The 57,671-nt window shown below is 31.4% G+C and carries 43 protein-coding genes and 1 tRNA gene (1 of these 44 only partly in view); 20 read left to right on the forward strand and 24 right to left on the reverse strand.

Translation table 4 applies throughout. The annotated features are described in order from the left end of the window. The 17 genes from H3143_RS03240 to H3143_RS03320 all read left to right on the forward strand — a co-directional run. Positions 1-81 carry the 3' end of an MSC_0621 family F1-like ATPase epsilon subunit gene (locus H3143_RS03240; protein ID WP_182078768.1) on the forward strand. It extends 411 nt beyond the left edge of the window, so 81 of the gene's 492 nt are visible here — the last part of the coding sequence; its start codon lies off the left edge, out of view; its stop codon occupies positions 79-81. Next, positions 71-2,311: an MSC_0620 family F1-like ATPase-associated subunit gene (locus tag H3143_RS03245; protein WP_182078769.1), complete on the forward strand. Its 2,241-nt coding sequence runs from the start codon at positions 71-73 to the stop codon at positions 2,309-2,311. Before H3143_RS03240 ends, H3143_RS03245 begins: the two co-directional genes overlap by 11 nt. Before the next feature lie 8 nt (positions 2,312-2,319). After that, positions 2,320-3,852 carry an MSC_0619 family F1-like ATPase alpha subunit gene (locus H3143_RS03250; protein ID WP_182078770.1) on the forward strand — a complete coding sequence of 511 codons (1,533 nt, stop codon included), beginning with the start codon at positions 2,320-2,322 and terminating at the stop codon, positions 3,850-3,852. Next, the gene (locus tag H3143_RS03255; RefSeq protein ID WP_182078771.1) at positions 3,852-5,252 is read left to right on the forward strand and encodes an MSC_0618 family F1-like ATPase beta subunit; all 1,401 of its coding nucleotides are present in this window, start codon (positions 3,852-3,854) and stop codon (positions 5,250-5,252) included. The genes H3143_RS03250 and H3143_RS03255 overlap by 1 nt, the downstream gene beginning before the upstream one ends. Positions 5,253-5,286: 34 nt before the next feature. Next, positions 5,287-7,119 (forward strand): Ig-specific serine endopeptidase MIP, encoded by a 1,833-nt coding sequence (mip, locus tag H3143_RS03260; RefSeq protein ID WP_182078772.1) that lies wholly within the window; start codon positions 5,287-5,289, stop codon positions 7,117-7,119. A 91-nt stretch (positions 7,120-7,210) separates the two neighbouring features. Next, positions 7,211-9,238, forward strand: a complete 2,028-nt coding sequence (gene mip, locus H3143_RS03265; protein ID WP_182078773.1) for an Ig-specific serine endopeptidase MIP — start codon at positions 7,211-7,213, stop codon at positions 9,236-9,238. Positions 9,239-9,365: 127 nt separating this feature from the next. Then, positions 9,366-9,770: a DNA-directed RNA polymerase subunit delta gene (gene rpoE / locus H3143_RS03270; RefSeq protein ID WP_182078774.1), complete on the forward strand. Its 405-nt coding sequence runs from the start codon at positions 9,366-9,368 to the stop codon at positions 9,768-9,770. 7 nt (positions 9,771-9,777) lie between these two features. After that, entirely contained in the window at positions 9,778-10,650 is an 873-nt protein-coding gene (gene fba / locus H3143_RS03275) for a class II fructose-1,6-bisphosphate aldolase (RefSeq protein WP_182078775.1), read from the forward strand. 10 nt (positions 10,651-10,660) lie between these two features. Beyond that, positions 10,661-11,764: a redox-regulated ATPase YchF gene (gene ychF, locus H3143_RS03280; RefSeq protein ID WP_182078776.1), complete on the forward strand. Its 1,104-nt coding sequence runs from the start codon at positions 10,661-10,663 to the stop codon at positions 11,762-11,764. Positions 11,765-11,826: 62 nt separating this feature from the next. Beyond that, positions 11,827-12,501, forward strand: coding sequence for a thymidine kinase (locus H3143_RS03285; RefSeq protein WP_182078777.1), 675 nt, complete (start codon positions 11,827-11,829; stop codon positions 12,499-12,501). A gap of 102 nt (positions 12,502-12,603) precedes the next feature. Continuing rightward, entirely contained in the window at positions 12,604-13,056 is a 453-nt protein-coding gene (gene rplK / locus H3143_RS03290) for a 50S ribosomal protein L11 (RefSeq protein ID WP_182078778.1), read from the forward strand. 3 nt (positions 13,057-13,059) lie between these two features. After that, the gene (gene rplA, locus H3143_RS03295; protein ID WP_182078779.1) at positions 13,060-13,740 is read left to right on the forward strand and encodes a 50S ribosomal protein L1; all 681 of its coding nucleotides are present in this window, start codon (positions 13,060-13,062) and stop codon (positions 13,738-13,740) included. A 24-nt stretch (positions 13,741-13,764) separates the two neighbouring features. Further along, positions 13,765-14,316 carry an aminoacyl-tRNA hydrolase gene (gene pth, locus H3143_RS03300; protein ID WP_182078780.1) on the forward strand — a complete coding sequence of 184 codons (552 nt, stop codon included), beginning with the start codon at positions 13,765-13,767 and terminating at the stop codon, positions 14,314-14,316. After that, a complete protein-coding gene (gene tilS, locus H3143_RS03305) occupies positions 14,300-15,163 on the forward strand; it encodes a tRNA lysidine(34) synthetase TilS (RefSeq protein WP_182078781.1) in 864 nt (287 codons plus the stop codon). Before pth ends, tilS begins: the two co-directional genes overlap by 17 nt. A 261-nt stretch (positions 15,164-15,424) precedes the next feature. Then, positions 15,425-17,425: a PTS fructose transporter subunit IIABC gene (locus H3143_RS03310; RefSeq protein ID WP_228444785.1), complete on the forward strand. Its 2,001-nt coding sequence runs from the start codon at positions 15,425-15,427 to the stop codon at positions 17,423-17,425. Positions 17,426-17,427: 2 nt separating this feature from the next. Beyond that, positions 17,428-17,874, forward strand: coding sequence for a hypothetical protein (locus H3143_RS03315; RefSeq protein ID WP_182078782.1), 447 nt, complete (start codon positions 17,428-17,430; stop codon positions 17,872-17,874). After that, positions 17,861-18,781 (forward strand): type I phosphomannose isomerase catalytic subunit, encoded by a 921-nt coding sequence (locus H3143_RS03320; RefSeq protein ID WP_228444786.1) that lies wholly within the window; start codon positions 17,861-17,863, stop codon positions 18,779-18,781. The genes H3143_RS03315 and H3143_RS03320 overlap by 14 nt, the downstream gene beginning before the upstream one ends. A gap of 71 nt (positions 18,782-18,852) precedes the next feature. Here H3143_RS03320 and rlmB read toward each other — a convergent pair whose 3' ends face one another. From rlmB to msrA, 5 genes are all read right to left on the reverse strand, one after another. Next, positions 18,853-19,635 carry a 23S rRNA (guanosine(2251)-2'-O)-methyltransferase RlmB gene (rlmB, locus tag H3143_RS03325; RefSeq protein ID WP_182078784.1) on the reverse strand — a complete coding sequence of 261 codons (783 nt, stop codon included), beginning with the start codon at positions 19,633-19,635 and terminating at the stop codon, positions 18,853-18,855. Positions 19,636-19,638: 3 nt separating this feature from the next. Next, a complete protein-coding gene (cysS, locus tag H3143_RS03330; RefSeq protein WP_182078785.1) occupies positions 19,639-20,946 on the reverse strand; it encodes a cysteine--tRNA ligase in 1,308 nt (435 codons plus the stop codon). Positions 20,947-21,188: 242 nt separating this feature from the next. Further along, the gene (gene ligA / locus H3143_RS03335; protein WP_182078786.1) at positions 21,189-23,336 is read right to left on the reverse strand and encodes an NAD-dependent DNA ligase LigA; all 2,148 of its coding nucleotides are present in this window, start codon (positions 23,334-23,336) and stop codon (positions 21,189-21,191) included. Between the two features lie 144 nt (positions 23,337-23,480). Continuing rightward, a tRNA-Gly gene (locus H3143_RS03340) sits at positions 23,481-23,554 on the reverse strand. 53 nt (positions 23,555-23,607) lie between these two features. Continuing rightward, complete coding sequence (gene msrA, locus H3143_RS03345) at positions 23,608-24,090, reverse strand: peptide-methionine (S)-S-oxide reductase MsrA (RefSeq protein WP_182078787.1); 483 nt, start codon at positions 24,088-24,090, stop codon at positions 23,608-23,610. A gap of 102 nt (positions 24,091-24,192) precedes the next feature. Between msrA and H3143_RS03350 the strand changes: the two genes are divergently transcribed. Both H3143_RS03350 and H3143_RS03355 read left to right on the forward strand, forming a co-directional pair. Continuing rightward, positions 24,193-27,501, forward strand: a complete 3,309-nt coding sequence (locus tag H3143_RS03350; RefSeq protein ID WP_228444787.1) for a DEAD/DEAH box helicase — start codon at positions 24,193-24,195, stop codon at positions 27,499-27,501. A 119-nt stretch (positions 27,502-27,620) separates the two neighbouring features. Then, entirely contained in the window at positions 27,621-28,280 is a 660-nt protein-coding gene (locus H3143_RS03355) for a hypothetical protein (RefSeq protein WP_182078789.1), read from the forward strand. Positions 28,281-28,338: 58 nt separating this feature from the next. On the opposite strand, the gene H3143_RS03360 is transcribed toward H3143_RS03355, so the two are convergent. The 10 genes from H3143_RS03360 to hprK form a co-directional block, all read right to left on the reverse strand. Next, positions 28,339-30,396 carry a putative immunoglobulin-blocking virulence protein gene (locus H3143_RS03360; RefSeq protein ID WP_182078790.1) on the reverse strand — a complete coding sequence of 686 codons (2,058 nt, stop codon included), beginning with the start codon at positions 30,394-30,396 and terminating at the stop codon, positions 28,339-28,341. A gap of 104 nt (positions 30,397-30,500) precedes the next feature. Beyond that, the gene (locus H3143_RS03365; RefSeq protein ID WP_182078791.1) at positions 30,501-32,591 is read right to left on the reverse strand and encodes a putative immunoglobulin-blocking virulence protein; all 2,091 of its coding nucleotides are present in this window, start codon (positions 32,589-32,591) and stop codon (positions 30,501-30,503) included. A 120-nt stretch (positions 32,592-32,711) separates the two neighbouring features. Beyond that, the gene (locus H3143_RS03370) at positions 32,712-34,826 is read right to left on the reverse strand and encodes a putative immunoglobulin-blocking virulence protein (protein WP_182078792.1); all 2,115 of its coding nucleotides are present in this window, start codon (positions 34,824-34,826) and stop codon (positions 32,712-32,714) included. A gap of 184 nt (positions 34,827-35,010) precedes the next feature. Further along, on the reverse strand, positions 35,011-37,098 hold the full coding sequence (locus tag H3143_RS03375; protein WP_182078793.1) for a putative immunoglobulin-blocking virulence protein: 2,088 nt from the start codon (positions 37,096-37,098) through the stop codon (positions 35,011-35,013). Between the two features lie 160 nt (positions 37,099-37,258). After that, positions 37,259-38,620 (reverse strand): aldehyde dehydrogenase family protein, encoded by a 1,362-nt coding sequence (locus tag H3143_RS03380; protein WP_182078794.1) that lies wholly within the window; start codon positions 38,618-38,620, stop codon positions 37,259-37,261. A gap of 132 nt (positions 38,621-38,752) precedes the next feature. Further along, the gene (locus H3143_RS03385; protein WP_182078795.1) at positions 38,753-40,096 is read right to left on the reverse strand and encodes an HD domain-containing protein; all 1,344 of its coding nucleotides are present in this window, start codon (positions 40,094-40,096) and stop codon (positions 38,753-38,755) included. Further along, on the reverse strand, positions 40,086-41,582 hold the full coding sequence (gltX, locus tag H3143_RS03390; protein ID WP_182078796.1) for a glutamate--tRNA ligase: 1,497 nt from the start codon (positions 41,580-41,582) through the stop codon (positions 40,086-40,088). Before gltX ends, H3143_RS03385 begins: the two co-directional genes overlap by 11 nt. Before the next feature lie 30 nt (positions 41,583-41,612). Continuing rightward, a complete protein-coding gene (locus H3143_RS03395; protein WP_182078797.1) occupies positions 41,613-42,464 on the reverse strand; it encodes a bifunctional 5,10-methylenetetrahydrofolate dehydrogenase/5,10-methenyltetrahydrofolate cyclohydrolase in 852 nt (283 codons plus the stop codon). 2 nt (positions 42,465-42,466) lie between these two features. Then, on the reverse strand, positions 42,467-43,576 hold the full coding sequence (gene lgt, locus H3143_RS03400; protein ID WP_182078798.1) for a prolipoprotein diacylglyceryl transferase: 1,110 nt from the start codon (positions 43,574-43,576) through the stop codon (positions 42,467-42,469). A gap of 9 nt (positions 43,577-43,585) precedes the next feature. Then, positions 43,586-44,515 (reverse strand): HPr(Ser) kinase/phosphatase, encoded by a 930-nt coding sequence (hprK, locus tag H3143_RS03405; RefSeq protein ID WP_182078799.1) that lies wholly within the window; start codon positions 44,513-44,515, stop codon positions 43,586-43,588. A gap of 367 nt (positions 44,516-44,882) precedes the next feature. On the opposite strand from hprK, the gene H3143_RS03410 reads away from it, so the two are divergent. Next, the gene (locus H3143_RS03410; RefSeq protein ID WP_228444788.1) at positions 44,883-45,692 is read left to right on the forward strand and encodes a hypothetical protein; all 810 of its coding nucleotides are present in this window, start codon (positions 44,883-44,885) and stop codon (positions 45,690-45,692) included. 8 nt (positions 45,693-45,700) lie between these two features. Here the strand turns inward: H3143_RS03410 and H3143_RS03415 are convergent, their stop codons facing one another. The 9 genes from H3143_RS03415 to H3143_RS03455 all read right to left on the reverse strand — a co-directional run bounded on the left by H3143_RS03415 (position 45,701) and on the right by H3143_RS03455 (position 57,412). Beyond that, complete coding sequence (locus H3143_RS03415; RefSeq protein ID WP_182078800.1) at positions 45,701-46,498, reverse strand: TatD family hydrolase; 798 nt, start codon at positions 46,496-46,498, stop codon at positions 45,701-45,703. Positions 46,499-46,501: 3 nt separating this feature from the next. Next, complete coding sequence (gene mnmE, locus H3143_RS03420; RefSeq protein WP_228444789.1) at positions 46,502-47,848, reverse strand: tRNA uridine-5-carboxymethylaminomethyl(34) synthesis GTPase MnmE; 1,347 nt, start codon at positions 47,846-47,848, stop codon at positions 46,502-46,504. Between the two features lie 7 nt (positions 47,849-47,855). Next, positions 47,856-48,638 (reverse strand): DNA polymerase III subunit delta', encoded by a 783-nt coding sequence (locus tag H3143_RS03425; protein WP_182078802.1) that lies wholly within the window; start codon positions 48,636-48,638, stop codon positions 47,856-47,858. Then, a complete protein-coding gene (gene tmk, locus H3143_RS03430; protein WP_182078803.1) occupies positions 48,625-49,257 on the reverse strand; it encodes a dTMP kinase in 633 nt (210 codons plus the stop codon). The genes H3143_RS03425 and tmk overlap by 14 nt, the downstream gene beginning before the upstream one ends. Positions 49,258-49,274: 17 nt before the next feature. Continuing rightward, positions 49,275-50,537 (reverse strand): serine--tRNA ligase, encoded by a 1,263-nt coding sequence (serS, locus tag H3143_RS03435; RefSeq protein WP_182078804.1) that lies wholly within the window; start codon positions 50,535-50,537, stop codon positions 49,275-49,277. Positions 50,538-50,555: 18 nt separating this feature from the next. Continuing rightward, a complete protein-coding gene (gene gyrA / locus H3143_RS03440; RefSeq protein WP_182078805.1) occupies positions 50,556-53,105 on the reverse strand; it encodes a DNA topoisomerase (ATP-hydrolyzing) subunit A in 2,550 nt (849 codons plus the stop codon). 18 nt (positions 53,106-53,123) lie between these two features. Next, positions 53,124-55,070 carry a DNA topoisomerase (ATP-hydrolyzing) subunit B gene (gene gyrB / locus H3143_RS03445; protein ID WP_182078806.1) on the reverse strand — a complete coding sequence of 649 codons (1,947 nt, stop codon included), beginning with the start codon at positions 55,068-55,070 and terminating at the stop codon, positions 53,124-53,126. A 195-nt stretch (positions 55,071-55,265) separates the two neighbouring features. After that, positions 55,266-56,234, reverse strand: a complete 969-nt coding sequence (locus H3143_RS03450) for a J domain-containing protein (RefSeq protein ID WP_182078807.1) — start codon at positions 56,232-56,234, stop codon at positions 55,266-55,268. A 2-nt stretch (positions 56,235-56,236) separates the two neighbouring features. Next, positions 56,237-57,412 (reverse strand): DNA polymerase III subunit beta, encoded by a 1,176-nt coding sequence (locus H3143_RS03455; RefSeq protein WP_182078808.1) that lies wholly within the window; start codon positions 57,410-57,412, stop codon positions 56,237-56,239. Positions 57,413-57,671 lie beyond the last annotated feature (259 nt).

Below are 57,671 nucleotides of genomic sequence, written 5' to 3' on the forward strand. Positions count from 1 at the left end.
GTAAGAAAAGAAAAAAAGTTTTACTCGTTAATTCGCAATTTCAATCTAGCAGAAAAAAAGGTCGATAAAAATGAAAAATAAAAGTAAATTAAAACGATTGATTTATTGACAATTTGGATTTATGGTTCCTGCGGTATTTGCTTCTACTCTTAGTGGAGTAATTACTCATCATAAAAATTCAATTAATGAATATAAGCTAATTAATCATGCTGGTGAAGAGTTAGATCCTTCAACTCCAACACAACCAAATGATCCTAATGCACCAGTGATGAATAATAATAACAATGGTGCTGATGCTAATAAACCTGAGCAACCTCCAAGAATGCCAGCAAACTTGGAAATGCTTAAGGCTGATATTGATGCTAAGATGTCAGACGCAATCAAGGATTTCATTGATGCAGTTTTCTTAGGTAAGGATAATCTTGTTGATCAAAAGATTGAATCAGTTAAAAACCAAAGTGATTTATCTTTTGAAGACAAGTTTAATAGAACTCTTTATTACTCTCAGCTTAAAGCCTTCTTTCAAAAAAATAAGGATCAGATCATATCTAACCCTTCAAAATTTGGTTTAGACATCGTTTATCCTTATGTAATTTCGGCTAATAAAGAATTCAATAAAGGTACGATCGTATTCAATGGTAAAACTTATGAAAATAAGATTTGAGGGAATACACCTACTACCAACTATGAAAAAGAAATTACTGGTGATGGAAACTCAATTACGCCAAATCCAGATGCAGCAAAAGCTAAAGTAGAAAATACCACTTCAGATGAAGAAGGTAAAAACGTTTTAAAAACTTACTTTGATGCACTAAGACAAGGTGCTACATCGATTTTCTTAAATGATGAAGATCTACCTAAAGTTGGTGAAGACTATGAAATCAATGGTCGTGTAACATCAACTAATGATGCTGGAGTTTTCTCAAACAAACCTAATAAATTTGATACTTGAGACGATTACATTATCAGCAAGATCAAACCTAGATTCATCGATTTTGACTTAGAACAAAATAAGGATCCAGCTGAACAAAATCAGATGAATCAGCAAAGTAGCCAATCTGTTGAAAACTTATTACCTCCAACTGTTCCAGTTGAAGGTGAAGCAGTTCCAACTGATCCAAAAGAACTAATTGAAAACATTCCTAGATTTGTTCCACAAGTAAGATCACTTTACTCAACTTTATCAACTAGTGCGTTATTAAATCGTTATTCAACTTACACTGAACCTAATAAATCAGACGTTTTCTTTTACTTTGAAAACCCAATTAATACTAGATTTAGTTACACAGTAACAAGTCTAAGCTTAAACAACGGTAAGATTGAAGCTACTGTAATGATTCAAGATGCAGTTGATAAAGATGCAAGAACTACTTATACAAGAGAGCTTGATACAGTTTCTTTAAGTGGTACAGCACAACAAATCAATGAAAACCGTGAATTAGCTTATCCAGCTATTGAAAGACTATTCTTAAACTTCTATCAAGCTGTTGGACTAAACGCTGATTTAAACTATGCTGATGCAACTAAGGTTTATGTTGAACCTCAAACCATCTTCCAAATGGTTTATTTAGCAATGAGAGCGATCAACAAACCTGAGTTTAAAAATGATCTAAACACAATATTAAGTCGTGGTATTGGTTTTAGCACTGATCAAAGTGATAGTTACTTCTTAAACTTCTTAAGAAACCAATTAATCAACTCACAATTCTTGTACTGACAACTAGTTAGTGAGATGTACAAACGAATCTTTGTTGCATTTATTCGTGACTTCAACAAAGAAGATCTTAAACCAAAACTACTTGCAATATTACAACAAAACGGTGTAACCATCAATCAATTCAACGATTCGTTTACTGAAGCTAGAAGAAAACTATTAAGATTAGATTCATTAACTAAGCAAACAATCGGTTCACCTCAACTTCAATTTGATTCACTTGTAACTCAAATTAAAGAGATGAATCAAACCTTGAGACCATTTAACTTGGTTTATGATGCAATCTCAGACCAAGCTAAAGGAGATGCGCAAAAGCAAGCTGAACTAGAAGCATCACTAAAATCATTCTCAACTGATATTAACGGTATTCTAGCCAACTCAAAAGCAGTAGCTAATCCATTCTTAATTGTTTTAGCTGTCTTCTTGGGACTTATCTCAATGTCGTTATACGGTTTTTATTTCATGCAACTAGCATTCAATAAAACTAAACAAATTAACAAATTAAACAAACCTTTAATCATTACTGTTTTAATTATTGCTTCTATTGCACTAGTTTCAACTGCACTGATTGCATTCAAAATCATCGGAGTATTTTAATAAATCATATGAATCCTAAAATTGTTGCTGCTTTAGATTACGTTATTCAAGTTGAAGGTAAATTTGAATACCAACAAAATCAAGTTTTTACGATTAGAAACAAACCTAATTTCCGAGCTATGGTAATTAGTGCTACAACTGATACTGGTTTTTTAATCGTTGATGCTGCTAATGCTGACTTTGAAATTGGTGATGAGATTATTCCAACCAATAATGACAATAATGTTAAAACTACCAAGCAATACTTTGGTAACATTATTGACATTGATGGAAATATCTTGTATCCCAAGAAACACAAACCTGATTTTCAACCAAACTCATTATCATCTAATGCGTTCGCTACATCACGAAATCTATTAGAAGTTAATCGTTTAAACGAACAACTATATACTGGTATTATGGCGATTGACCTTTTAACTCCAATTGGTAAGGGTCAAAGAGAATTAATTATTGGAGACCGTGGTACTGGTAAAACTCACATCGCACTTAATGCGATTATTAATCAAACGATCCGTAATACTGGTGTTAAATGTATTTATGTTTCAATTGGTCAAAAGCGTCAAAACGTGGCTGATGTTTATGAAACTCTTAAAAAGCACGGTGCATTAGAAAACACAATTATTATTGATGCACCTGCTACTAACTCATATCACCAATACTTAGCTCCTTATGTAGCGATGGCTCATGCTGAAAACATCTCACATTTCCAAGATGTTTTAGTAATCTTTGATGACATGGCTAAGCACGCTAATATCTATCGTGAAATGTCATTATTAGTTAACCGTCCAGTTGGTAAAGAAGCATTCCCTGGTGATATCTTCTTTAGCCATGCTTCTGTTCTAGAACGTGCTGGGAAGTTTGCAAACCGTAAATCAATTACGTGTTTACCAATTGTTAAAACCGTTAACAACGATATTACTTCATTAATTTCATCTAACTTGATTTCGATTACTGATGGTCAGATCGTAACTAATACTGATCTGTTTGCTAACGGTATTCTACCAGCGATCAACATCGATCTATCAGTTTCACGTCTAGGTAGTTCAGTACAATCACGTGTGATTGCTAAAGTAGCTTCACAAATCAACAAGAAGTACCGTGCTTACAAACGTCAAAGTAAGTTATGAACTCTTAAATACGACCTTAATGAAGAAGCAGCTGATCTAATCAGCAAAGGTAAAGCAATTGAACAACTGTTCATTCAAAAAGGATTCTCTCCTTATACTGAACGCTTCATGCTATTAATTACTAAACTAATTCTTTGAGGTACTTTACGTAAGGTTGATAATCGAACACAAGAAGCATTATCATTTATTAATGCTTTAATTGATACTGATCCAATTGCTAAGTGAATCTATGATCACTTAGAATCAGGTGAAGACTTTAATGACGACTTAATGCGTAACTTCTTTGAATACGCATTAAGTCAGTACTTCAGATTCAAAGAATACGATTTACAGATAGATGTTGATAAGAAATTTATTGATTTCAAACCAGAAGAACTACAAGAAATTGTTGATAACATGAAAGGGACTTTATAATGATCGGACACATTACCAAGATCTGAAATAATGTTGTAGAAGCAACATTTAAAAAAGAAGAATTACCAAAAGTAGATTTCATCTTAACTTTACACAATAACCAATGTGTGTTGTTGGTAAAAAGAATCATTGATGATACCAGTGTAAGAGCGATCGTTATTTACCAAAAACAAAGCATCAAGATCGGTGATCAGGTTGTTAATACCAACAACACCCTTAAAGTACCTGTTGGTCAAGCTGCTAAAAACAACATCTATGATATCTCTGGTATTCCGATGTTAAAAGAACGTGCTAAAAATATTAAATACGTTGAAATGAATTCAACAATTAAAAAAGAAAAGAAGATCTATTCTAAGCATGAAATTCTAGAAACTGGGATTAAAGCAATCGATTTCTTCATGCCAATTCTTAAGGGTCACAACCTGGGTATTCTTGGAGGTGCTGGGGTTGGTAAAACCGTTTTAATGAAAGAAATCATCTTTAACTCTTCAAGATCAAACAGTGCTAAGAAAAACTCATCAATTTTCATTGGTTCAGGTGAACGTAGTCGTGAAGGGGTTGAACTTTACCAAGAATTAGAACAATCTAACTTGATGAAAGATTCAATGATGTTCATCTCTAAGATGGATGAACCACCAGGAGCAAGAATGTCAATCGTTCCTTATGGGATTACTGCTGCAGAATATCTAAGAGATGTGGAAAAAGAAGACGTACTATTATTCATTGATAATATTTTCAGATTTATCCAAGCTGGTAATGAAGTAGCACCAGGTTTAAATAAAAAACCTATTACTGGAGGTTATCAAGCAACTCTTGATACTGAAGTATCAAACGTTGAAGACAGACTATACGCTACAGAAGATGGTTCAATTACTTCGTTCCAAACATTGTTCTTACCAATGGATGATTTAGCTGACCCTTCAGCAGTCTCTATCTTTAGTAATCTAGATGGTTCATTAGTATTATCACGTGAACAAACTTCTAAGAATATCTTCCCTGCTTTTGACCCACTAGCTTCTTCATCTTCATCAGTTTCACCTGATATCATTGGTCAAAGACACTATAATGCAATTATTGAAGTTAAAAGTATCTTACAAAAATACCGTGATCTAGAAGACGTAATCTTAATTCTAGGGATCGATGAACTTGATAAGGATAACAAGATTATTGTACGTAAAGCTTTACAATTACAAAACTTCTTTACCCAAAACTTCTTTGTAGCTGAAGCTTATACTAAAGCTAAAGGGGTATACGTACCACTTGAAGAAACTCTAGAATCAGTTATTCGTATCGTTGAAGGTAAATATATCAACCAATCACCTGAGATCTTCTCATTCGTTGGTTCTAACTTAGATATCCCAACAGATGAAGAACTAAATTTAAATAAAGTTGATCTTTAGTTTTTTAAAAAAAATAAATCCCACCACATCTAATATGAAAAAAAGATGAATTAAATATCTGACAGTATCGTTAGGTAGTGCTCTAATTTTTAGTTCGTGTACGAATGCTAAAAATGGATCTGATCCAAGTTCACGAACTCAAAGTTCTAGTGGTTCAATCAATACTGGTCCTAATGGACTTTATAATATCAGTCCTGATATTGATAGTATTGATAAACCAATTCCAGCTGTTGATCAATGATACAACAAAGTTGAGAACAACCAACGTGTTGTAGCTGATCAATATCCTAACTTTAAAGCTACTACTAATATTGTTAATTGATATCTAGCTAATCGAAATAACGGAGTTAGACCACCTTCATTTTGATTAAAAGATCGAGCTGATCCTTCTCACGTTAGTCCATTTTCATTAACAAACGAACAATTAAAAGCAATTAATGATAAAGCGCAATCCCTTGGTCAACCAAAATACGAAGATGCTTATACTTATGGGTTTGGTTTGCCTGGAATTAGTAAAACAGATAAAACCCTAAATAATTCAATTGATGTAATAAATGATACTAATTCAACAATTAATATCATTTATTACAACCGTAGGGGTAATAATCTAGCAGGTGTTGATACTGGTCGATCATTTTTAATTGCTAATGATAAATACAAGCAATTATCTAAGATTACTTATTCAATTAGAATTACTAATGAATTAACTGATTCAGATGTGAAACAAGACAATTCTAGTCATGTTTCACATGATGAGGGAGATAATACTGGTAATTGAAGTGGGACTACTTGGATTTTAGATTACGATCGAACCAGCGATAATTCATACCCAACAACTTGATATTTTGCTAGTAACTTCCACGTATTACAACACTTACAATTAGCTGGTGATAACCAAGCTTTAATCCGTAATAATAAAGTTGCAACTAAAAAGATTGAATTGTTCCAATTAAACCAAGATATGGTTAAAGTGGGTGAAAGAATTAGACCTCAACAAGCTAGAGGTCGTGAGTTTCAAGATCCTTATCTAAAAGTTACTTCAGTTGATCCAACTAACGTTAAAACGGTTTTCTTAGGCAACGACGCACTTAAACAAAAACCTAATACATTCACTCAAGATCCTAACTATACAGCTACTCAAACCTTATTAGATTTTGGTGTGATTAGAGTTACTTTTAAAGATGCTGCTGAAGCTAAAGCAGTAACTAATGATTACGCTGAATGAAAAGAAGAAGACAAATTCAAACCAGCTAAATTTTCATATTTAGATGATGAGAAATACAAATCATTACCTGCTGATAGTTTATATGCTTTTGGTTTACCAACCTCTAGAAGTGATGGAATTCTTCAACGGGAGATCTATGGTAATATTGAAAATTTAAGAACTCCTTGAATTAATAAACCACGAAATACTAATGGTGTTGCTACAGGTGGTGGTGATTTATCTTGAACTGTTACGCAAAGATCGTTCGTAAACAAACCTGGGTTAACTGATGTTTTCTTAACAGTTCCAAGACTTGGTGGGGGTGATTTCTACCGAGTTAATGAAACAAGATTTTCTCACACTGGATTAGGTTATTTACTTGATCATTACGCAGTTCCACCTGGTGGAAGTGGTTCTCCAGTAATTAATGATAAAAACGAAATTGTAAGTATTATCTTTGCTTCAGATAATTCTACAAACACCGGAACTTCATTAGCCCTTCACTCAGATGGGTTTAATTACCAAAACTATTATGGTAATTACAACCTACCTAAATATGACTTAATTTATGGAACTGGTGATGATAACCAAACCAAGTCTTATCGCCAAGGATTAAGACTTATTAATCCTGGACAAAACGTTAATACTTGATTATTCCATTAAAAAAGATAGATATAATAATCAACATTTATAAAGCTATGGTATATAATTAAATATAAGATAGCTGGCTTTATTAATCAAATTTTAAAACCAAATGATCAAAGCTAAGTTTAGAAAATACAAATATTTATTTACTTTACTATCAGTAAGCTCAATAATTGTAGCTAGTTGTAACTATGGTAAAACTGCAACAGAAGTCAAACCAGGAGAAAAGAGTAAAACTAGCAATAATCTCAACGATGGTGGGGTGAGTGGAGCAACTTTAGACTCTAAGAACAAAATTGATTTGCCTAATTCTCAAGTAGCTAACAAGTTTGAAAATGGCAAAAGATATGTTCCTGATCAATATGCTAACTACGATGCTTATTTAAATTTAAATAACGTAAGTAAGGCTAGACATGAACCTCCTGTTAATGAAAGTTCAACACCAAATGCTGGGGTAACTAACCCTAATGATATTGATCCAGAAAAACTAAAAGAATATGACGAAAAAGCTAAGAGATTAGGTTTACCAACCTATCGTGATGCTTTTGGTTATGGTTTCTTATTACCTAATATTGGTGATGACGGAAAAATTGGGCAAGGTCTTGTAGAAAGAAATGATAGTTTTGGTCCTAATTTGATTCCAGCTTATCAACCTGGGTTCTTAGGTTCTGGATATAACTTTAAAAATTTAGGTGATCCTAGTGGTTTTTTAGGTTTACCTAGAACGATTCTTAACGATAACTATCGCAAATTTTCTAAAACAGTTTATTCATTATCTTACTCTAATGCTTTCCCTGATCTTAAAAAAGGTTTAGAAGCTGATAGTACTTGAACAACTCAGCAAAAGATTGATGCTAAATATCGTCTTTTCTTAGGTACTACTTGGATTCTAGACTATAAGTTGCCTGAAAAAACAGGTGAATACCCTAAAACTTGGTATTTTGCTAGTAATATGCACGTACTAGAAAATCTATTATTAGATGGTATTGCGGGAACTGATCAAGATTTTAGAGATTTTGAACATAGAGATTACGAAGTTAGAACAAACTTAGCTAGCTTAACTTTTGTTAACTATTGAAATAAAGATGCTACACCAACTGGTTCAAGATTTGCTACAACTCAACCTCAATCTGTAACACAAATCAATGACCGAACTGATCTAGGTTTCAAAGATAATACAATCCACACTCAAGACGACTTCAATAAAATCTCTACACCTTATGTTAGAGTAAACATCGATCCTAAAAATATTAAACCAATCTTTTTAGGAGCTGACTTCTTAAAAGATGGTTCTATTCCTAAAGAAAGAGGTCGATTTAGTGATGCTAAAAGCATGATCGACTTTGGTGTTATTGAAATTACATTCAATAATGAACAAATCGCGAAATGATTAACTTCAGATTATGCTAATTGACCTGAAAATGAAAAATACAAATTCGCTACTACATCATTACTAAACGATCAAACTTATAAAGATTTAAAAGAAGACGATTTATACGCAATCGGATTCCCTAATTCTCACGATGATTATAAGATCAGATACGCTGGAGCAGATGGAGAAACCATCGAAGCAAGAGGGGACTACGTTTCTTACTGAACAAATAAATCAGGTAATTATTACGCTAACGCTAATCCAAATAAATTCTTAGAAGATCGCAAAGATAAAGGTGGAGATCTGAGCTGATCAAACACCAGAACATTTGTTAACAAACCTGGTGTAACTGATTTATTATTATCTTACCCATCATTTGATGGTTCACCTAAAGTTTATTCAAGAATACCTTACACTAACTCAGGTTTAGGTTACTTACTGGATAACTTTGTACCTTCAGGTGGTGCTTCAGGTTCAAGAATTATTGATGGTAGTGGTACTATTAGAGGTATCTTGTTCGGGGTTGCTAAATCTTCAACAGCTGGTTATGCAGTAGCTCTTAGAAGTGAAGGTATGGATTACGAAGGTTTATATGGATCTTACAACTTACCTCAGTACGATTTAATCTATGGTGGTGGTAAAGATCAAAAAGACTCTTACCTTGATCAGTTAATCAAGAGAAGGCCAAATGAGAAAACTTGATTGTTCCCTAAAGGTGTAGATAGAGCTAACGTTCCTGAACAATTCAAATTTAAAAATGCCTAATTTTTAAATAGCTCTCATCAACCTATTCAAAATAATTTATAATAACTAACTAGTAAAAATATGGGTAAACTTATACTCATATTTTTTATTGATCTATTTATAATTAAAAAGATATATTTTATATAAAATGGCTTCATTAATTGATAAGGCTTACGAAGTTGCCCAAAAAAACTTTGTCAAGAAGGAATTTACCTTTAACGACTTATGAAAACTAGTCATTAAAGACGAGAGTTTCAATAAAAAAGATGCTCAAGATCTAATTGGAGCATTCTATACTGATTTAATTCAAGACACAAGATTTGTTTATGTTGGTGATCAAAAATGATTAATTAAATCAATGATGCTTCATGATGAATGAGCAAAACTATCTGAAACCTTACATAACCAACAAGAATACCTTGAAGAAGGTTATGAACACGTAAAGGTTCAAGTTGAGGTTGATGAATCTTCTCCTGAGATTAGTAATGAGGGTGAAGAATCTTCATTAATTGATGACAATATTATTGTTGATTCAACAGAGGAGGAGAATTAATCTTATTATGTCAAAACTAGTTAATGCTAAAGCAATGATTCAAAGAGCCACTAAAGAAGGCTATGCCATTGCTCATATTAATACGAACAACTTAGAATGAACTAGAGCTATTCTATCAGCTGCTCAAGAAACTAATTCACCTGTTATTGTAGCAGCTAGTGAAGGTGCTGTTAAATACATGGGTGGGTATAAAGCTGTTTATCACATAGTAGATGATGCAATCAACAGTTTAAATATCAATGTACCAGTTGCTTTACACCTTGATCATGGTACTTATGAAGGTGTATTTAAAGCCCTAGAAGCTGGTTTTAGTTCTGTAATGTTTGATGGTTCTCACCTAGCTTTTGAAGAAAACTACGAAAAATCAATTAAAGTAATCGAAGCTGCTAAAAAATACGACGCTTCAGTAGAACTTGAAGTTGGGACAATTGGTGGTGAAGAAGATGGTGTTGTTGGTAATGGCGAATTAGCCAACCCACAAGAATGTAAGAAGATGAAAGACTTAGGCTGTGATATGCTAGCAGCTGGTATTGGTAATATCCATGGTATTTACCCAGAGTCTTGAAAATCATTAAACTTTGAAGTTCTAAGTGAACTTAAAAAAGCAAGTGATGCTTCTTTAGTACTACACGGTGGTAGCGGTATACCTAATGAACAAGTTAAAAAAGCAATTAGTTTAGGTGTAACTAAGGTAAATGTTAACACTGAATGTCAATTAGCTTTTGCAGCAGCTACTAGAAAATACATTCTAGAAGAAAAAGATCTTGATCAACACAAAAAAGGTTATGACCCACGTAAGATGTTAAAACCAGGGTTTGAAGCTATTAAAGCTACTTGTATTGAAAAGATCAAGTTATTTGGTTCAGAAAACAAAGCTTAGTTAATCTTGTATGCTAAAAGCAGGTATTATTGGATTGCCCAATGTGGGTAAATCCACATTGTTTAACGCGATTACAACCGCTAATAGCTTGGTTGCTAACTATCCTTTTGCAACAATCGAACCTAGCTTTGGAACCGTTGAACTAATCGATCAACGCTTAAACCAATTAGTTAAACAAATTGAACCAGACAAGATTGTTTATGCAACAATCATGTTTGTTGATATTGCTGGTTTAGTTAAAGGTGCCTCTAAAGGTGAAGGTTTGGGTAATAAGTTCTTAAGCAATATCCGTGAAGTTGATTGTTTAATTCACGTGGTAAGATGTTTTGATAATAAAAACATCACTCACGTGCATAATCATGTTGATCCTGTTAGTGATATAGAAACAATTAATTTAGAATTGATTATCTCAGATCTTGAGATCGTTGATAATCGCATTAACAAGCTTAAAAGAAAGTATGAATCAGGTGATAGCTCAGTAGCCGTTGAATACGAATTACTAACCAACATTAAAAAAACGCTTGAACAAAATAGGATGTTAGATCTATCTGAATTTAGTCAAGAAGAATTAACAATCATTAAGAACTTTAACTTACTAACAGCTAAACCTAGAATCTATGTTGGTAATATTAATGAAACATACCTATCAGATCCACTAAAAAGTCCACACGTTCAAGCGTTAGCTGAATTCTGTAAGAAAAACTCAGAACAATACTTAACGATCTGTGCTGAGATTGAACAAGAGATCTCTAACTCTTTAGCTCAAGAAAAGGAGCTAGAAGAAATCATTCAAATGTTCGGGATCGAAGAAACCGGGTTAAATAAGATTGCTTTTAAAGCTTATGAGATGCTTGGGCTATGTACTTTCTTTACCTATGGTAAGAAAGAAGTTAGAGCTTGAACATTTAAGAAAAACTCTTTAGCACCAACTTGTGCTGGTGTCATTCACTCAGACTTTGAACGAGGTTTTATTAAAGCCGAAGTAATTCATTGATCTGATCTAATCAAGTATGGATCTGAATTAAAAGCTAAAGAAGCTGGTAAACTTCGTCTTGAAGGTAAACAATACGTTGTTCAAGACGGTGATGTCATTAATTTCAAATTTAATGTTTAAAAAATTATTTAGTTCTATAGAATAAAATTTCTATAGATTGTAGTGTAGGGGATTACTTAATAATGGCTAAGAAGAATGCAATGACGACCACCAATGGCTGAATCGAAGCAATTTGTGGTCCGATGTTTGCTGGTAAAACAGATGAACTAATTCGCAAGATTAAACGTTATCAGTATGCTGATGTGAAATCATTAGTTTTTTCACCAGCTACTGATACTAGATCAGCTCAAGAGATTATTAATTCTAGGGATGGTCGCAAAATTAATTCGATTAAGATTAATAAAGCGTTTGAGATTTATGATTATGTTTTAGAACACAAACCTCAATTAGTGGGAATTGATGAAGTTCAATTCTTTGATGATTCGATTATTGAAGTAATCCAAACGTTAGCTGATAATCAAATTAATGTTATTGTGGCTGGATTAGATCGTGATTTTAGAGGTGAGCCATTTGGTCCAATTCCTAAGATCTTAGGAATTGCTGAAACAGTGATTCGACTAACTGCAATTTGTTCAGATTGTGGTGCTGAAGCTAGTCGAACTCAACGCTTGATTGATAACCAACCAGCGGACTATAATTCTGAAACAATTTTGATTGGTGATACCGAATCATACGCTGCAAGATGTCGCCATCACCACAAGGTACCTAACCGTCCAATCAACGATCAAACCAAGAACTTCAAACGTGCACTAAAAAATAATTTTGATAAAATAGTAGAGCAATCTTCAAAAGATTAAGATTGTGAAATTCTAATTTAGTGCAGAAGAACTTTTAATCATATAAAGTTCGTTATACTGCATAAAGAACATTAAAAATTTTTATATAGAAAGGTGTTGCTTGTGGCTAAAAAAGAAATCACAAGAATTGCCAAACTAGAACTAATCGGTGGTCAGGCTAAGCCTGGACCAGCTTTAGCTTCAGTTGGTATTAATATGGGTGAATTCACCAAACAATTTAACGATAAGACTAAAGATCGTAACGGAGATGTAGTTCCTGTTATTATTACTGCATTTAATGACAAGAGCTTTACATTCGAATTAAAGACAACTCCGGTTACGATCCTTCTAAAGAAGGCTGCTAAGATTGAAAGTGGTGCTAAAAACCCTAAAACTGAAAAAGTTGGAAAGATCTCTAGAGAAGAAGCTTTAAAGATCGCTGAATACAAAATGCCTGATCTTAATGCATACGATGCAGAAGCTGCTTTAAGAATGGTAGCTGGTACAGCTAAACAAATGGGATTAGAAATCGAAGGTGTCGATCCTGTTACTAAGAGCAAGAAAGGATCTAAATAGACGATGGCTAAGAAATTAACTAAAAAAACTAAAGCTGCGCTAAGTAGTTTTGATCCTAAACAAATCTATGATTTAGATCAAGCAATTGAAATTGCTAAAAAAACTTCAATCACTAAATTTGAAAGCTCAATTGATATCGCGATCAAATTAAACTTAGACACAACTAAAGCTGATCAACAACTAAGAGGGGCAATTTCATTACCTCACAACGTTTCAAAACCAATCAGAATTTTAGCAATTACTGATCAACAAGCTGAAGCTAAACAAGCTGGTGCTGATTTCATTGGTGAAATCGATAAGATTAATGAGATCAAAGCTGGTTGAATGGACTTTGATGTAATTATTACCAACCCTAAATTCATGATCGAATTAGGTAAACTAGGTAAGATCTTAGGTCCTAAGGGATTAATGCCTAATCCTAAGACAGGTACAGTTACTCAAGATATTGCTACAGCAATTACAGAATACCGTAAAGGTAAAAAAGAATACCGTACTGACACATTTGGTAATATCCACATGACTGTTGGTAAACAATCAACTGATACAAACAAGATTGTTGAAAACGCTAACGCATTAATCGATTTAATCAAATCAAGAAGACCAAGTGCTGTCAAAGGTGTTTATATTCAAAACATCTCAGTCTCATCAACAATGGGTCCAGGAGTTAAGGTTAAAATTAATTAGGTCTCCTAATTAATTTTTTTTACTATGAAACTAGTTGTTGGTTTAGGCAATCCTGGGTTTGAATACGAACACACTCGTCATAATATTGGATTTAAGATTGTTGACAAGTTGTTAGATGTTTTAAATCTAGAATTAGATAAATCCCAATTTAATGGGATTTATGTCAAACACCAAGATTTTATTATTGCTAAACCCTTAACTTATATGAACTTGTCAGGGAACTTTGTTCGTGAACTGGTTAACTTCTACAAGATTAAGCTCGATGATATCTTAGTAATTCACGACGAACTTGCTTTTAATCTTGGAGTAGTAAGATTAAAGCAAAACGGTTCAGCTAACGGACAAAAGGGTGTGGCTAATATCATTGATCAACTAGGCACCCAAAACTTTAAACGCCTGAGAGTAGGGATCAAAAACGAATACTTAAAAAATATCTCTTCTTTTGTTTTAAGTAAGTTCAGTCCTAATGAGGCAATCCTATTAGAAAGTGCAGTTGCTTCAGCTAGTGTGATTGCTTATGATTTTCTTAAATCAAATAAGAGCTTCAGCCAATTAATGAATGAATACAATCAATAAGAAACAATATTTAATTGGCGTATCCGGTGGTCCTGATTCGATCTATTTATTAGATCGATATCAAGATCAAATTAAAGTCGTTTGTCATGTTAATTACAACAAACGACCAACAGCACTACGTGACCAATTAATTGTTTCAGATTATTGTTCTAAACATAAGATTCCTTTAGAGATCTTGTCTATATCACCTTCACATCAATATCATAAGAACTTCCAAGATCAAGCTAGGAAGATTCGTTATGATTTTTTTTTATCTACTGGTTTAAAGTATCAATTAGATTCATGTTTGATTGCTCATCATAAAGATGATTTCTTAGAAACTGCAATTATGCAGTATAAAAAAAACCAAGAACTATTATTCTTTGGTTTGCATGAAGAATCAACTTATCAATCATTAAAAATATATAGACCTTTACTAGATTTTTGAAAAGATGAGATTCTATCTTATTTAGATAAAAATAAGATAGCTTTTGGAATTGATGAAAGTAATTTTTCATTAACGTATCAACGAAATAAGATTAGAGATAAATTAGGCAAATTAACTAAAGAAGAAAAACAAACTGAATTAGATTTTTTTCTTAAGCTAAATGAACAAAATCAGGATAGATATCAATCCTTAAAAGAATTTATGGATTCTTGGGATTACAACTATTCTAAGTTGATTAATTCACCAGAGTATTTCAATTTGCTTTATTTATGGTTATCTAAAAACGACATTAAGTACACCAAGAAAAAAGCAGAGAACATCTCAAGTTTTTTACAAAAGAAAAACAAAAAGCAATTCAGATTAAAGAATGGTGTTTTTCTAGCAAAGGAAGGCGCAAAACTTAAAATTGTTAAGTTATAGGATTTTTCTCGTTTATCAAAACAAGATTAATATCAGCGATTAAATTTAACAAAAATTAGTTTTTAATCTCTTATTAATTTAATAAATAAATTAATCAAAATTTTTGGTGAAAAGAATCTTCGTTTTGGATCTGAAAAAGTAAGGATCACTCAGAGTTATTTATTAAACTCAAATTAACCATTAGTATTGTTTTATGCTTATAGATTACGTTAAAATCCGTGATTATTCAATAAGCATAAAAGAAAGAGGTTATCCAAAACTATGGAAATCAATAAACCCGAGTTCGTCTTTATTGATCTTAAAGAAAACAAAAGAGACAATATCTTAAAAGAATTAGCTGTTCAAGCTGTTAAGCTTGATTTAGCAACTAATCAAGAAGAGCTATATCAAGCTTTCTTAGAAAGAGAAAAGGAATCATCCACAGCTTTACCAGATCTTTTTGGTATTCCCCATGCTAGAACTGCTGTGGTAAAACAACCAGCATTGTTGTTTGCAAAATTAAATGAAGCAGTTGAGTGGGATGAAGATAAAAAACAAGTTAAATATCTCTTCACAATTTTAGTTCCTGAAGATGCATCTAATACACATTTAGAAATTATCTCTAATGTTGCAAAACTAATTATGGATAAGGATGCTATTCAGAAATTAATTGCATCAAACGATCCAAAAGAAATTTCTAAACTAATTGTTTCTTATTTAAATTCAACAACTACAAAAGGATCAAATAACAACTCCGATAAGTTGATCTTAGCTTTAACAGCTTGTCCTGTTGGTGTGGCTCACACTTATTTAGCTGCTGAAAAACTTAGTGAAACAGCAACTAAAATGGGTTATCGCATTAAAGTAGAAACCCATGGATCAGTTGGAGCTAAAAACACTTTCAGCGAAGAAGATATAAAGAATGCCGATTTAGTGATTGTTGCTGCAGATATCGGTTTAGACACATCAAGATTTAGTAATAAGCGTGTGTTTCAAACTACAATCAAGCCAGCAATCCACGAACCTGAAAAGTTAATCAACGAAGCATTTAATAAAGCAACCACACTTAACCAAAAAGACACTAACCAAACAATTTTAGGTCAAGATGCTAAACGACCAGGAATTATGCGTCACATCTTAGCTGGTGTGTCTTATATGGTTCCTTTTGTAATTCTTGGTGGAATCTGTATTGCGATTGCGATCGGTGTAGGTAAACTAATCTATGGACAACAATACAATGCTGTAGAAGGTGACTTCTTCTTTTATCTATTAAAAATCGGTGTAGTCGCATTCACATTAATGATCGGTGCATTAGGAGCATATATTGCTAATTCAATTGGTGGAAGAGCTGCCATTGCTCCTGCATTTATTGTCTGTGTCTTAGCTAATACTCCTGAGGCAATCTTTCCCATTGCTGGCATTAAAGTAGTTACAGCAATGGGATTCATTGGATCAATCTTCTTTGGTCTAGCAATTGGCTTTACTGTTAAATGAATTAACACTTGAAGAATTAATAAAGCACTAGCACCAATCATGCCTGTATTTGTTATTCCTTTAGGTGTAGGATTGTTCTATGCATTAATAGCTATATTCGTATTAGGTGCTCCAATTGGATTTGTCATGGACAAATTCATTAAAGCTCTTGAAGAAGCTTTCAAAAACGGCAATATAGGTATTGGTTTAGGTATTGGATTAGGCATCTTAATTGGGGCTATGACTGGGTTTGATATGGGTGGTCCAGTTAATAAAGTTGCTTTCTTAACCTGTGCAACCTTGATTACTTCAAATATTTATGAACCAATGGGGATGATGGCTGCAGCCATCCCAATTGCTCCACTTGGAATGGGATTATGTACAGTGATCTTCCGTAAGAAATTCAACGAAGGTGAAAAATCACTTGGTATTAGTGCAATCTTGATGGGAACTATTGGAATCTCAGAAGGAGCTATTCCGTTTGCAGTTGCAGATCCTAAAAAAGCAATTATCTCAAACGTAATTGGTTCAGCTGTTGCTGGTGCTATTGCTGGTGCATTTGGTGTAACTTGTGCAGCTGCTCACGGTGGTCCAATTGTTGGATTCTTATTAGCAGTATCATCTAACAAACCACAAGGTTTAGCTTGAGGTTTATCATTCTTCTTCTTAGCTATTATTGTTGGTACATTAGTAACATGTTTCATGTATGGTTTCTGAAGAACTAAACCAGCAGAAGAAGGTATTGTATTACCTGTTAATAAATGAACTTTCTGAAGAAAGAAAAAAGCTAATCTTAATATCCAAGCGTAATTATGAAAAAGAAGATATTTAAAGATCAAAAACAAAAGAATAAGTTTTTGTTTTATTTATTGTTAGCAATTACTTTAATTGCTTTATTAGTAGGGATTATCTTATTGGCATTAAATACAGGTAATTATAATAACCAAGTATCTAGAACTAGGGATTATCTAGTTTTACAAACAGATAAAGCAGCAATAGAGAATGCTAATTTCAATATGCAAGGTTTAATGCTTGGTAAATTTAAAGATCTGTTATCGAACGTTAAGAACCAAGCTGAATTAAATACAACTGTGTCTCAAATTATTCAAAACAATAATTTGATTAGTACGATTGATGCTCCTGCATTTGCTTATGGAATATTCATGGTTTTAATAGGCATTCTAACTGGTTTTGCAACAATATTGTTTGGTAACAGTACATTTAATAAGAAATACCAAAAGGAAGATGTACAAGCCTAAGATTTTAAAACTCCGACCACATTTTGAATATCGTGTTTGAGCTGGAGATGAGATTAAAACATTTTTTAATCTAAAAGAAGACAAAATTGGCGAGGCTTGAGTTATATCAGCGTTTGAAAATAAGTCTGCAAAAGTGAGTGAGAATCAAACACTCTTAGAGTTTTATCAAGACAAGAATAACGCTTATTTCTTTAACTCATATAACTTAAAAAATGAGTATCCTTTATTAGCTAAAATTATCGATGCTAAAGCTGATTTATCTGTACAAATTCATCCAGATGATCAGTATGCAAAACAGTTTAATTCATTAGGCAAAACTGAGTGCTGATACATACTTGATACCAAAAAAGATAATGATATCGTTTTTGGTCATAAAGCTAAAACTGTTGATCAATTTAAATCAATGGTTGAACATAAACAATGAAATGATTTATTGGTTAACAAACCAATAGATAAAGATGATTTTATCTATGTTCCATCAAAAAAGATTCATGCGATTAAAGCTGATACTTTAATTTATGAATTACAACAATCATCTGACATTACCTATCGTGTATATGATTATGATCGTTTAGATCATGGTAAGAAACGTGAGTTGCATCTAGATCACGTTTATCAATTAGTAGATTGTCCAGATGTAGATTTAACTAAAGAGCAAATTAGCAATAAACCCAATTATTTGGTTGCTAATAATCTCTTTAATCTAGTTAAGGTTGAGAACGAAGGTAATAACGTTTACAAATTTGATGATGCTCAATGAATTCAATTAACAGTTATTAAAAATCATGGAACTATCAATGGGTTGCAAGCTAACTTATATGATTCGTTCATCGTTTCGCACAATGAACCGATTGTAATTGATGGTGAGCTAACTTGTTTGACATCTTACGTAACGGATAGAAAATAACTAAAATTTTCAAAATAATCGGTAAATATAAATATATTTACTATTCTATTTAGCTTTTCTTACTTGTAGAATTACTTCTTCTGTTGCTTCATATTAAACAACAAAATTCCTGTTGCTACAGATACATTTAATGATTGGATTTTCTCTGTGTACATAGGGATCTTTACTTGATAATCAGCATTCTTAATAAGTTGGTTCGAAACACCTTTTTGTTCATTACCAACTATTAAAATAGATTTCTTCGCGTATTCCAAATTATAGTCTTGCGCTTCGTCACTAAGGTTTGAAACATAAGATCAATAACCATACTTTTCTTGTAGATCTTTTATCGCATAAGATAAGTTGGCAACCTCGATTAAATTAAGATAAAAACATGCACCTAGTGATGTTTTAATCACAGTATTATTAATACTTACTTGGTTATCTTTTTTGAAGATTACTCCTAATACGTTTGCTGCCAAACAACTTCTTAAGATCCCTCCAAAATTCCCAGGATCTTGAATTTGATCTAAAACAACGATAATCCCTTCTTGTTGATCTTTAATCTTTTCACAAAACTCGTTAAAAGATATTGTTAACGAATTAGTGTCAATTTCAGCAACAAAACCTTGGTGATTAAGATTATTGCGGTATTGATTATCAAATCACTTAAGTGTATGAAGTTCGTATTCAAGTTTTTTTTGCTTGATTAATTTAAGCAAAGTATGATCTTCTTTATGTAAATAAACTTTTTTAATCTTAAGGTTGTTAATTAAACCTTCGTAAACAGCATTATACCCAAATAGGGATAATCATTCTTTTTTTTGTTTATTCGCGTGTTTATTGTTATATTGAGGTTTGAATTGATCTTTCATTAGTTATAGAACTTTTTTATTAATCAATTTGTTTCTAATTGAATCGGCTTTTTCGTAGTCTTTGTTGTTTAACAATTCAGTCCATTGTTTGATCTGACTATTAATCTGTTCGTTATGAATCATTTCTGGAACAATTCCATAAATTTCCAAACATCAAATCAGTTGTTGATAAGCTCAGATATTTTCATCAATTTTTTTATAAGCAATTGATTCATTTAGAACTTTAATTAAATCTCAAATTACTTTAGTAGCATTAGCAAAATTTAAGTTATCAAATAAAGCTTGCTTAAATTCATCTGATGTTAATGAACTATTTGGAATATTGTGATTGTTAGCAACCAGATAAGTTCTAAATCGATTTATCGTGCTAGTAATCTTATCAACATCTTTTTGAGCAGACTTAATGATTGTTCCATCAAAGTTTAATGGTTGAGTGTGAGATGTATTATAAAACACTCAACGGATCGCTCGATAATTGTGTGATTCAATTAAATGCTTAACATAAATAAAGTTGTTAAGCGATTTTGACATCTTTTCATTATCTATTAAAAGATAACCTACATGTACTCAACAATTAGCTAAATTTTTATCATATAACGCTAAATTTTGCGCATTTTCGTTTTCATGGTGAGGGAAAACTAGATCGATTCCTCCACCATGAATAGTGAATCCTTTTTGGTTAAATTCTTGATCAATAATATAAGCACATTCTGTGTGTCAACCTGGTCGACCTAAACCAAATTTTGAATTTCATTTAATACCATTAACCGTTTTCTTTCATAAAACAAAGTCATTTGGACTTGTTTTGTTTTCGTTGCTTTTAACTCTGATTCCGCTAATTTGTTCATCTAATTTACGTTTAGATAGAACTCCGTAAGTCGGAATCTTAGTAGTATCAAAATATAGATCACCATCTAGCTGATAAGCATACTGCTTATCATAGATTTTTTCAATGTATTCAATGATCCCGTTCATTACGTCAGTTACTTTAACAATTTTAGGTAACTTAATATTAAGTTTTTCTAAGATTTCTAAATAAGCAGATGTGTATTTTTTAGTAACTTCTTCTTCATTTAAATTCAAGCGTTCTGCTTGATTAATAATTTTGTCATCAATATCTGTAATATTGTGAACAAAATTAACTTTTTTATCTGCGTGTTCAAGCAATTTTCTTAGAACATCAAAAGTAACTATTGGTCTTAAGTTACCAATATGAATATGATCATAAACAGTTGGTCCACAAAGATAGATATTTACTTCATCTGTATCAATATCTATGTTTGTCTTAGTTAGGGTGTCGTACAGTTTCACAGTTAATAGTTTGTTAAATTATGTGTTTCTAAAGAAACACTTTATACATCGTTAATTTTATATTTTTAGAATTATTTTATTAAGAATTAGTAAGAAATATTGTTAGCTATATAACTATCTAAGTTTTCTTTGAAAACTGAATAATTTGTTAAAAATTAAATGAAGTTAAAATTTATTTATCAGCGAAAAAACCGGTAATTTTTAACTATTTACTTAATCGATTTTGAAAATAAATCTTGTTTTTATTGGTTTCAAATTTCTTCCTTAATGACAGGAATACTTAATTCTTTAGCTTGATTAATTTTTTTAATAGTTGGATTAGAACCAGCTAATACAAAATCTACGTTTTTAGAAACACCACTAACAAACTTGATTTTGTATTTTAATGAGAGCTTCTTGATAATTTCATTTCGTGAGATGTTAAACGATCCTGTAATCACAAACTTCTTGTCATAGTAAATAGATGAAGTATCTACTAAATCGTCGTTGATTTCATCTTTTGTCTGAATTCCTAATTTTTTAAATTCTTCGATTAATTCTCAGTTTTTATCGTCTGAGAAAAAACTGAATAATGAATTAGCTGTAATACTGCTAATATCAGCTAATCGCATGTAATCTTCAACCTGAAGTGGTCTTAGTAGATCAATATCGTTATAAGTATTAGCTATCGATTTAGCCGTAGCTACTCCAATAAATTTAATGTTAAGTGCAGCTAACAAACGATATAACTCTCGGTTTTTGGAATCATTAATACTATTAATTAACTTATTGAACGATTTTTCTTGAAACCTAAAATTGTATTTCAGTTTTGACTTAGAAAAATCTTTTTTAAGTCAAGGTTTAATAATCAGATCTTTATATTGTTCTAATTTGTAAATATCTAAAACATTACTAATAAAAGTTTGTTCTTCGTTATCTAATAGATCATATAATGGAATGTCTTCAGTTGTTTGTTGATCAGTGATCAATTGATTAGCTTCTCTAATTACATCATTAACCTTGGTGTTAAATAAAACACTTAGTGTGCTTTCACTTAAACCTTCAATATTCATTATTGGTTTAGAACAATAATAGATTAGATACTGTAATTGTTTTTGTTTACATTGATCATTATTACAGTATCAATCTACTTCTTCATCTTTGTTTACTAAAAGTTGATGACATCTTGGACAGTTGTAATCAAACTCAAGTTTTTTAGCATTCTTAGGTCGTTTATCTAGATTAACTCCAATTACTTTAGGGATAATTTCAGCAGCTTTAATTAGATAAACATAATCGTTGATTCTAATATCTAAATCGTTTATATATTCAAGATTATGTAATGTTGCATAGGTAATTACTGAACCTTCTAGTTCAACTGGACTTAATTGCGCAACGAATGTTAATTTACCAGTTCTACCAACATTTAGAATGATATCTTTTAGTTGGGTTTCAACTTGTGTCGGAGCAAATTTGTAAGCAATTGCTCACTTAGGAAATTTAGAAGTATAACCAATCGTTTCGTAATCCTTAAAGTTGTTATATTTGATTACCGCTCCATCGATTCTGTAATCTAGATTGTTTTTATTTGCTTCTAATTCTTTAACACTGTTATAAAGTTCTTTAATGTTGCTAAACAACTTAATCTCCTTAGCAACATTAAAGCCTCATTCTTTTAATTGTTGAATAACTTCATATTGAGTTTTAAACCCAAGCTCGTAAGCGTTAGGAACATAATAAAAGAACGCATTAAGCTTGCGTTTAGCTACTTCACTAACATCAATGTTTCTTAAGCTTCCAGAGGCATAGTTTCGTGAATTAGCAAACTTCTTATCTTCATCTCTTGTAGCATTAATTGCTTCAAAATCTTGGTTGCTTACATAGATTTCCCCGCGAATAACCATCTTTTTGATATCCGTGTTAATTTTTAATGGAATTGATTTAATCGTCTTGATGTTAGCGATCACACTCTCACCAACAACCCCGTCACCTCTTGTAAGCGCTTCAGTCAACACTCCATCAATATAGATTAACGAGATTGATAAGCCATCAATCTTAGGTTCTAAAACGTATGGATTATCTTCTTGTTTGCTAACTTTAGCAATATTTTCATTAAAGTTAAGCAACTCGTCAAAATTAAAACAGTTACCTAACGATAACATCAAGTAATCGTGTTTAACTTTAATGAACTTATTACTAATTGATGAGCCGACTCTTTGAGTCGGAGAATAACTTAAAACATATTGAGGGTATTTACTTTCGTAATCTAATAGTGTTTTATAAGTACTATCATACACCTCATCTGAAACACTGGGATTAGATAAAACATAATACTCATGTTCTCATTTAGTTAATCTTTTAACTAAATCTTGGATTATCTTTTTAATACTCTCGTTTTTCTTGTCAATCATATTTGATAAACTAACGTTAACTTCTTATTAAATAAAAAAAGAGTGCTAAATGGCACTCCTGTTAAGATTTGTATCAGTGCATGATACAAATTTTTATTTCGCTAATTCAATTAATTAGCTATGCAATATCGTTTAAATTATTAATGGAGCAGATGACGAGAATCGGACTCGCGTCTAAACCTTGGCAAGGTCTCGTTCTACCATTGAACTACATCTGCGCCCAAATATTTTAACACAAATAAATTATCTTATACCTATAGCGCCTGAGTGATTAGTCAAACTTAATGTGACAATAACCAGTTGGATTTTTTTCTAAATAATCTTGGTGGTAGTCTTCAGCTTTAGAATAGTTTTGCAATCTCAAAACTTCGGTAACAATCGGTTTAGAATATCTTCCTTGAGCTTGAGCTAATTTAGATTTGATCACAGTTTCATCATCATCGTTAACAAAATAAAATCCACTACGATACTGAGTTCCACGATCATTTGCTTGGTAATTCAAAGTTGTTGGATCAACAACTTTTAAAAACAGATCAATGATCTCTTCTAAACTAATTACTTGATCATCATAGGTGATTTCAACCGTTTCAACCCCACCAGTTAACCCACTACATACTTCTTTATATGTTGGGTTTCTAAACTCAGGTTTGTAGTTGGCATAACCTACAGAAGAATCAATAATTCTTTTGGTTCTTTTAAAGTATTCTTCTACACCCCAAAAACAACCACCTGCTAAATATATTTTCTTAACCATATTTATTCTTTCTTACTTTGTAAGACTAAAGGCATCCCCTATATCTTTAAAGTTTTCTTGGTTATAATTATTAAATATTATTATTTTTTGTGCTGGGATTGAATGTTAAATAAAATCTTAGAATATTATTTTGAAGATAACGAGTTAATTAGGGGTAAAAACCTAGTTAACCGTAAAACTGTTAAATTAACTTATCAACAAGATAACAAACTACTAGTTTTAAGTGCAAGAATTAACGACGACACAGTTGTTGTTAATACTAAGGTAACTGTTAATGGCAGTAATGAAAAGTTAATTGATATCTCTTGTGATTGTCCATCACGACTAAAGTATTGTCGTTATGTAGCAGGAACAATTTATTGCGCTTATGTGCAATTAAAAACGCTTTTTGATCAAGAACAAGAAGCTAATAAAAAACAAGAGATTATCTTAAATAATAATAAGATTCGTCAAACTAAGATCAATCCAAAAGACAAAGCTTACTTTAGTATTGAAAAAATTAAAAAGAACTTTAATACGATTAAACTAGCCGTTTTTTTAAACGTAGATTCTTATAAGTTTAAGTTAGTTAATGAGAACTATTTTTTATTAAAACAAGGCTGAATGAATGAAGATGAAATTAGCTTTTATGTTTGTTATGAAAAAGCTAAAACACCAGCCAAAATCTTAAAACTCAAGATTGATAGTGATGCGATCAATTATCAAGATCTTTATATGTTTTGATACCTTGTGTATCTAGCTAACATTAACAATCTTGATGAAGAATCATTCTTATCTGAAGGGTCATACTTACATAGTGAATTTAGACTAAACAACCATGGGTTGTATGCATTACATGATCTAGATAGTTTTAAGAGGTTTCTAGAAACATATGATTCATCATATGAACAAGCTAAATTAGATGATGATCTAATTAATGAGATTAATGCTTGCTTTAATGAATGTGGTTTTATTGTTAGTAATAAGAAGATTGAAAACCGAATCTTATTAACAAGTGAAAGAAACGATCTATGTGCTTTTAATATTGAAAGCTTTGTTGACAAAAAATGAGGTCATTATTTAACTCATAATTTAACTAAAGACAATAAGTTAGTTATCAACCCATTTAATAAGATTTTGAATCAGAACAACCTTAACCACGAGTTGTTAAATAAGGTTTCGATTGCTTCTAAAGAGTTTTTAAATTTCTATATTTATCTAACCAAGATGGGATTTGATAATATCTATTTAGATGATCAAAAGAAGATTCTTAAACTAGTTGATTATTTACCTCAAGCTGGGCTTGTACTTGGATTTGATAAAAAGAAAAATGGTTTAACAACCAGTTTAGTTTTTAACTACAAACGAGATAATGAAAATAATATCGTTTATTTTGAAGACCAAAAGGTACTTAAAAATAAACGGCTTCATTTATATGAAGAAAACACGTATGACTTTTTCTTTAAAAAAGTGATTGATAAACGTTTATTAACACGTTTAAAGAAGAACACTCTAGATCTAAATGATCTAGAAGAATTGCGAGAATTAAGTAATTACTTTAATAGTGATCAGTTCCAAATTAAGGTTTTAGAACCTTATACTAAAGAACTAAAACTAAAGTTTGATATCAACGATTTTAAAAAGATTGAAACCCAAAACAATCTAATTAAAATCACGTTATCAAACTTCCCTTACGAATTTGATTTTATTAAGGATATTGTGGCTAACTATTTAGTTGCCAAGCAAATTTATATAATCAACGACGGTTATTATTGTTTAAATGATCCTGACAATGCAGCATTCTTAGAATTCTGATCTAAGTTTGATTTCTTTGGAGTTAGAAAGGTTAATTCTAAAACAATCGCTATTAGTAAATACCGATTGTTAGATCTTTATAATGCTTTCAAACCATATTCTGGTTATTTTAAAAAGATCGCTAATAAAAACATCCGCGAACTAATCGATGGATTAGTTAACAACACTTTTAAAGATGATTTAACGATTCAAAAACCATTTGATAAGCTTTTATGACCTTATCAAAAAGAAGGTCATAAGTGATTAAGAATCTTACAAAAGTTTGGTTTTGGTGGAATTATGGCTGATGATATGGGATTGGGTAAAACCATCCAAATGATCTCAGTTATTTCCCAATATTATAAGGACCATCCACATGAGATTAAGCAAAGTTTAATCGTAGCACCTGCTTCATTATTATTAAATTGAGCAAGTGAATTTAAAAAATTCGATCCAGATTTAGATGTGGCTACGATTTCTGGAAATGCAGAGAATCGTAGAGTAATCATCAACTCAAGAAATCATCTTGTAGAAATTACCACCTACTCAGCCTTTAAAAAAGACTGTGCACTTCATGCTAAAAAAGATTATGCTTACATTGTACTAGATGAAGCACAAAGCATTAAAAATGCTTCATCAATCTTATCTAAAGATATTAAGAGTCTCAGTGGAGCTCATAAGGTTGCTTTAACTGGAACAGTGATTGAGAATAGATTAGCTGAACTATGATCAATCTTTGATTTTGTTTTACCTGGATTTTTTGGTTCAATTACGGAATTCAATCTTAACTATGCTAGTCAAATCGAACGCGATGATGGTGTTAATGTAGAAGTTTTAGAACGCTTAAAGAAAAAGATCGCTCCATTTATTCTTAGAAGAACTAAAGATAAGGTTTTAAAAGATTTACCACCCAAAACACAATCTGATTTATTAGTAGGATTATCTAATGATCATATGAACTTCTATCATAAACGAGAAAAAGAAGTTAAGGATCAAATCTTAAAGATTGTTCAGAATAAAGATCAATCTAAAAAAGGATTGGGAATCATGTTGGCTAAACTCTTAAACGAGTTACGTCAAATCTGTTGTTCCCCAAAACTACTTGACTCTAATTTTAACGGTGAAAACGTTAAATTTGTGGCTGCTATGGACATTATTAATAATGCCATTAAGAGCAACAAAAAAACCTTATTGTTTAGTCAATACCTAGGTGTAATTAGCTTGTTCAAAAAAGAACTAGAAGCAAAAAATATGAAATACTTCATTCTTACAGGTGATACACCTAAAGAAGTAAGACTTCAATATGTTAATGCTTTTAATGATTCAGATGAACCTGCTGTATTCATTGCTTCACTAAAAGCTGGTGGTGTGGGATTAAATCTAACAGGAGCTGAGATCGTTATTCATTATGATCTATGATGAAACCTAGCACTTCAAAACCAAGCAACCGACCGCGCTCACAGAATCGGACAAAAACACCACCTTCAAGTTTATCGAATTATTGCTGCTAATACGATCGAAGAACGTATTGTTGCTATTCAAGAACGCAAGAAAGAACTGGCCGCTAAATTAATCCAAGAAACTGATAATAGTTTAAGCTGATTAAACATTAAAGACATCTTGTCTTTATTCAACTAAATTATCTTGATAATTTAGTACTTTCATAAATCTAAATAGAAAAATAAATTTAATGATTTATCATTAATTCAATGAAGATTGATCATTATTTTTATCGTTATCAATTTAAGATCTAAAATATGTTTAAATACTTATCTGATAAAAATTTAGTAGATAGTTGTTTTGCTTTAGCTAATGATATTATCAAACACTTGCAAATTGATTTAGCTAGACAATCAATTGATACTCAGATCTATTTGATAGCTGAAACAAAAGAAAAACTAACCTGTAATAAGGAAGATGTTAATTTTGATTTCGATTTCGTTTTAAAACTTTTAAAACCTGCAATTGCACTAAAAAATCGAACTAATGATCAATTAAAGAATGATATTAAAAAGTCATTCGAACACGTACTAAAAAACCAATTTCAACAAAAAGAAGCTGTAGTAGAACCTACTACAAGTGGTTTTAGTGTTGCTAATGTTGTTCATAAAGATTTTCCTGAACACAAGTTTTTCCTTGATATTGTTATCTTTAAATTTGATGGAAGAAATTTCTTTATCTTAAAAGAACACAAGAACGGTGTTAATGAAGTTTGAACCAAAACAAAGAGTTTAAAAGAACTTGTTTATCGTATTGAATTAGTTGAAAACGAACCCGTTGCTTGAGCTAATTTCAAGGAAAGATATTTGTATTGAAAAACTAAATATCTAGAAGATAATAAAGAACGACCTTCGTCATTTAGTTGTAAACTCCAAGCACTTAATGACGCGTTCAACAAGTTCTGACAAGATCAATAAATGGTATATAAAAAAAATCCGATCTTCTTAATTTATAGATCGGATTTTTTTATTGTTATTAGTTAGCTCTTACGTTAGAAGGTTTATCTAATTTATCACCTATTGGATTTAAAGTTGGATCAACTTTAAAGACTTTAGGTTCATAACCATGTTTAGCTACTTCTTCAGGTGAAGCCAGAATCACATTAGCACCAAAAGCAATTCCGCGAACAACTGATGCTAACCCTGGATCGGTTACAACAATAGTTTTAAACGATCCACCCATTCGAGCATATTTAATGAATGTTGCTAAATCACCAGCATCCCTTAAATCACTAGCTTTACCTAATAAGATTAAACTGTCTGGTTGTTTTAATTCAGTTCCTCTACCAAAGGTAATATATTTACCTCGTTCAGGTTGATATGACATAGCACTTGTTCATTGTGAACCATTAAACTCTGAAACATTATATACTAAGTGGTCACCTGATTCATCACTAGTAATTAAATCTTTAGATAATCTAACAATCTTTAAGTTAGCATCTCTAATATTTAATCCTCTAAATGAACGAATAATTGGTGCATCTGAGAAATCTCAAACTACAGGCTTACCACCCTTACCTTGGAACTTACCATTAAAGATACGTTCATTTCTACGGTTAAATGCGATATCAATGCCTTCTTGAACACGTGAGTAATCATCGTTACGATCGAATTTTAATGCTTCAAAGATTGGTGTTGAAGCAACTACAGTTCCAGGAACATAAGGATTAAATCCACCAACGTTATAGTTATTTGTTGAAGGAATAAAGTTCGTGTGTTTAAGCGCTAGTGGGTTTAGTCCTCAAAGATCGGTATTAACTGTTCCAGTAGTATAAATATTAAGTTCGTCTAATCTGCGATCTTCTAATGCTAATAATGAACTAGTGTTTGCATTTTCAAAGAAAACGGTTAATAATTTAACATTCTTAGGTAATGCCTTAATAATGTCATAAACATCGCGGTTAGTTGATGTTTTACCAATGTTGGTTAACACAACACCAATATCTTTAGTGGTGTCAGCAGCCTTTTTCAAGAACTCAATAAATTTGTTATAACCTGAAGTGTTGTCTACATCTAGAACAAACACATTAACAGGTTGTTTGTTCTTGTAGTAATCTTCAGATTTATCTGTAGGAGTGTAATGTCTTACAGTAATACCATCATCTGCGGTAATTCCGTATTTCCCACTATTAATAAATTCTTGTGTTTGATCAGTTTTTGTTCAACCACGATAATCACCATCAAGGATACCCTGTGGATTTTCGTTATATTGTCAGTTAGGAGTACCTAGAAGTTTTTTCTCATTAACCTTAATATAGTAATTTAATAAAGGATTCTCTGAAGGATCTTTATAACCAAAAGTAACTGAAACGTTTGGTAAGGTAATATTTAAAACACGGTTAGCTTTAGCTTCAGATAAGATAAAGTCATCACTAAGAGCGCTGAAAGAATTTAAAAAGTCTTGATAAGGGTATTCAGTTCTACCAGGTTCATCTCTTTTTTTGAATAAAGAATTTCAATAAAAATCAAAATAATCAGGATTATTCTTATATCCAATGGTGTTTTTGAATAATTCTTTATTAGCTACAGTGTTAGCTGCTAAACCCTGAGATAGTATATTTCTAAGCGTGTTTAAGATGTGCTTCGATTCACCCACTAACGCTCCAACTTTGTCACCAAAAGCTGCTTGGACACTTGGATCGTATGGTAAAACTGGAGTTGTTTGGTCAAGGTTGTAATTAGTTTTTTTGTAGGTAACAGCTACTGGATCTGGTAAAGGTTGAACTTCAGGTACAGGTGTAGGTTTAGGTTCTGGTGTAGGTTCTGGTTTTTTCTCAGGTGTAACTATTGGAGTTTGTTTTACAACAGGTTTAACTTCTTTAGGAAGGTTTAAATCACGATTAGAGTTGTACTGACTGTCAGTAGAACCGCCTTTATCTAATGTAACTGTATTACTTCTTTGAATTAAGTTACTTGAATTATTTTCACGAGAGTTTGAATAAACTACTCCAAAAGTAGTACTTCCAGCTACTAATATTGATGTAGCTGATAAACTAATTAGTTTTATCAGTTTTCTTTTTTTAGAGCTTATCATTTAAAACTATAGACCTACACTTAATATAATAACGATCAACCTTAACCTTCCAGTTTTTTAATATCTTGGATTGTAAATTAAATTCTTAGTTTAACTAACACATCCTATTTAGTTGGTTTAATTGGATCACCAATCGCATTTAGTTTTGGATCAACTGTAAAGGTTTTTATTTGATATTTATCTAATGTTTCTAAAGGTACAACATGAACAGTGATGCTGTTTCCTTCTGAAGCCGCAGCTGCTTGAATTTCATTAGCTAAGAACTGAGTAGAAACAAAAACATCTTTAAATGCACCACTGTTTGTTGCATATTTAACGAAAGTTTTTAGGTTATCTAAACCTTCTTGTTCAAGGGTGTTTTGAGCACCTCTTAGAACTAAAGCACGCGGTTGGGCAATCTCAGTTCCACGACCAAAGCTAATCTTTAATTTATCACCAGGAGCTCCACGGTATCTCATGGCTGCTGTTCATTGTGAGTGATTAAACTCATTTAAGTCATAAGTAACAAAACTGTTACCCATATTATCTGTATCAATTAAATCAGCTGATAATCTTACAAATCTTAATTCAGCATCACGAACATTAAGGTTTTTTAAGTTTCTAATAATTGGCGCGTCTGCAAAATCCCAAAAGATTGGTTTAGCACCTTGACCTTGGAAATTACCTTGGAAAATTCTTTCACTTCTACGATCAAACGCAATATCGATACCTTCTTGAACACGTTTATAATCATCGTTACGATCAAATTTTAGAGTCGTAAAGATTGGCGTTGAACCAATTGTTGTTCCTGTCGCGTAAGAATCACCAAACCCAGCAACGTTATAAGCTAACAACGATGGGATAAAGTTAATGTGTCTGATTGCTAATGGATTAATACCTCATAGATCGGTATTAACTCTACCAGTGGTATAGATATTTAATTCTCTTAGTTTTCTATTTTCTAAAGCTAATAACGAAGTAGTATTAGCCCCATCTAAGAACACTGTAAGTGTTTCAACATTTTGTGGTAAAGCTTGAAGAATGTCATAAACGTTTCTTGTTGTGTTAGTTTTACCAACATTTCTTAGAACCACACCAATCTTTTTGTTTGGTTCTTTTTCATAAACTTTCTTAATAAATTTAATGAATTTATCATACCCAGATGTGTTATCAACATCTAGTTCAAAGACATTAAGATCATCTTTGTTTTTGTAATAAGGATCATCCTTATTAGTTGGAGTGTAATGCCTTACTTGGATACCATCATTACCATCAATACCATAATCTTTATCATTGATGTATGTGTTAGTAATATCTGTTTTAGTTCAACCTCTAAAATCACCATTGATGATATCAGATGGGGTTGGGTTGTATTGATAATTAGGATAACCTAAAACCTTGTATTCGTTAACCTTTTTGTAGTAATTATAAACCGGGTTATCTCCGTCATTTTCATAACCATATGAGATATTAATTGAGTTTTCATTAAGGTTAATTCTTCAAGTTCGATTAGCTTTCGATTCGTCTAATAAGAATTTATTGTTACCTAAATCAAGGTTGAAAGCTAATAGCAGGTCATCAATCGGTTTTTGACCTCTATCATTTTTAGTAAATAAAGTTTTTCAGATATTGTTAAAAAACTCTGTACTTCCTTTATATCCAGATATTTGTCTGAAGGCATCTCTAGCGGCATCATCAGTACCACCACTATTAATTGCTTTTAGTAATTCATCTCTTGCTTTTGTTAACGAAGCTCTGGTTTTACCTAATAAAGCTTGTGCTTGTTGGTCGTTTAAGACTTGTCTACTTGGATCGTTAGGTTGTTGAGGCGTGTTTTTGTCTAAATTGTATTCTTGTTTTTCGTAAGTAACGTATTGGATTTGGGTGTTAGCTGCTAAATTATTAGTAGTCGCAGGTGGTGTTGGCTCTGGTTTTGGTTCTGGTTTTTTTTCTGGAGGATTAATTGCTACTGGTTTTTTTTCTGGTACTTTTGGCGCATTTTCCAGATTAAAATCACGATTCGAATTTTGCGAAGCGTCGGTATTTGCAGGACTACTATCTAATGTAACCTGATTAGATCTTTGGATTAAACTTGTTTGAGAATCGCTTTTATAGGTCGAATAAACAATTCCTAAAGTACTAGCAGCACCCAGAGTAATAGAACCAGTACTAAAAGCAATTAATTTGATGATTTTTCTTTTTTTAGAGCTGACCATTTTAATAATTTGACAAAAACAAGCTCATCAAAACAACTATAAATCGTAAACTATCATCTATATTAAATTATTATAACCTATATTGTTAAACTGTGGAATTATTAGTCTTTTATGAAATATTTAGTTCTTTGGTGTTCTTAATGGTCCACCGATTGCATTAACTGTATTATCCTTAGTAAACGTTAGTTTTTTAAACTCGTTAAGTTTATCTACTGAGAACACAGTGTAATTAATATCGTTCATTTGAGAAGCTGCTGCAGCTTTTAATTGTTCACCTAAAGCAGCATTAGTTACAGCAACGCTTTTAAATGCTCCAGCGTTAGTTGTGTATTTAATGAATGATAATAGGTTATCTAAACCTTCACGTTCTAATGTACTAACATCACCTCGAAGCACTAAAGTGCTAGGTTGAGCGATCTCAGTACCACGACCAAAGTAAATATATCGTTTTAAGAAACTTGGCTGGTACTGCATAGCAGCTGTTCATTGAGAGTGGTTAAAGTCTGATAAATCATAAACGACAAAAGTAGTACCGCTTTGATCAGTTTGAACAAACTTATTAGATAATCTTACTTGTCTTAATTGAGCATCACCAACATTTAAGTTCTTTAAGCTAGAAATAATTGGTGCATCAGCAAAGTCTCAGAACACTGGTTTTGCACCATCTCCTTGGAAATTACCTTGGAAGATTCTTTCGCTTCTACGTTTGAATGCAATATCTAATCCTTCTTGAACACGTGCATAGTCATCATTACGATCAAACTTTAAAGTCGTAAAGAGTGGGGTTGAACCTGTTGTTAATCCTTTAGGGAACGGATCAAATCCACCATTGTTATAAGCTAATAATGACGGGATAAAGTTAATGTGTTTGATCGCTAATGGGTTAATACCTCATAGATCGCTATTAACTACACCAGTAGTATAAATATTTAACTCTCTTAGGTTTCTATCTTCTAAAGCTAATAGTGAAGTAGTATCAGCACCATCCAAGAAGACAGTTAGAGTTTCAATATTAGGTGGTAAAGCTTTAAGAATGTCATAAACGTTTCTAGTAGTATGTCTCTTACCAACATTCTTAAGCGTTACACCAATCTTACTATTCTTGTCGTTTTCATAAACTTTATTAATAAAGTCAATGAATTTTTGATAACCTGAAGTGTTATCAACATCTAAGATGAACATCTTTAAATCTGGTTTGTCCTTATAATAATCGTTTGTTTTATCATGAGGACTGTATTTTAATACTTGGATACCATCACTGTTATCGATTCCATAGGTTCCATTAGTATATTCGTTTGTAACATCAGATTTATCTCAACCTTGGAAGTTACCATTAATAATATCATCTGATGTTGGGTTAAATCTTAAATTAGGAGTACCTAAAACTTTATAAGCATTAACTTCTTGGTAGTAATTTTTTACTGGGTTATTACTATCATCTTTATAACCAAACGAAACATTGATTGAGAAGGCATTTTTAGTATCACCATTAAAGTTAATTCTTCAAGTACGGTTAGCCTTAGATTCACTCATTAAATCAGCATTCAATCAGTCATTAATTGAATTAAGAAATTCTTGAGCTCCTGTTTGACCTCTTCTATCGTTTGAAAAGATCTGTTTTCAAATATCGTCAAAGAAATTTTTGGCAGCATCCGTGCCTGATGTTTTAAAAATTAGATCTCGAGTTTCAGTATCTTCAGCGCCTTTACCACTTTTGATTAGGTTAGCTAATCGATCTCTAACATTAGTTAAGGTTTTAACAGTTTCTGCATATAAAGCAGCTGCTGCTTCATCACTAATTGTTTGTCTACTTGGATCGTTAGGCTGTTGAGGTGTTTTTTTGTCTAATCTATATTCTTCAGGAGTGTAAGTAACATATTTGATTTGTGTATCTTGAGCTAACAAATCAAATAAAGAAGCTTCTCTTTTAGGTTGTGGTTTAGGTTCTGGTTTAACTTCTGGCTTTTTTTCTGGAGGATTTACAAGAATTGGTTTATTATCTGGTTTTGGTTGCTCTTTTGGCAAATTAAAATCACGATTCGAATTTTGCGAATCATTAGCTCCATCTGATCCTTTTTCCAACTGAACACTATTAGTTCTTTGGATTAACGATGCTTTAGAGTTATTTTCAGTTGTTGAATAAACTATTCCAAATGTACTAGCAGCTCCTATAACAATAGAAGATGAGCCAATTGATACTAATTTAATGATCTTTCTTTTTTTAGAACTTAACATTTATCGATGTTTTATTTTAAAGTAAAAGCTCATTAAATAACTATAAATCTTTTGAATCTATTAAATAGAGTTAGAACCTATTATTATTTATTATATCGAATTTTAGTTGAACAGTGATTATAACTAAATAACCAGGACATAAAAAATTTAAGCTTTTAGTAAAGCTTAAATTAAATCACGAATCTTATTTAGTTTTATTTAAAGGGATTCCAATTGGGTTTAAGTTTGGATCAATATGGAATACTTTAGGTTTGTATTTTTCTAATTTACTAGCATCTACAACAATCACTTGTGGTTTAGTTCTTCAACCTTTAGCAGCTGAATTAATTGCATCAGCTACAGCTTGAGATGAAGTAAATACTTTTTTAAATGCCCCACCAGTTGTTGCATAATGAACAAATTGGGTTAATTCAATTACACTACCTTGTTCTAAGTCTTTAGCTTCACCTTTTAAGATTAATGATTCAGGTTGTAAGATCTCAGTACCTTTACCAAAGTAGATATATCGATCATTTGAAGGTCCCCTGTATCTTAAAGCTTGATCAAATTGAGCATGATTGAACTCGCTTAGATCATAAGTAACCAACATGTTACCATTTTCATCGGTATCTATTAACTCTGAAGATAAAGTTAATTCTCTTAATTCAGCATCATGAACATTAATGTTTTGTAATGTTCTAATGATTGGGTCACTTGAGAAGTCTCAAGCTACTGGTTTAGCACCTGCACCTTGGAAATAACCTTGGAAGATTCTTTCATTTCTTCTAGCTTTAGCGATATCTAAACCTTCTTGAATACGTTTGTAATCATCATTTCGATCAAACTTTAATTTACCAATAATAGGAGTTGAAGCAACAGTTGTTCCTCGTGGATAACCCCCAACATTGTAAGCTAATAATGATGGAATAAAGTTGATGTTTTTAAGTGCTAATGGATTAATTGACCATAAAGGGGTATTCACTCTTCCAGTTGTATAAATTTTTAGTTCTCTTAAGTGTCTACCTTCTAGCGCTAATAATGAAGTAGTATCTGCATTTTCAAAGAACACTGTTAAAGTAACTACATTACTTGGTAGAGCTTTAATAATGTCATACACGTTTCTAGTTGTGTTTGATTTACCTACGTTTTGTAATACAACACCAATTTCAGGGGTTGTATCTTTAGCCTTATTTAAGAAGTCAATGAATTTTTGATAACCACTAGTTTTATCAACATCTAAAACAAAAACGTTTAGATCTTTCTTATCAGCATAGTAAGGATCTGATTTATTTTCTGGAGTATAGTGCCTTACAGAAATACCATCATCATAGCTGATTCCGTATTTAGAATCCTTAACAAATTCATCTGTAAGATCAGTTCTAGTTCAACCAGTAAAACCACCTTCTAAGATATCTCTTGGGTTATCAATTGCTCACTTATTAGGAGTACCTAACACTTGATAACGATAAACATCTTTTTGATATTTAATTACTGGATTAGAGTCTTCATCTGAATAACCAAATGAAACATTACCAGTGAAGTCTGGGTTAATATTAATCTTTCACGATCTATTTGATTTAGCTTCAGACATAATAAACCCATCATTATTGAATGAATTTATTGAATCTAAAAGTCAATCGATTTTAGTTTTGCCACGAGTGCTTTCAGTAAATAATTTTTCTCAGAAGATATTAAAGAAATCTTTATTATTAGAATATCCAGATTCTTTTAAGAAAAGATCGCGAGCTGCTGTATCTTTAGCACCAGCTGCACCTAGAGCTTTAGCTTTCTCAAGAGCTGCTTTTACTCTAGAAATAGAAGCTTTAGTTTTTTCATATAAAGCTCTTGCTTCACTATCACTTAAAACAACTTTACTTGGATCGTTTGGTTGTTGAGGTGCGTTCGCATCTAAACCGTAATCTTCTTTATCATAAGTTACGTATTTAATACTTGTTGTTTGAGCAAAAGTATCGTTAGGATCTGCAGGTTTGGGTTGTGGAAGCGGTTTAGGTTCAGGTTTTTTATCAGGCTTAGGTTGTTCTTGAACAACCGGAGTTTTAGTAGGTGGAGTAGGTTGATCAGGTAAATTTACATCCCTATTAGAGTTATAAACATCTTGGGCTTTACCATTCCCATCTAAAGTAACTCTATTTTGTCTTTGGATTAAAGTATCTCTATTATTACCTGAATTTTGACTATAAACTATACCTATTGTGGTACTACTAGCAATAGCTAAAGAACTTGCTGATAAAGCAACAATTTTAATGATCTTTCTTTTTTTGGAATTTAACATTGTTATCTAAACAAAAAACTAAAAGCTCATTAAATAACTATCAATCGATTAATATCTTTAATTATATAAGAAAAATGTAAATTCGTGTGAATGGACTTATAAGTATTTATAAACAACCAATAATTTAACTATAGTTCAAGATATGTAATTATTATTTAGATTATTTAAAAATCTTTTTAATTGCTTTAAATTTAGCTTCAGTATAAGGACGATATCTTAAGCTATTATCAAAACCTGATTTGGTTAATATGGTTTTCGCATAACTAAACGTTTTAAAACCAAAGTAACCATGGTAATTACCCATTCCGCTATTACCCACACCACCAAACGGTGTGTGGCTGTTAGCTATATGGATAATCGTGTCATTGATTGCTCCACCACCAAATTCTAGGGTGCTGAATACTTTATCAGTAACAACTTTGTCGTTACTAAACATATATAAAGCTAAAGGACGATCTTTGGTTTTTAGTTCTTTTAATAGTTGTTCAATATTTTCATATTTCATTATTGGAATAACTGGACCAAAGATCTCTTCTTGCATTAATTCATCATTAAAGGTTAGATTACCAATAATTACTGGATGGAAATAATACCCTTGATTGTTTTTTTGATAAACAATCTTTTCTCTAGGGGTTTTAGCTAACAGACACTCTAAACGCTTTAGATGCATATTATTAATAATATGCGTCATATTTGACTCATTAAGGTTTAGATCATCGATTTGTTTAATTAATTCCTTAATGAATGCATCGTATAAAAAACTATGAACGATTGCATAGTCTGGCGCGATACAAGTCTGTCCAGCGTTTAAGACTTTTCCAAATAAAAAACCCTTAACAGCTTTTTCTAGATCTGCACTTGCATCAACTATACAAGGAGATTTTCCACCTAGTTCAAGTGTTACAGGGGTTAGAGTAGTAGCAGCTTTTTGCATCACTTTTTTAGCCACATTACTACTACCAGTAAAGAAAATATGGTCATATTTTAATGACATCATTTCTTCAATTGTATATTTGGTATTATCCATGAAGAAAATGTACTTATCATCAAAATATTTACAGAATATTTCTAACATCAACTTAGTAGTATTAGGGACAAACTCACTTAATTTGATAATTGCTGTATTTCCTGCTGCAATAGCAGCTACCAACGGGTTAAACACTAACAACAATGGGTAGTTTCAAGGAGCAACTATCAACACATTCCCATACGGCTGGTAACGATATGAAACCTTAGAATAGAACTGAAAGGTACTTCTAGGAGCTTTAATTGGTTTCATCCACTTTTTAAGATTTTTAATGGCATAATTTATCTCTTTTTTCATTAAGATAAATTCGCTAATGTATGTCTCATAAGCAGATTTATTAAAATCTTTTTTTAAAGCTTCGTAAAAATCATTTTCATAAATATCAATGATCTCTCTTAACTTTTTTAAGTTCTCTAATCTAAATTGATAATCCTTAGTTACATTACTGTCAAAAAATTCTTTTTGACTTTGTAGGATCTCTTTTAAAGGTTTCATAAATTATGTGTTAATACTTTTATTATAAACGAATGAGACTTCCTTAATTAGGGCTCTGTCAATGAGCTAATATATAAAAAACTATGTTTTTTAGCAAAAATTAAACAAATAAATAGTTAATAACTTCATATATTATGAAGTTAATTTTAAGTATTGGTTCTTAATCTCTTTAAACAGTTTTTGTTTTTTACTTGCTTTTTGAGAATTAAAAATAATTAGGTGATTAAATGCTTCTGGATGACTAATATCTAAGATCTTAGAGTAGTTTGTTATCGGATAAAACTTCTTAGAGTTTTGTTCGTAGATATTAATTCCTAAAGAATTAGATTTCTTAGAATATAAAGTTTTATCCTTATAACTATCTTTTACCAAGAAGTATTGACTATCATCAATAATATTCTTTAATTGATCATAGATCTCTTCTCTTCTTAATTGATCATCGAATGTTCAGATGGTAAACTTGTTTTCAACAAAATAGTTATTTAATAACGTTTTTAAGATTGAGTCATCTGTCTTTATTCACAGTTGGTATAAAAACGTGTTGAAGTAGTCATCGGTTAAATATTTAAACAGGTTTAAATCAACTCTGTTGATATCGTTATCAATAAACAATGCTTCGAACATTTGTTGAATGATTTCAAAACCATAGAAATCGAATTGGTTTTGTTTAAGTAAATCAACAATTCGCTTAAACACCAACATAATAATCTGTTCTAAAACCACACTTTTGTGGTTGTAATAAACAGATTTATACATATGGTAACGCCCAATTAATAAACTCTCGATTGTCGTAATCGCTTTTTTCTCATACCCAACTTGTTTTGATTTAGGATCAAACACGATCCAACGATCTAATAGTTTAGAATCTATTGTTCCATAAGTTGCCCCTGTAAAATAAGAGTCTCTTCTTAAATAATCAATTCGATCTGCATCTAATTCAGATGAAATTAGTTGTTGCATCCATAATGGTTTTTTCTTAAGTAAAGAATTATCCTTATCGATTAATGCAGCAACATCTTCTGGATTTACATTATTCTCTTTTAAGATCGGATAGATCTCACCATCTTTGTTCAAAATTAGTTTTGCTGTCATCACTTCGTGGTGAAATCGTTCCTTACGATCATCCGTACAATTATTAAGATAAAACTCAAAAGCATGAGAATGTGGACCATGACCTAAGTCATGCAACAACCCTGCACAAATCAACGTTTGCTTATCATAATCATTGATTCTTCTAAACGTTGATTTGTTCATCATCTTTCTTAATAGTTCATACACCCCAAGACAGTGTGAGAACCGATTATGCGAAGCCCCAGGGAATAGGTTACTAGACAACCCTAGCTGTTGAATTCTTTTTAGCCTCTTAAATTCAGTTGTTTGAATCAACTGATACATCCAAGCAGTTTTATCTTGAAAAACAACTTCACTATGAATTGGATCTTTTAAGAAATAAGCTCGATTAGTTTTACTTGGCATTAGTTAAATAATTGATGGCATCATCAAGGTTTTTAAGAATTGTTTGTTTATCATACAAAGCAATTACTTTGTTTAATTCTGGACCATGTTTCTTATTAGATAAAACAATTCTTAATGGCATGTATAAATTCTTACCACCTAAAGGTTTTTCTAAAACTAAATCACCTAATTTAGTTTGGTGAGCTAACCAGTTAATAATCTCTTTAACGTTGTTGTCATTCACATCATCAAGCTCATTAATCTTTTCTTTAAATGAGATCAATAGTTGACGATAATTCGGATTAGATTTTAAGAAATCTAAATCTGCTTGATCAAGATTAGATAAACTTACTTGGGGAACAAAACTTTCTTTAATGATTTCATTGATTTGATAACCATACTGTAATTGATTCTTAAACATCAAGCAGATCTCATTAACTTTAGTTTTAATCTCATCATATTCATTAAGATCAACGTATGGTTTGATAAATGCTAAATACATTACATCATCCATATTCTTAATGTATTCAGATGATATTCAGTTTAGTTTTTTGATATCAAAGAAAGAAGGAGCTGCACTTAAGTTCTTAATCGTAAACGATTTAACCAGTGCGGGTAGATCTAAGATCTCAATATTATCTGGATGAGATCAACCTAATAAAGCAATAAAGTTAACTAGTGCTTCTGCTAAATAACCTTTTTTTCTAAATCCTTCAACGAATTGTTCGACTGCAAGATTTCTTTTAGATAACTTCTTACCACTTTCATCAACGATGATTGAAAGATGACCATAAACAAATTCATCCTTGAATCCTAGAGCTTCTTTGATAGCTAACTGATAAGGAGTATTTGAAATATGTTCTTCACCTCTTAAGATGTGAGAGATCTTCATATCATGATCATCGATTACAACTGCAAAGTTGTAAGTAGCAATCTGGTTTGATTTAAGAATTACTGGATCACTCATTGAACTAGTGTTGAAGATTAAATTTCCACGAATTAAATCATTTCAAGAATACTCATGATTATCTTTTAGTAATAATCTGATTGTAAAAGGGACATTATTATCTAGATTCTTTTGAATCTCTTCTTCAGATAAGCGATAACACTTTCTTGAGTAGATCGGGGGTTTGTATTGTTTTAATAAATCCTCTCGGTGTTTCTGTAATTCTTCAGGACTACAAAAACAACGATATGCTTTCTTTTCTTCTAAAAGTTGGTAAGCATATTTTTGATAAACTTCTAGTTTTTCAGACTGACGATAAGGACCGCTTTGAGTTGGGTTTCAAATTGATTCGTCAGCAAAAATATTTAATCACTTTAAATTATAAAGTTGGTTCTCAGCACCATCTTCAACGTTTCTTTCAATGTCCGTATCTTCGATCCGAACAATGAATTCACCGTTGTTGTGTTTAGCAAATAAATAATTAAATAAAGCTGTGCGTGCACCACCTATGTGGAAATAACCTGTAGGAGATGGTGCGTATCTGGTTCTAATTTTAGACATATATCTCTATATATAATTTTAATTAAAAAGCTATTTATTAACCTTCTGAATTTCAGATAAGTTAATTAGATTCTTTACTAAAGAATAAATTGTTAGTGGTCCAATCCCACCAGGGGTTGGCGTTCCATAGGAAGCGATCTGCTTAAGTTCGTCATAATCAAAGTCACCAGAAACTACATCTTTTGATTGTTCTTGATCAAAGTATTTATCGATTCCGATATCGATAAATATTACTCCTGGTTTGAATTCGTAGTTCGATAAAAACTTTGCTTTACCAACTGCTGAGATTACTAAATCTGCTTGCTTAGTTTTTTCTTTTAATAGATGATTATTTTCTTTAGTTATCAAATCAAACTGAATTTGGTGTTCATTTAAATAATTAATAATCGCTTGGTTTGATGTAATTCCATTACCAATTAACAAGATTTTTTTATTTAAAAAACTAAGCTTATATTCCTCAAATAATTCCAACACCGCATTAAGAACACAAGGAATAACTTTTTTCTTTTGTTCTTGATCAAAACGATCATACAAAAAACCATCCACATCCAGATGGATGGGAATGTTATTAATGATCTTATTTGTGTCTAATCCTTCTTTAATAGGTAATTGAACTAACACTCCGTTTGGATTACTTGAATTAATCTTTTCATTCATCTCAAGAATAAATTGATTTGTATCATCTAGATAAGAAAGATCACAAACTTCTGTTTGAATCCCTAAAGATTCGCAATAATTAATCTTATTGCGAACATAGATTCTAGAAGCTTCACTAGGATCACTAATTATGATTAATAATTTGATCTGTTGATTATTAATTCTTTTAGCTAATTGCTCTTTTAGTTTTAACGATAATTTTGCACCATCTAATTTAATAAACATAATTAGTCTTTTTTGATCATTAAATCATAATCATCAGCATAAAAGAACATTTCAGAGAAATTCTTTGTATAGATTGATGAAGATGGTTCTAGTTTTTTTCTAATCTCTTCTTTACTTAGACTCTTGAATTTATTTAAGTAGTTTTTAAATAAACTAATCATGTAGATTTTGATCTTGTTAAATAAGAAGAAATAATTCTTTTTGTTTCTAAATCTTGGGAAGACTCATTGAGTAAGACTAAAACCAACCAACCCTAATAATAAGAATAAAACAGAAGTAACTATTGAAGTTTGGAACTTGAATTGACTATCTCTTTGAGTTTCAATAATTAAACGAATGATTCCAGTTGCTAAGAAATAAAGCATCGTTCGTCCGCCGGTTTTAAGATCCTTAACAAAGTCAAGTAAAAAAACAATGATTACAAAAGCAATTACATTAAAGAATGATTCAATTAAAAAGATTGGAACTCTAAATAATGTTACGCCGTTTTCATTAATGAACATGTGTTCAAAAACTCCAGGCATTAATACTTTTAAGAAACCTCATTGTCTTAATGCTTGTTCGGTTGTTAATCCTTGACCATAAACTTCGTGGTTAAAGAAGTTACCTCATCTACCAATTGCTTGACCAATTAAGATTGTTGGAATAATTGCATCAGCATATATTCACATGCTTGCTTGTTTATAAAAGGTTTTGGTTACAAGGTTATGATTTTCATAAACTAGGTAATTTTTCTTTACGTAGTATTTTGATTTTCGCAAAATAAAGAAAAAGAAAATCAGTCCAGTAGTGGTCGTAAAGATCACCCCACCTTGAATTGCCAACCCACCTTGGTGGATTGCAAAAAACGGTGTTACACCCACTATTGAGTCCCCAATAATGAATGATCAAGCTCTTGCTCCAAAGATAATTGAGATAATCCCGATAAATACATAGTAAAAGTAAGGATTATCATCAACCTTATATTTATATTTAAGTGTAAGAATACCAGCAATAATAGCTACCAGAATCCCTGTAGCATATAAAATTCCGTAATACCTTACATCAAAAGAACCTAGCATAAAAGCGGTTCCAAAACTATCGTTTACTGTATGATTGCCTGGTGTATACATAATTAGCTATTATTCCTTTGTCATGTATTTATAATAACGTTCAACAAAGTCATCTCCTGAATTGTATTGTCAGTCGCGTTTTAGTTTTAGATCAATTACAGCACTTTCAATTAGTTCACTACTTCTACGACCTGAACTAATTGGTAAAACGTAATGAGGTACTTTGATGTTTTCAATAACTTTATAGCGTGTTTTTTGACCGGTTCGTTCGAAATTATAAGGTTGATTATCTTGAATATTTATTAATTCAACAACAATTGAGATATGCGCTGATGATTTAATTTTTTCTATTCCGTACATCTTGGTAACGTTTAAGATCCCAATCCCTCTAACTTCGATAAAGTGTTTATTGATCTCAGTTGGTCGTCCAATTAAACGATCGCCGATTCTAGCGATGGAAATCGCATCGTCTGCCACGAATAAAAAATTCTTGCGAAGCATTTCCATCGCAACTTCGGATTTACCAATCCCAGATTCCCCGATAATTAAAACACCTTCACCGTATACTTCTATTAATACACCGTGGTGTATTGTGTATTTAGCAAGTTTCTTAGAAATATAAAGACCGATTGATATATTCAATTCATTTGAATACATATCAGTACATAAAATTGGTACTTTATATTCTTTATTACATTCTTTTAAGAAAGATACATCTAAAAACGACTTGGTAAGGATTATAACTGGAGGTTGTAATTCTAACAACCTTCTTGTTTTTTCATTTCTTTCTTCTGTAGATAAAGAAGTTAAATAACAATATTCACGATTACCTAGAACAACAGCGCTCTTAATTGGATCTGATTGATAAGAACCAAATAATTCGAATGTTGGTCTTGATAACCCTGGTTTTTGAATTACACGATTTATGTTTTCTTCACCATCTATGATTGTTAGAATGACTTCGAACTTATCGTATATATCTTTTACTGTAAAACTCAAAATTAAACCTTTTATATATTTATTAATTATATTTTTAAAAGTTAACTAAGCAGTAAATAAAAAATATTGCGAGGAATCTCAAAGTTGGTATTTTGCGTTTTCTAAGGATAAAAAACTTAAGAAGTCTGTCGTAAGATTTAAAAGATTGAAATCATCTTAAGATTAAAGATTCTTAACATCAAAATTTAAGGAAGGCTAATTTCACCCTTTACGTTTTTATGTAAATAAAAGAATATATTTATACAATATTACAATATAAGTAATTATGTTTGCTTGCGGTTTTGATTTTAATGCATGGAAAACATGAGAATATCAAAGGAAATATTCTGCATTCGATTTCCTATTTAATTTCATTTGTTTCGGACTGATGGGGGTATTCATCAGTTTTCCTTGACTTTTAAGAAAACCTGATGGATCACCTAATATTGGAATCAACTTACCAATCTTTTGAATTGGGATAGCTGCTTCAATTCTGTTTGGTGCTGTGATCATTGTTAATTATGTTTTTGTCATCATCAACTTAAACAAAATTAATAATGAGTATCTTAAAGTAAAAAGAATCAACATTAGAGAGAATCATCGAATACGAGTACTGTTTAATGTTATTCAGTATGCATGACCTTTATTCTTTATCTTTATCGCTTTTAATAAAAGCTTAAAAGAAGATTACCTAAATTTATTAATTTGATCTGTGCTTCGAGCTGAACGTGTTTTCATCATGCAGATAGAAGAAAAATACATTATTAAGAACAATCCTAAGAAAAAATATTTAGAGATCAAAGCTCAAAACATTAGAACACAGGATATCATTAATGATATTCGCAGAGAATTTAAAAAGCTAGGGGCTGTAGCTGAAATCGATCAAATTAGATTTTATCAATTGTCTGGTAATCGTTCTAGAAACAATTTAGTTGTTTATAACCAAAATCAAAATCGTAATCAATCTAGACAAATTAATAATCAACCAAGATTTTTACCTGGTCGGGTTTATCAAAACCAAAATAGACAATTAAATAATCCTTACCCAAATAATCGTCCACCGGTATATCCTAATAATATGCCAAACAATATGCCGCCTAATCATGGGAATATGAATCAAAGACCACCTAAGCAATTTCCTATGGGTTCAAGGAACTTCCCTAGGTATACAAAACCACATCCATTTAAGGAAAACTAATAAGTTTATTATTTAATCTTGGGTTTAAAAAGATTGTAAGCATTATCGAATGTGAGTTGTTGGATTTCATCATCGCTCACATTTTTTAATTCAGCGATCTTTTCAACTGTATATTTAAGATATAAAGAATTATTTTCTTTTCCTCTAAAGGGATGAGGTGTTAAAAACGGAGCATCTGTTTCTACAAGCAATTGTTCATTTTTAATTAATGGAATAGCTTCTTGTAATGTTTTAGCATTCTTGAAAGTTACAACACCTGGAATTGAATAGTATTTAACTATCTTAGTTGGTAGTTGCTCAAGCAATTTATAAGTTTCAACATCCTGAGAGAAACAATGAAAAATTATAGGAACTAAAACTTCTTTACTGCGTAAATACTCAACGATTTCTTTATGTGCATTTCTAATGTGCAACATAAGTGGTTTTTTATATTTGTTAGCTAGTTCTAGATGCATATCTAGAAATTGATATTGAATAGCTTTATATTGGTCTGTGTAATAAAAATCTAAACCGCATTCACCAATACCCACAATTTTGTTATCTGGTTCAGATAATATTTCTTCAAAAACAGCCCTAACTTCTTCAAGATTATGATCTTGAACATCGTTAGGATGTACAGCGATACAAGCTGAACAATTGTTGTATTGTTTAGTAATTTTGTTAGCTAAAATGCTATCTTCTAATGATGTTCCAACTACATTGATGTAAATGTTTTCTTCCTCAAATGCTTTTAATAGTTCATCATGTTTAGGGTATAGTTGTAAACTATTAACGTGACAGTGCGTATCGTATAGTTTGTATTTCATAAGTTATTTACCAAGACAAAAGTTTTTAAAGATTTCATCTATTAAATCATAATCTTCGTATTCGGATAACACCTTTAATAATGAATTGTTAGCTTCATTTAAGTGTTGAATAACAAGATCATGATATTGGTTTGGATCGTTTAATATTAAATTAATATTGTGTAAAGCTGTTCGTAATAAATTGATCTGTCATTCTTCTTGGAAGATGCTGTCTTGTTTGTTTTCGTCGTTAAAAATAGCTAAACTTGTTTTTTCTAGGTATTCAACTAGTTCACCAATATCGTTATTTTTAGCACTAATCTTTATTTTAATTTCACCAGTGTTTAAAGTTGGATCAACCTCATCTACTTTATTACCCACTAAAACATATTGTTTTTTATTGTTAATCAGATATTTGTAAATCTTGGTTTTGTCATAGCCTTCATACTTATTTAAATCGATAAGATAGATTACTAAATCTGATTTATCAATTGCTTCAAAACTTTTATTTATTCCAATTTGTTCGATCTGATCACTGCTTTTTCTGATTCCAGCAGTATCAATAAGATTAATTATCAATTGATCATTTAAAATGATCTGTCCTTCTATTGTATCCCTAGTAGTTCCTGGGATGTTGGTAACTATTGCTTTTTGTTCATTTAAAAATGCATTTAATAGTGAAGATTTTCCTGCATTAGGTTCGCCAACAATAGCAACTTTTATACCTTCAGAAATTTGTTTTAATTTTAGTGATTTATTAACAATTCTTTCCAGTTTTTGCCGTATATTTGTTAAATTTTCGAATTCTTCTGTTAATTCTTCTTTTTCGTCTTCGTATTCTGGATAGTCGATAGCAATTTCAACTAAACCTATAAGTCTAAAAATTTCTTGTTGAATATTTTTTATATCTCTAGAATATTCTCCACTTAATGCTTTAATGCTCGTAGAGTGACTTAAGTTGTTTCTCGAGAAAATCAAATCATGAATTGCAGTAGCTTGATTAAGATCTATTTTCTTGTTTATATAACTTCGTTTAGAAAATTCCCCTCTTTGAGCTAAATGAGCCCCGTGTTTGTTTAATAACGCCATAATTTTGTTAATAACGAAAAGCCCACCGTGACAGTTTATTTCAACAGAATCTTCTCCAGTAAAGCTTTTTGGTGCAACAAACTTCATTAATAAAACATCATCGATAACTTCTTTGTTATCAACTATTTTTGCATGTTGAATTGTATAACCTTCTTTAGTTATCTCTTTGTCACAAATTTGATTAATGATCTCGTAAGTATCTGGTCCAGATAATCTAATTACATGAATTGCACTATTATAAGGGGCTGTTGCTAAAGCATAAATGGTTTCGTATTTTTTCATGATTTTATTAATCAATAATACTTATTAAAATTGCGTTTTTAGATAAGTTTAAATTTAAGTTGTTTAAAATCGGTATTAATTTATTTTTTCTTTTAAAATCACCGGTAAAAATTAAATAATTAAGAACCAAACTTATTTCATAATAATCTAATTTTTCAAAAAGATCTCTAATTTTAATTATTTGATCAAATTTCTTATTGTTTACTTCTAATAATTGAACTAATTCTAATAGCTTAAAAATATCTTTATTAGCTTCGTACTGCAAGATATCATCATAACTATAAAACATAGTTCTGATAACATCTAATTCTTTGGGTTTATACTTATTTTTAAATTCCACTTTGTCTTCGTAAGAATTAGTAGAATATCTGACACATCTACTCACGATTGTATCTAAGATGCCGTAAGGTTTTCTGGTAGTTAAAATTCCTATCGTGTTATCTTTTGGTTCTTCAAGGAATTTTAATAAAGAGTTTAGTGATTCTTTATTAGCTTTTTCAATCTGGTGAATTATATAGATTTTGATTCCTCTACTCTCAAGAGCGGTATTATTAAATTTATTTTGAATATCTATTATCTCTTGCTTTCTAATAACGTTATTATGTGGATAAACATGAATTAAATCATAATAACCATTGTTAATGATTTTTAGACATCATACACATTTTTTGCATGGTTTGTTTGCCTCTGTACAAACAATATTAATTAAATATTCCTCTAAGTATCTTTTTAAATAACAGCCTTTGTTTTCAAACAAAAGAATAGGGGTATATTTATTAGTTGATTCCATGATTTTTTACGAAATTCGTAATAATATTTATTACTTGATCATAAATAGTATCTAAATCTAATGAAGCGTTAATGATCTTAGCTTTTTTATTGTCTTTTATTGTCTCTAGATACGAATTTCTAATTTTATGAATACGTTCTTTTGTATAAGCATCTAAATGATTCATTGTGCTTCGTTCAGATATTCTTTTAGCTGCTATTTCAGGATCAACATCGAATAATATTGTTAAATCTGGTTCTAAACCATCTGTAACGTATTCGTTAATCTTTTTGATTTTTTCAAATCCTGCGTTTTTAATCAATCCTTGATAAATTCAAGAAGAAACAACGAAACGATCGCAAATGATAATTTTGTTCTCATCTAGGGCAGGTAAGATTTTTCTTTTTAAATGCTCGTTTCTTGATGCACAAAACAATAAAGCTTCTGTTAACGGATCAGAGTTTGATAACTTCATAATTAATTCACGAACAGCCTCAGAATTATCACAACCCCCTGGTTCACGTGAATAAATTATTGGTTGAGAATCGATTGAGGTATATTCGTTCATCATTCTTTTGAGAAACGAACTTTTGCCTGATCCATCAACTCCTTCAATTACAATAAAAACTCCTTTTTTCATGCAGTTTATTTTTTTATCTATCTAATGTATTCTTTGCCTAAATATTTAACTAAAGCTTTAGGAACTTTAATTGACCCATCTTTTTGTTGATAATTTTCTACAATCGCTACAAACAAACGGTCATGAGCTAGAGCACTAGCATTAAGTGTGTGAACGTATAAGTTTTTCTTTGAGATCACATCTTTGAATTTGATATTAGCTCTTCTAGCTTGGAAATCGCCACAGTTTGAAATTGAAGAGATTTCACGATATTTATTTTCAGATGGAATCCACACTTCTAGATCATATGTTTTAGTTGCACTAAAACCCATATCACCAGTACATAAAACCATACGACGGTATGGAAGTTCTAATAGTTCAAGAATCTTTTCAGCATCCTTAGCCATTGCTTCATGTTCTTGTTTAGAAGTATGTGGATGCACAATCTTAACCAATTCGGTTTTATAAAACTGGTGCTGACGAATTAATCCTTTGGTATCTTTACCAGCGCTACCAGCTTCAGATCTAAAACAAGCAGTAGAAGCTGTATAGTATTTAGGTAAATCTGATTCTTTTAAGATCTCATTACGATGTAAGTTAACTAATTGTACTTCAGCGGTAGAAGCTAGATAATAATTAGTTCCTTCTAGTTTAAAAACATCCTCAACAAATTTAGGGAACTGCCCTGAACCATAATAAGAATCCTTATTAATAATTACAGGTGGTAAATATTCTTCATATTTATCAGCATTAACATCTAAACAAAATTGCTGAATAGCGCGCATTAATCTAGCGCCATCTTTTTTATAGATTGAAAATCTTGATCCAGTTATCTTAGTAGCTACATCAAGACTAATCATATCAAGCTTGGTTGCTAATTCATAATGTGGTAACGGTTTGAAATCAAAGAAAGTTGGCTTTCTAGATTTAAACATTTCCACATTTTCTTTTTCATCTTTACCGATTGGTACATCTTCAGTTGGTAAGTTAGGAATACGTTGATAAATATAATCGAATTCTTCTTTGATCTCATTATATTTAGCTTCGTTTTTTTCTAATTCAGAACGGATTAATCCACCCTCTTGAATTAGTTTTTTTCTTTGATCATCTAATTCAGCACTACCTGCTTTTTTAGCATTAAGATTTTTTTGTTCGTTTAGCTTTTCAATCGTTTTAAGTAAACTACTTAATTGTTTTTCTAAACGCAAAAATTCATCGTATCAGTCTAAATTAAATGATCGACTTTTAAGCTGTTCTCTAATCTCCTTAGAATTAGTTTTTAAGAGATTTTTGTCTAGCATAATATCCTATTTTACCTATTATTCGTTTTCTTGATTTTCTTGTTCTTGATTTGAATCTTCTGAAGATGATTCTGTTTCAGAATTATCTGAACCAACTTGTTGACTGTCATCCTGTTCAACACCAAAGATCGCTACAGATTGTAGAGTTTCTTTTTCGTTTAATGAGATTAATTTTACACCAGAGGTGTTTCGCCCTTGTTCTGAAACTTCAGCTAATGGAACACGAACGATCTTACCTGTTGATGAAATCATTAATAATTCTTCATTACCATTAACTAATTGGGTACTAATAATATCTCCAGTTTTAGGTGTAACTTTGATCGTAATCACCCCTTTAGAACCACGATTGGTCATTCGGTATTCTTCACGATCAGTCATCTTCCCAACACCTTTTTCACAAACAGCAAGTAGTGAATTACCTTCGTTTGATGATGATAATCCGATCACTTCATCTTTAGGGTTTTTGAATTTAACACCAATTACCCCTTGAGCAGCTCGACCCATCGCACGAACAGCATCTTCTTTAAATCTTACTAGTAAACCAGATGAAACACCGATGTAAATTTCTTCGTCACCAGCAGTTTTAATTACTTTAAATAAACTATCGTTTTCAGTTAATTTAATCGCAATTTTTCCGTTATTTTGAATTCTAGAGAATTCAGAAGCTTCAGTTCGTTTAACTAAACCTTTTTTAGTTGAGAAGAAGAAATAACCACTGTCATAATCATTAATTGATAACAATGACATTAGTTTTTCATCTTTTTCAATGCTAATTAAATTAATAGCTGGAATCCCTTTAGAGATTCTAGAACCTAAAGGAACTTGGTGAGCTCTGATTCGATAAACTTTACCATAATTGGTAAAGAATAATAGATCAGAATGAGTCGAACACACAATTAATGATTCAACATCATCATCTTCATATGTGTTCATTCCCTTAACTCCAACACCACCACGGTGTTGAACTTTATAAGCACTGATCGGAATTCGTTTTAAGTATCCTTTAGATGATCTAGTAATTACTACTGTTTCAACAGGAATTAATTGTTCGTTGTCAATTGTTGAATTAAGACCATAACAGATCTTTGTTCTTCTTTCATCACCAAACTTGTGATCAATTTCATCAAGTTGATCAGAAATAATCCTAATTCTTCTTTCTTTATTTTCTAAGATCTCTTCTAGATCTTTAATTAATTCTTTAAGTTTAGCTAATTCTTTTTGTAAGTTTTCACGTTCAAGTCCACTTAAACTTCTTAAACGCATATCAAGAATTGCTTTAGCTTGTAGATCACTAAGTTCATACTTAGACATTAAAGTATTCTTAGCATCTTCATTATCTTTAGCATTCTTAATGATCTCAATAACATCATCGATGTTATTAGTGGCAATCACTAAACCTTCAACGATATGAGCTGAAGCTTTAGCTTTTTTCAGTTCGAAATTAGTTTTTCTTAATAAGATATCAAACTGATGATCGATGTAGATTTGCAATGCTTCTTTAAGGTTAATAACTTTTGGTTGGTTATTTACCAAAGCAAGCATTGCTACTGAAAAGTTAGTTTGTAACTGAGTAGATTTATAAAGTTGATTTAATAAAACTTCAGGAATAATATCGCGTTTAGTTTCAATAACAATTCGAATTCCTTCACGGTTAGATTCATCACGTAAATCAGCGATTCCTTGGATCTGTTCAGTTTTTACCAGATCGGCAATCTTATTAATCAGATTAGCCTTATTCACCATATAAGGAATCTCAGTAATAACGATATTGCTTTTATTATTCGCTAATTCTTCAATTTCAGATTTAGCTCGAACTGAAACTGAGCCTCGGCCGGTGTTGAAGTATTCATCGATACCAGCTTCACCTAAGATTTCAGCTGCTGTGGGAAAGTCTGGACCTTTAATGAATTGTTTTAGATCATCAATAGTTGCTTCTTCATTAACTAATAAATGTTTGATTCCACCAATTAATTCACTTAAATTATGTGGGGGAATATTAGTCGCCATCCCTACAGCTATACCACTAGAACCGTTTGCTAATAAGTTAGGAAACAACGAAGGTAAAACAACTGGTTCTTGTTCTGAAGCATCATAGTTATCTACAAAATCAACGGTATCCTTATCGATGTTGCGCAACATTTCAGCTGAGATCTTAGACAATCTCGCTTCAGTATATCTCATAGCAGCTGCACTATCACCATCGATCGAACCAAAGTTACCATGCCCATCAATTAACATGTATCTTAATGAGAATGGTTGTGCCATACGCACCATCGTGTCATAAATAGCGCTATCACCGTGAGGGTGGTATTTCCCCATAACGTGACCAACGATCTGAGCTGATTTACGATACGGTTTATCATGAGTTAAACCTGAAGTGTAAGCACCATATAAAACCCGACGGTGTACAGGTTTTAGACCATCTCTAGATTCAGGTAAAGCTCTTGAAACAATTACTGACATGGCATATTCCATGAATGATGTTTCAAGTTCTTTGGTAATTGATGCTTCTTTAACTACTGTTTTATTCAGTAATTCTTTTATATTATTTTTATCGTTAGGATTCATTGTTTAACCTGATTATCATTAGAAGTCAATATTCTTAACTAATTTAGCATTCTTTTCAATGAAGTCACGGCGTGGTGAAACTTCATCACCCATTAGTAGGGAGAATGTTCGATCAGCATTAGCAGCGTCGTTGATTGAAACTTTTAATAAAGTTCGTTTTTCTGGATCCATGGTTGTTTCTCAAAGTTGAACATCATCCATTTCTCCAAGCCCTTTATAACGTTGTAATTCATAACGCACATTTGGGTTTTGATTCTTTCATTCTTCTAATTGTGCGTCTGAATAAATGTATTTGTTTTGCTTGTTGTAACTAACACGATATAAAGGTGGTTGGGCAATATACACATGTCCTTTTTCAATCAATGGGAACATGTGTCTAAAGAAGAACGTTAATAATAAAATTCGAATATGAGCACCGTCAACATCAGCATCGGTCATGATGATGATCTTGTTATAACGGATCTTTTCAAGTGAAAATTCGGGATTAACACCAGCACCTATTGCAGTTATTAATGTTCTAATTTCTTCGTTTTTAAAGATCTTTTCGTGGTTTGCTTTTTCTACATTTAACACCTTACCACGTAATGGTAAGATTGCTTGATAGAAACGGTCGCGACCAGATTTAGCTGAACCACCAGCCGAATCCCCTTCGACGATGTACAGTTCAGATATTTCCATATCTTTAGTTGTACAATCAGCTAACTTACCAGGTAGTGAAGCTGATTCGAATGGTGATTTTCTAGCAGATTCAAGTGCTGCTTCAGAACGTTTACGTGAAAACATTGCTGAAACTGCTTTAGCAGTAATCTTAGCGGCTTCTTCTGGGTTTTCTAAGAAGAATCTCTCTAATAGTTCAGACACTACACTATTAGTAAACTCTCTTACTTCAGTATTACCTAAACGATCCTTAGTTTGACCTTGATATTGAGGTTCAGAGTGTTTAATTGAGATAATTGCAGTTAAACCTTCACTAAGATCTTCTTTGCTAATCTTGCCATCAGTTTCTTTAATGAATTTCTTTTCTAGTGCGTAGCGATTAATGATCTTATAAAGCGCGTTTTTAAACCCTTCTTCATGGGTTCCACCTTGGTTGGTGTGAATGTTATTACAGAACGAATAAGTTGAGTTGTAATATCCATTAGTGTATTGAAACGCAACTTCTAGTAACATCGTTACTTCTAGATTTCTCTTAGGTAAAGTAACTTTAGTTTTCTTCTCACCATAAATGATTTGGGGAATAATAGGTTCTTTAGAAGCATTTAAGTTTTCAACGTATTGCTTAATTCCACCTTCGTATAATCATTCTTGTTTAGTCTTCTTATCAGTTCTTTCATCATTAAAGATGAATCTAATTCCTTTGTTTAAGAAGGCTAATTGTTCAATACGATCAGCAATTACAGTTTCATCATATTCGAATTGTTCCATAACACTAAAGTCTGGAATAAACTGAATTCTGGTTCCTTGTTTCTTATCATCTTTTCCAATTACTTCTAATGGTTTTAATGGAACACCGCCATCCTTAAATTCAATGTAATGAATATTGTAATCACGGTTAACTCAAACTTTAAACGATGAACTTAATGCGTTTACTACTGAAGCACCCACCCCGTGTAAACCACCTGACATCGAATAAGTATCACTATCAAACTTACCACCAGCGTGTAAGATTGTTAAAACAGTTTCAACTGTAGACTTATTAGTCTTCTCATGGATATCAACCGGAATCCCACGACCATCATCTTCTACTTCAACTAAGTAGTTATCTTTCAAAGTAAGTTTAACAGTTGTTCCATAACCTGCCATCATTTCATCAACAGAGTTGTCAATGATTTCTCAGATCATGTGATGAAGACCTTTTTGATCGGTAGAACCAATATACATTCCAGGTCTTTTTCTAACAGCCGATAATCCTTCAAGGACCTTAATACTTTGAGAGCTATATTGATCTTTTTTTGTGTTGTCCACTTTTGGTTGTCTCCTAGCTGAAACTTCAACTTATAGCACTAATAATAAAAGATATTACTTTTAACGATATTATTTCCTTAAAAGTAATCTGTTATTTGTATTTAGTTTTATGCCATTTTTATTACGCATAATTCAGTTTTTTAAGCACTCAAACCGAGGTTGCATAATGTAGCTTAATTATAACATATATCAACCTTAATTATTGAACTGATAAGTCTTATAATTAAAGATTTTTGTATTAGGATTTTTGTTATTTTCACTAGGTACTAAGAACCATAAACTACTCTTTTCATTGTTGAGCATACTAGAGAAGATTTTTAGGCGTTTTTCGACTTTTGAAACCACCTTAAAACGAACGATCAAATCCCCTTGTCAACCTAGAGCAACATTACCCTTACCAAAGAACTCTGAGATGTCTCCGGTTTTGGTGTTCTCTGGAACAATAAACGCATAGTTTCGTAGTTCTTCGTGTCAAATTTCAAAGCTACGATTTAGATTAATAACTTTAATCTTGATCGGAATATTAATAATCTTTTGACTATCAATTTCATCTTGAGTAACTTCAACAATCGCTTCAATATTAAAGTACTTCTTTAACAACAATCAAGAACTAAAGTCATAACGATGTTTCAGATACTCGATTAATTCATTTTCAGAAATATCATATCTAATTACATCTGATCGATTAATTAGTCTTTTAACTAAGTTGTTAGGTAAACTGAAACTTGTATCTAATTCATAGAAAGCACAAGAGATATCAAAATCTAGAAATGCCCCTAATCCATCAATTGAAATCTTATCAAACTTGTGATAAAGGTTATATTCTTCGTAGTAATAATTAGAAGGATTAAAGTCTCATTGTTGAGTTAAACTTACATTTTTTGTAAAGTTTTCATGTCAAACCTCAACACCTGAGTATTCGTAAGTTAAACCATCAGCCGAAAACTCAAAAGTCTTAGAGTTCTCATGATCTAACATGAAATCATATTTTTCACGTTGAACTTCATCTGAAAGGATTGAATAAGCATTATTGATTTGTACAAATTTATCATGTCCGTCTTTATTAACATCGGGATGATATATTTTTGCTAATCGTTTATATGCAGACTTTATTTCACTCAGTGTGGCGTCTTGATCAACTTCTAATAATTCGTATAACGTCATAATTAGTTTGTAGATGAAGGTGCTAAGATCTGAACGAACTTAAGTTTGAACTGATCATTGTTCTTTTCACAAACCTTCAAAATACAACCAGATATAGCTGATTGTAATAAAAGCTTAAATTCTATATCTTTTGATTCGAACATCTTGATATGTTCTTGTAGATAAAAAGGATTAAGATTTATATCCTTAGCTTCTCCTTGGAATTCGCTGATATCAAATTCAGAACTATAAGAAGCAATATCAAAAGAATTAGTGCTTATCTTTAAAGTATTCTTTAAGATCTCGAAATTAGCATCAGCGTTGTTCTTTCCTTGATCTGAAAGTGATAAAACTCCTGTTAACGATTGAAGGTTGTTGCTGATTAGATCTTTGTCTACAACAAAGCTACTAACAACTTGGTTAGCGTTTAGAATCTTCTTAAATTCAGGAAATGGTTCGTTTTCAACTCTTAAGTATAAAACGAACTTATTGTTTGTTAGCACAACTTTATCACTCTTCTTACTGATCTTCAATAATAGTTGGTCTTTGTCTTTTAAGAATGCAGCAACGTAAGAAAGCGAAAGAGCGTTGACTGAAAAATTGAATTTAGCTTTAAGAGCATCTTCAGTGTCATTCACTTGATAATAACAACTAGATAACTTAATTGCGTCAGACCCAGTGATTCAAAGATTCATATCATCTGGATCTTTTTGAAAATTGATAGCCGAACTAATAGAGCTTTTTGTAGTTTGGAACGAAGTTGAGTGGATAACCTTTTTGATGCTTTTAGCGAACAGAAAGCTATCTACATCAATAACACTGAAATTAGAATCATCGATTTCGATTTCAGGATAAGAAACATCTTCTTCAAGATTAAGTGATGTTTGCATCTTTCCAGCTTTGATAATTAACTGATTATCCAGTTTAGCTAGTGTGAAGTTGTCTGACACGATAGATTGAATAATCGTGATAAGTTTCTTTGCATTAACAATTACTTCACCTTCTTCTTCAACATCAATGTCATCTTCAATTTTGTAAATTGAAGAAACTTGTCCATTGCTAGAGTATATTTTGCACTCTTTGTTGTCAATCTTAATATAAAGATTCTTTAAGACTTTTTCAAAGTTGTTGTCAGAAGAAAAATTACTTGAAAACTTAATAGCTTCTAAAAAAGAGCTTTTGCTAGTAAAAAATTTCATTTCATATATTTTAATATTTTAATTTTTATTATTTGCCTTGCGAATTGTTGATAAATCTGGGGATAACTCGATAAAGGAGCGAACCAAATAAATGTACATTAAAATATTTATATTTTAATGTAAATATTATAACACTTTTCCACAAAAACGTGTATTATATATAAGGGATTTTAATATTTATTTAACTATATTACTATGTAATATAGTTATAGCAAAAATATAACGCAAGTTACAAATAGATAACAGGAAATTTAGTTAA

The sequence above is a fragment of the Mycoplasma tullyi genome (genome assembly GCF_014068355.1).
Taxonomy (GTDB): domain Bacteria; phylum Bacillota_I; class Bacilli_A; order Mycoplasmatales; family Mycoplasmoidaceae; genus Mycoplasmoides; species Mycoplasmoides tullyi.